We start from the raw sequence: 57671 nt of genomic DNA, 5'->3' as shown, positions 1-57671 counted from the left end.
ATCAACAGTGGAAGTGTTTCGGTTCCGGTGGCCATGAATCAGGTGCGTATTGAATACAAGTCCGGTGCTGTGCTGTTCGGGGTGTACAAGGCATTTTCCGATATTGCCGATGGGGCGATCTTTCACCGTTATGGTCGTGAAAAGATGGTGCTTGAATGTCACACTGCTCTGGCGGGTACTCTTCAGCTGGATCGGAAGGATGCGGAGTTGGCAGTGAACAACCTTTATTCTTATATTCTTAAATACGCCATTCGCTAATGCACAGGAATGCCATCGTATAAAAATAAACGGTTCGTGTTGAGCGCCGTACTCGTTGATGATTGAACTGTCGAACGTGATTGCCGGAACTGCAAATGAGTTCCGGCTTTTTTATGCGTTTTTTCTAGAAGGCGAAACACGAACAGCCAAACGCCCCCCAAAAACCTTGAAAGTCACTGACCGGCGCGGACGACAGTCTCGCTCTCTCGTGACTGTGCGCATGCACCGCGCAAGCCCCGACGCATTGATGAACCTGCGCCGTCAGCGGCGCCAGGGGTTTCCAATGGCCTGGTACTTTGGCGACCGGCGACCACTCAGGCACCACCGGGACGGGAGGCGGCCCGAGTTTTTCAAACTCGACGCTGCCGTAGACGATCTTGCCGTCAACGATGGTCAGTACCGATTCGATCCATTTGACGGCTTCATCCTCGATGTGGAAATAGTCCGCCGACAACGCAATCAAGTCGGCCAGTTGCCCGACCTTGATCTGGCCTTTTTTGCCTTGCTCGGAGGAAAACCAAGCGCTGCCGTGGGTAAAGAGCTCCAGCGCGGTATCGCGGCTCAAGCCTTGCGGGTACAGCGCCAGACCACCGACGGTGCGACCGCTGACCAGCCAGTACAGCGAAGTCCAGGGGTTGTAGCTGGACACGCGCGTGGCATCGGTGCCGGCGCCGACCGGAATGCCTTCGGCCAGCATACGAGCGATGGGCGGCGTGGCTTCGGCGGCCTTGGCGCCGTAACGGTCGACGAAGTATTCGCCCTGGAATGCCATGCGGTCCTGGATCGCGATGCCGCCGCCGAGGGCTTTTACCCGTTCGATGTTCTGCGGGGTGATGGTTTCTGCGTGGTCGAAGAACCACGGCAAACCGTCGAACGGAATGTCGCGATTAACCTTCTCGAACACGTCGAGCATGCGGCTGATGGATTCGTTGTACGTGGCGTGCAAACGGAACGGCCAGCGCTGTTCCACCAGATGGCGGACCACCGGTTCCAGTTCCTGCTCCATGGTTTGCGGCAGGTCGGGGCGGGGCTCGAGAAAGTCTTCGAAGTCGGCCGCCGAGAACACCAGCATTTCCCCGGCACCGTTATGCCGTAGAAAATCGTCGCCCTGAGCGTAGTGGGAGGTGTTGGTCCAGTTCCTGAAGTCGGTCAGCTCTTCCTTGGGTCTCTGCGTGAACAGGTTGTAGGCAATGCGCACCGTGAGTTGCTGGTCTTTGGCCAGTTGCTGGATGACTTGATAATCGTCCGGATAATTCTGATAACCGCCGCCGGCATCGATGGCGCTGGTGACACCCAGGCGATTGAGTTCACGCATGAATTGGCGGGTGGAGTTGACCTGGTATTCCAGCGGCAGTTTCGGCCCCTTGGCCAGGGTCGAGTAGAGAATCATCGCGTTGGGGCGGGCGATCAGCATGCCCGTCGGGTCGCCATTGGTATCGCGCTGGATTTCGCCACCCGGCGGGTTCGGCGTGTCACGGGTGTACCCGACCACCTTCAACGCGGCGCGGTTGAGCAGTGCACGATCATAGAGGTGCAGGACGAATACCGGGGTGTCTGGCGCAGCCTTGTTCAGTTCATCAATCGTCGGCAGGCGTTTTTCGGCGAACTGGAACTCGTTCCAGCCACCGACCACCCGCACCCATTGCGGCGTGGGCGTGCGGTCCGCCTGATCCTTGAGCATGCGCAGCGCGTCGACCAGTGAGGGGACGCCTTCCCAGCGCAATTCGAGGTTGTAGTTGAGGCCACCACGGATCAGGTGCAGGTGCGAGTCGTTAAGGCCGGGAATCACCGTGCGACCGTGCAGGTCGATAATTTGTGTGCCAGGGCCTTGCAGGGCCATGGCCTGGGCATCGCTGCCGACCACCACGAAGTGTCCGTCCTTGATCGCGACGGCGCTGGCTTGAGGTTTTTTGCGATCGACGGTGTGCAGGCGTCCGTTGTACAGGATGAGGTCGGCGGGGGCATCGGGCATGGTTTTACTCCCTGCGAGTAGCGGGCTGATCCAGGCACCGACGGCGCCTGCCGAAAGGCCTTGCAGTACACGTCGGCGGTTAAATCCGTCGTGGTCGTCAGGTGGGCTCATGGCAATGCTCCACGCAAAGGCTCTTCATAAAAAAAGCGAGGGCAAACAGCCGATGTCTGACGCATGCGGCCAGAAGGAATATAGACGGCAAATCCACAGGTAGCCGTTTTCCGATGGCGAAAAACGACGAATCCCGCCACGAGGGGCGGGATTCGTTTGCAGCCAGGCGTGCCCCCGAAGGTTGGGAGCGGCGCGCTTAGGCCGGGAACAGCTCGGACAGTTTCATGGCCAGCATCATGTCGCCTTCCGCGCGCAGTTTGCCACCCATGAAGGCTTGCATGCCGTCGGTTTCGCCGCTGACGATGCCTTCCAGGGTTTCGCCGTCCATGACTAGAGTCACCTGGGCGTCCGGGTTTTCGCCTTCCTGGAGCTCGCAGGTGCTGTCCTTGACGATCAGCGAGAAGTTCTTGGTGTCGTCGATGCGGAAACCGAATACCAGGTCCAGACCGGCAGCAGCGGCTGGGTTGAACTTGGCTTTCATTGCTTGTACGGCATCAGCTACGGAGGTCATGGTTCGATCCTTTCTTGGGTAATTAGAGCTGGGTGAATACAGCCAGGGTCACAATAGTCCGGACTCAGCGAAACGTGATGAGTTCCGGGGTCTTCAACAGTTGCAGGTGCGCATGAATGTTGAAAGAAGACAGAGCCACCTCGCGACCGCGAAACTTCAGCAGGTTGAGCGAGGTGTTGACGATTTGCCAGTTCAGTTCGAACGCCTGCCTGGCAGGCATTTGCGTAATGAGATGGAGCAGGGCCGTGATAGTGCCGCCGGAGGTGAACACGGCGATTTTCTGGGTGTTGTCGGCGCTTTCGAGGATTCGCTGCAGACCGGCTTGCACCCGTTCGACAAACCCCAGCCAGCTTTCCAGGCCCGGTGTGTCATAGGTGCCGGCGAGCCAGCGTTCGATAATCAGGGCGAAGATTCGCTGGAACTCACCGCGGTCTTGCGCGGCGTTACGCAGGATGTGCAGCGCTTCGGGCTCGTCCGGTAACATGGCTGGCAGCAGCGCGCGGATCACTGCGTCGGCGTCGAACTCATTGAAAGCGGAATCGATTTCCAGGACCGGAACCGGCAGGCCTGCGGCAGCGAACTGTTCCAGTGCGCTGTTGGCCGTGTGCTGCTGGCGGCGCAGATCGCCCGAGAGGCAGCGATCGAAGCTGATGCCCAGCTCGGCGAGGTGCTGGCCGAGGACTTCTGCTTGGCGAATACCGGTCGGCGACAGGACGTCATAGTCGTCTGCACCAAAGGAGGCCTGGCCATGTCGAATCAAATAGATACTGCCCACGTCCGCGTCATCCCGGTACGTTGAAGGTTCGGCGAGGTTATGAGGATGAGGGTGAGCTGTCAATGAAAAAACATACGCTTGTTTGAAATGCCCGTTACAGGGCTGTTGCCAGAGGTTTCACGGCTGGCCGCCGGGGCGGCGCATGGGTATGCTGGAGGTATCCCGCGCGCGTTTTTGCAGCGCATCGTATTAAAGGAGTCCCTGTGGAGTTTTTTGCCGAGTACGCAGTTTTTCTGGCTAAGACCGTGACACTGGTGATCGCCATTCTGGTGGTCCTGGCCAGTTTCGCGGCATTGCGCAGCAAAGGTCGGCGCAAGTCGGTCGGCCAGTTGCAAGTCAGCAAACTCAATGATTTCTACAAAGGGCTGCGCGAACGCCTGGAGCAAACCTTGCTCGACAAGGACCAGCTCAAGGCCTTGCGCAAGGTCGAAGCTAAAAACGAGAAAAAGCAAAAGAAGAAAACCGAGGCCAAGCCACGGGTGTTCGTGCTGGATTTCGACGGCGACATCAAGGCGTCGGCCACTGAAAGCCTGCGCCATGAAATCACCGCGCTGCTGACCCTCGCCACGCCCAAGGATGAAGTGGTGCTGCGTCTGGAAAGCGGCGGAGGCATGGTTCACAGCTACGGCCTGGCGTCCTCGCAACTGGCGCGTATCCGTGATGCCGGTGTGCCGTTGACCGTGTGCATCGACAAGGTCGCGGCCAGCGGCGGCTACATGATGGCGTGCATCGGCGAGAAGATCATCAGTGCGCCGTTCGCGATTCTCGGCTCGATTGGCGTCGTGGCGCAGTTGCCTAACGTCAACCGCCTGCTGAAAAAGCACGACATCGACTTCGAAGTGCTGACCGCGGGCGAGTACAAGCGCACCCTGACGGTGTTTGGCGAAAACACCGAGAAGGGACGCGAGAAATTCCAGGAAGACCTGGACATCACTCACCAGTTGTTCAAGAACTTCGTTTCCCGCTATCGCCCGCAACTGGCCATCGACGAAGTGGCCACCGGCGAAATCTGGCTCGGCGTCGCGGCGCTGGACAAGCAACTGGTGGACGAACTCAAGACCAGCGATGAATACCTCGCGGAACGCGCCAAGAAGTCCGAGCTCTATCACCTGCACTACGCCGAACGCAAAAGCTTGCAGGAACGCATCGGCATGGCGGCGAGCAGTTCGGTCGATCGAGTGCTGTTGAACTGGTGGGGGCGCCTGACACAGCATCGTTTCTGGTAACTCTTCAACTATCCCGGTACTAAACAAAACCGCAGCGCCCGCTGCGGTTTTTTATGCCGATTGTCGAATTCGTTAGTTTAAGAAGTTAACTAACGCGGATCTATAAATATCTTGTGCATATTAAAGGCGTTTGCTTGACAGAGGTTTTGATTAGACTCAGCTGCCCCTAATCAGCAGCAAGGATGTTGCACAATGGAAATAAGCACTCGATACAATGGTAATCCGGATGACTTTGCTCTTTTTGTAAAGTTGTTGCCCGAAAAGTTCATGTTTCTTATCGATGTACGGCCGAACAAGGATCATAAGGTTGTTCATCGATCCACGAATGATGAAATCCTGATTACCTATATCAGGCGCCATCAGCCCAGTCAGTGGAAGCCGGAGTTCAAGGTTTTTATCGAGGGCGAGAATTGGGGAAGTTTGAACAAGACGTTATTTGATGACGTCTCCGCATTGGCGTACGCCATCAGGAAAAGAGGACTGAAGCAAGTTGAGTTCTAACGAATTTTGATGTGCGAAAGGGTGTTTCACATGTAATAAAGCCTTGATGACTGTTGGTCATCAAGGCTTTATTTTTATTAGCGGCGACGGAACAGCGGCAGCGGTTCGTCGGTAGCAGCCTGATAGGTCACCGAGAAGTCCTTGAGACCTTCCAGGGCTTCGTACGGGTCTTTATCGGCGCGGATCGCAAAGGCGTCGAAACCGCAGCGGTGCAGGTAGAACAGCTGGTCGCGCAGCACATCGCCGATTGCCCGCAGTTCACCTTTGAACCCGTAACGGTCACGCAGCAGGCGGGCGTTGGAGTAGTTGCGGCCATCAGTGAAGGCTGGGAAATTCAGGGCGATCACCTGGAAATTTTCCACGTCGTCACCGATTTCTTCCGCTTCTTCATCGGCATCCAGCCATACGCCCAGGCCGCCATCGCGGGCCTTGAGCATGCGGCTGTGTTCGCGCCACAGTTGCAACGGGACGATCAGGTCGTCGCAGTTGCTGACCTCGTCGATGTTGAAGTCCTTGGGCAGCAAGTGCCAGGTTTCGTCGACGACTTCGTTGTTCTTAATTATTCGCTGCATAGACACGCTCCTTGAAGAGGTCGATGCCAATACGCTGATAGGTGTCGATGAAACGCTCGTCTTCGGTACGTTGTTCGATGTACACGTCGATCAGCTTTTCAATTACATCAGGCATGGCTTCCTGGGCGAAAGACGGGCCGAGGATTTTGCCCAGGCTGGCGTCGCGACTGGCGCTGCCACCCAGGGACACCTGGTAGAACTCTTCGCCTTTTTTGTCCACTCCGAGGATGCCGATGTGGCCGACGTGGTGGTGACCACAGGCGTTCATGCAGCCGGAGATGTTCAGGTCCAGTTCGCCGATATCGAACAGGTAATCCAGGTCTTCGAAACGACGCTGGATCGACTCGGCGATCGGGATCGACTTGGCGTTGGCCAAGGAGCAGAAGTCGCCGCCCGGGCAGCAGATGATGTCGGTCAGCAAGCCGATGTTCGGCGTGGCGAAACCTTGCTCGCGCAACTCGCCCCACATCGCGAACAGTTGGGTCTGCTCAACGTCGGCCAGAATGATGTTCTGCTCGTGAGACGTGCGCAGTTGACCGAAGCTGTAACGGTCGGCGAGGTCGGCAACGGCATCGAGCTGCTTGTCGGTGATGTCGCCCGGCGCAACGCCGGTCGGCTTCAGGGACAGGGTCACGGCTACATAACCGGGCTTCTTGTGGGCCAGGGTATTGCGGGTGCGCCAGCGCGCGAAGCCCGGGTGTTCTTTATCGAGTTCGGCCAACGCCAGGGTCTGGTTGTCCAGAGCCTTGTACTCGGGGTCGACGAAGTGTTTGGCCACACGATGCACTTCGGCTTCGGTCAGCGTGGTCTGGCCACCACGAAGGTGCTCCATTTCCGCATCGACTTTTTGCGCGAAGACTTCAGGTGTCAGGGCCTTGACCAGAATCTTGATCCGCGCCTTGTACTTGTTGTCACGACGGCCGTAGCGGTTGTAGACCCGCAGGATGGCGTCGAGGTAGCTCAACAGGTCTTGCCACGGCAGGAATTCATTGATGAACGCGCCCACCACCGGGGTACGGCCGAGACCGCCACCCACCAGCACACGGAAGCCCAGCTCGCCAGCGGCGTTGTGCACCGGCTCAAGGCCGATGTCATGGACTTCGATGGCCGCACGGTCGGAAGTCGAACCGTTGATGGCGATCTTGAACTTGCGCGGCAAGTAAGCGAATTCAGGGTGGAACGTGGTCCATTGGCGGACGATCTCGCACCACGGGCGCGGATCGGTCAGCTCGTCGGCAGCGACACCGGCGAACTGGTCGGTGGTGACGTTGCGCAAGCAGTTGCCGCTGGTCTGGATCGCGTGCATCTGCACGGTCGCCAGTTCGGCAAGGATGTCCGGGATGTCTTCCAGCGCCGGCCAGTTGAACTGTACGTTCTGCCGGGTGCTGATGTGGGCATAGCCCTTGTCAAAGTCACGGGCAATCCTGGCCATCATTCGCGTCTGGCGCGAAGTCAGTTGGCCGTAAGGCACCGCCACCCGCAACATCGGCGCGAAGCGCTGGATGTAAAGGCCATTTTGCAGGCGCAGGGGGCGGAATTCTTCTTCGCTCAGCTCGCCTGCCAGATAGCGTCGGGTCTGATCACGGAACTGCTTGACGCGGTCCTCGATGATCCGCTGATCGTACTCGTCGTATACGTACATATAAGTCCTGTTCTCAGGCTTGGGCCGGTCGGATCCAGTTGCGTTTTTCGCCTAGAAGTCTCCGATGCTGCCTCGGCAATTCTGCGCGCACGGCCGCGCACTCCCAACGGAGCCGGGGCAAGATACCAGTTTGCAGTTATGCGCAAAAGTGATGTTTGAGTATATGTAAAGAACCAAAACGACTAATGAGGCTCATCGCTCTAAAACCCACATTTGTGGTGCGGGCAATCATCGTCTTAACTGTGCTCGAGTCTTTATGCAATCACCGATAAAACCGACAAGAGGCGATGCAATGAGCAACCCTACCAAAACGTCAAAACCCGATAGCACGGTCGATGCTTGGGCCATTCTGTTCCTGATCATCCTGGTCGTGGGCACCGCGGTATTTTGGGTCAGCCATCAATAACCGACCCCGTCCGGGCCCGATTCCGACGATTGTCGGACAATAACCCGAATAAACGCCGTTTTCCGGGACTTCGCTGGCTATAATGCGCGGCGAATTGCCGGGGGGCTCGGACGATCAATGTTGAAGTTTTTCTACTCATTCCTGCTGATGTGCGGCGCGGTTTATGGACCCGGTGTGCGCGCGGAATCGGTGTTGTTCCTGAATCCCGGGAAGACTGACGAAGCCTTCTGGATCAGCTATTCGCAATTCATGCACGCGGCAGCCACGGATCTGGGCATTGATCTGCGAATTCTCTATTCCCGGCGCATGCCGGAGCTCACGCTGGCGCAAGCCCGTCAGGCGCTGCAAGGCCCTGATCGTCCGGACTATCTGGTGTTCGCCAACGAACAGTACGTCGCCCCGCAGATCATTCGCCTGGCTCAGGGCAGCGGGGTAAAGCTGTTTATGGTTAACGCTTCGCTGACGGCCAATCAGCAGAGTCTGCTGGGAGATCGCTCTGATCAGTTGGGCAGCCTGGTGCCCAACGATGAGGAGGGTGGCTACCTGATGCTCAAGGAACTGATTCGCCAGCATCCGCCCGCGGCGCCCGGTCAGGTCATCGAGTTGCTGGCGTTTTCCGGCCTGAAGATTACCCCTTCGGCGCAACTGCGCGAGCAAGGCATGATGCGGGCCTTGGCCGAGCACCCTGAAGTGCGCTTGCGCCAACTGGTTTACAGCGGCTGGACCCGGGAACGGGCCTATGAACAGGCCAAACTGTTGTTCCGGCGTTACCCGAAGGTCTCGCTGGTGTGGTCAGCCAATGACGAAATGGCGTTTGGCGCCATGCAGGCGTATTCGGAGACGGGTGGGATACCCGGCAAGGATGCGTTGTTCAGTGCGGTCAACACCTCGCCGGCGGCGTTACAGGCGATGGTCGACGGACGCATAAGCGTGCTGTTGGGCGGGCACTTCACGTTGGGCGGCTGGGCGCTGGTGGAGTTGCATGATCTTGAACAGGGCGTGGATCTCAGCCAATACGGCGGCCGAGACCGGCAAATCCCGTTGCTGCAACTGATCGACAAGGCACAGGCCAGGCGATTGCTGGCCATGGGGAAATCACCGGATTACGGTGTGAACTTCCGCCGTCTTTCAGCCAAGGGCCGGTCGACGTCGTATCGCTATCCGTTCAGCCTGCAAACCTTGATGCGCTAAACCCCGGTCAGATGCACCACCAGTTGCACGATGCCATACAGCGTCAATGCGAACACCGCGGTGAACAAAATCCCCAGAATCACGAAATGACTGGGCTTGCCGTGAGTGAAGTCCCGCGCCCGGTTCTTCCCGCTCTGCACCCCGAACGCCGCCGCCATGACGCTGTGCAGCATCTGCCAGAAAGTGGGCGGCTTGTTGTCGGCTGGATCGTCCATAAACCCCTCGTCTCCCGTTTGAGTAAGACAAGCATAGACAACCCCCTGAAAGAAGATCGACCCCGGCGCTATCCGGTATAAATATGTACCGCCCTGGACGACAAACCTGCTGATTGACTGGTGCTTCATTTGACAGCATCAGGTATTGCCACATGAGTGGAATCCCATCGGCCCAGGAAAAGGGCCTTCACAACCATTTCATCAAAAAAAAGCTGCACGATCGGATACGCCACCTGACCCCGGCAAACATCCGGGCTCTGGATCGGGCGAGAACACCGGGAGGCCTGGCCGAAAATGCCATGCTGGACTGGTTTCAAAAGGCCTCCAGCGACCAACGACAAACTGTACGGGACGACCAGAAGCGCAGTCGAACCTCCAACGAAACCCTGGCACAAACACTCACCGGGCTCAAAGGGGTCACCGAATTCGCGCAACCGTTGCTCGAAGCGGCGCTGCAAAAAAAGTTCGGGTTGAAAGTTGATGTTACGCAGACCTGGCTCTACGAGCCCTTTGCAGACTCGCTCATCACTCACCAGACACTGCTGCAACTGGCACTGCGCAATTTTGAAGAAGCCCAGGCGTTTGATGAACGTGACGTCATTGCTGAACGAGGTAAACGGGCTGCCAATCTGGAAACTCAAGGAGGACCTTACGGTTGGGACTATCCGGAAAAGGGCCCTTCAACGCGCTACAGGATCAAGAAACTACCGATAAAACCCGCTGATTTCGCCTCGCTATGCCGTGAACTGGATATCGGCAAGCAGTATCAGGAACACCTGACGGCGATGTTTGACGCCGCGGACAGGGCGGCCACCGTGCGCACCCAAACGCTCGGCGCGTGGAAGGACAGTCTGCGGGTGCATGCCCATATCGCCCACCTCAAATCGCTGATCACGCCATCGGCCTACAGCACATTGCTGGCCGTGCTCAACGGCGACAAATCGGTAACACTGGACGGTGAGCGCGTCACTTTCAGTCAGTTGCATGTGCTGGGGTCGCCTGTCAGTGAGCTGTTTGTCATTGGCGCAAGCCGGCGCAAAGGTAAAAAGGTCAACTTCAGCGTGACCAATCCTGGTGTAAGCCTGTTTGACGTACTGGGTTACCAGGACTCGCGGATCATCGTCTGTATTCCGGGTGATCCGGTGGCGCCGGTCATGGAATATGCCTCGCTCAAGTCCTTTGAAAATGACCTGAGCTACAGGCTGCGCGATGTGAATTTCCAGCGCTCTTTCCTCAGGCTCATCCCCCACGGTGATGCGGGCAAGTTCCTCGGCAAGATCAAGACTGCTCTGCAAACACTCAAATGGAACCCGGATTTCCCTTACCGTAAACAGACCCTCTTGGGGCACATAGACGGAATCTACGAAAATGTTTACCGGGACGAGCCGGTTCTTGATATCAGTGAAGAATTTTTTGCCACGGAGCTGTTCGGCGAGCTGTACACGCGGCACCAGACGCGCCTGAAGGAGACTGCCGAGCAACTGGCGGTGCCGACGGCCAAGGTCGATCATGACGCCTGGTATGAACGACTCGCCCGCTATGCCGAGTGGGGACTGAACATACTCAACGTGGCCGCATTTTTTGTGCCTGGCCTGGGCGAGGTAATGATGGCTGTGATGGCTGTGCAACTGACCACAGACATTTATCACGGGGTTGAAGCCTGGAGCATCGGGGACACGGATCAGGCCTGGAGTTATTTGCAGTCAGTGGCCGTGAACGTAGCATTCATGGCGGCCGTAGGTGCGGTTGCCAGTAAAGCGCCGAAAATGCTGTCCACACCCATCGTCGATGGCCTGGTGAAGGTCAAATTGCCGTTTGGCAGCGAACAGTTGTGGCGGCCTGGTTTGACGCCTTACCTGAGCGACAGGGTCTTGCCGGCGGGGCTCAAGCCCAACAAGCTTGGGCAGTATGAAGTGGACGGCAAGACCTATATCAGGCTCGACGGTAACGTCTACGAAAAAACCTTCGACCCCAAGCTGAACAAATGGCGTCTCAAACACCCGACGGCCCCGGACGCTTACTCCCCCGTTCTTGAACACAACGGTGAGGGCGCGTGGCGCCATCGTTTCGAGCGCCCGCTGGAGTGGGATCGTGCCACCTTGTTACGACGTCTTGGCCCGGTCACCGACGGTATTGACGCGGCGACGCTGGAGAAAATCGCCGATATCAGCGGCGTTAACGACGATGCGTTGCGCAAGATCCATACGGATAACCTGCGCTTGCCATCAGCGTTATCCGACACGTTGCGGCAGTTTCAGATCGACCGTCAGCTCAATGACATGATTGAACAGATTCGTCTCGATCAGCCGGTGCCGGACAGCCGCTACAACGACGTCTTGCCGCAAGTGATCAATATGCCGCGTTGGCCGCAGGGGCGGGTGATCGACGTGTTCGACAATGCAAGCCTGAGCGGTGCTTCGTCCCGCTACGGTGAGGCGTCGACACCTGTGAAGCCGAGCATCAGGATTTCCCGTGAGGATGTGTCTGCCGGGAAATTGCCCGAACGAGTGCTTGCGGCGCTGGATGAGAAAGAAATCGTTCGCTTGCTGGGGGGCGAAGGTGCGCGGGTCGAGGCAGAGCGTGAAACGGTTTTTCGACAACAGCTTGGCGCCCGGCTTTCGGGCAACAAAACCTCATTGTTCGACAAACTCAGCCAGGATTCCAAGGCAATAACGCCTGAAATTCAGGCGCTGCAACGTACTTTCCCCAGTCTATCGACGGACGCGGCGCAAGAAGTCCTGGCCAATGCCACAGCCAAGGAACGGCTGCACATCAAACAAACCGGCCGACTCCCCACCAGTCTGTTGCTCAAGGGGCGTGCGCCCGCCCGGGTGACTCGGCTGAACAAGGCCCTGGCCGGATTGCAGCTCGAGAGCATGGCGTCATCCGACAGCCAGCGCCTGGCGCTGCACAGCCTGGAAAAACTCCCCGGCTGGCCGAAAAACCTGCGCCTGGAAGTTCGTCAGGGCGATTGCGGTGGAAAACTGCTCGACAGCATCGGAAGCGAGACGGCCGAGCAAGTCAAATACCTGGTCAAGGACGGCTATCAACATCATCAAGCCAACCAGTTCCAGGCCTTCGACCAACAAGAAAACTCGTTGAACAGCGTGCCGAAAGAAGGCGACAACTTTTTCTCTTCGGTCATGCATGCGTTGCCGGACGACGTCCGCACTCAGTTGGGCATGCCCAATGTGGCGCAGGGTGCCAAGTTACAAAAGACATTGACCACTTATGCCATGGGCCACCGTGATCAGATGATGGAAACCCTCGTGCCCAACGCCACCACGTCACGATTGCGTCCGCCGGTGCGACTGGCCGACGGGAGGGTCGGCTACCCATTGAGCGGGCGAGGTGCCGGAGCATTGGTGAATCCCTCGTTGGTCTCCAGGTTGCGGGATGTCTATCCGAACTTCTCCGATAAGTTGGCGGAATTGATGGTCATCCAGCTTGCGCTTGATGGCATGACCGAAACGCAGATCGCCCATTTTCTGAACGTGCGGGGCCGGGAATACGAGGCACTGACGGCGCAGCTCGAACAATGGGTACACAGCGGCGGCCAGAATACGGTCCGCCATCAAGTCGCACGAAACATTAAATTCGTCTGGCAACAGAGGGGTATTTACGATGGCGATGCCAGTGTTTTTCTGGACGTGGGCGCTGCAGACAGCCTGCCGGAACTGGCCGGCAACTTTCCTCACGTAAGACGTCTTAATATGAACGTTGGTGGATTATTGAGTCAGACACCGGAAGCCTTTGTGCGCCAGTTCCCCAACGCCCGGTCGTTAAGGTTGGGGATCCAGGATGGCGTCGATAGGGTTCAACTGGCCGAGAGGCTAAAGGCACTGCCGAGTATCCGTGAACTGCAAATGGCAGGGCCGCTGGGTCCGGAATTCACCGAAGCTGCCCAATCGGTGATAGACGCGATGCCACAACTGCAACGATTGGACGTGACCGGGGTGGCGGACGAGCTGGATGTCAGTCGCCTGACTCAACTGCATTCGTTGAGTGTGCACGGGACGACAGAGGCCTGGCCGAAGGGCGCTCTGCAATTGCCGCAGCTCAGGTCGCTGGATCTCACTCACTCAGGCGTCAAGACACTTCCCGCTGAATGGCTATCCGGTCATGAATCACTGTGGCCGGGCATGAAACTCAACTGGGCCAGGCTGAGCACTGAGGACTTCGTAAAGGCATACGAGTATGTGCACGACAATCCTGCGCATTTGCTGGATACCGGGCAAATGCTGGATCGTTATTGCCAAGGCACGCTACAGAACGCCCTGGAGACAAGCGACGAGCTTTCGAAGATTGCCCTTGGGCGAATGAAGGCTGAGGGGTTGGCAGGGCGGGCGTTGCTGGCACGGATCAATGCACTGCGCCAGGATGGACAGGCATTGCGACAGCAACTGGAGGCGTGGCAGCAGCGAACAGCAAGAGCCAATGGCCGGCAAGTCAACATTCGGGAACGAGAATCCGTTGCCCGGCGAATCCATGAGTGCTGGCGTGATGGTCTGCGTAAACGCTATGGCGGTACGGAGGAGGCACAGTCTTCGCAACCTCAGGCCGGACCTTCAGGGGTGCGGCCATGGCCTGTCATGCCGCGACAAATCATTTCATCGAATCTTGATTTGTCCGGCTGGGCGCTGGGCGATCTGCCTGAACTGCCAGCGCTGTCAGCAACGAATTTTGCCCATGTGCAAACCCTGCAAATGTCGGGTGTGGTGGCTTCATCCGAGGATTTCAGTCGTTTTTTGAGCGGCTTCACCGATATTCGCGGGTTGGATCTGAGTGGCAATCAACTGCAGGATCTTCCGTCGGCATTGGGCAGCTTCGGAAAACTCACTGATCTGGAGCTGAGCCGAAATCACCTGACAATTACCCCGAGTATGCAACAACGCTTGAACCGGTTGTCTGCCCTTGAAAGCCTGGACTTGCGCTATAACCGGCTCGATTCGCTGGATGTCAGCGCCATGACCCGCTTGAAGACCCTGCGTGTGGGTCATACCGCCATTAAAGACTGGCCAAAAGGTGCGTTGGACTTGTCCGGCCTCGGCAGGCTCGAGATGAACAACAGCGCGATCACGACGATTCCTGAGGCTGCCCTGACCGGCCATGACGCTCTAAGGATCGATATGATTGGCTGTCGGTTGACGGCCAAGGCGCGCACCGATTTGCTGGCGAGTACTTCTTCCGAAACACCCATGGGTATCTCCAGAGCCAGCTTGCAGGCGGGCATTACCATGGGTGAACCAGAGTACTTTCCTGTTCTGGTCGCGCAAAATCCGGACTTGTTATTGCCGCTGCCCGTTGTTCCTGGCAATGACCTGACACGCTTGACCCCGCAAGCCCGCTTGCTAAGGCTTGACCCGGATCTGCCAGGCGCCGAGGCGATACAGATGATTGATGAACTGACGTTACGCCATGGCGGCGCTGGCCCCCTGTATGAGCAATTGGCCAAATGGGACAGACAACATCAGGCATTGACGAAGACCCTGAACACATGGATCGAAACCCCACCACAGCAGATGGGTGAATCTTCTCCTCCTGTGTGGATAGCAGCCACCGAGCGTCGTAAGGCGGCTGACTGGATAATGGCGTGCTGGAGGCAGAACCTCCGCCGGGCGCAGGCTGTGGAGAGCGCATCGGGAGGCTATATCCTTGATCTGTCCGATAACCCCTTGGGCAATCTCCCGGCTCTACCCGCCGACTTCGCTCATGTCGGTGCGTTGAACCTGAACAACGTGTATCTGAGAGAAGAGGGGCTAAGCGATTTCCTCGGCGCGTTTACGCATGTTCATACCCTGGCGCTGAATGCCAACGCATTGAGTGCCTTGCCAGAGTCCGTTACCTCACTGAACAGCCTCAAGCGACTTTCGGCAGTCAATAACCGTTTTTCCGATGCTCCTCAGCTCCAGCGTCAGCTTGCAGGGATGAGCAACCTGGAGTCATTGAACCTGGCGGAAAACTGGCTTGAGTCGATGGATGTCAGCTCTCTTACCCGTTTGCAGGCCCTCGATCTGAGTGGCAACCGCCTGGTCGTCTGGCCGCAGGGAGCGCTTCAGCTCCCCTCGCTCAGCGCACTGGATTTGCGCGACAACATGATCGAGTCCATTCCGCGGGCCCTGATGGCCGACGAGCACAGGGTATTGCGTGCGGGCACGAATCTGGCCAGCAACGAAACCCTGGATGGCGAGAGCCTGCTAATGCTGCGTGATCAGGTGCTGGAAGGCGAGGAGATAATGGGATGGAGGGCAGGAGAGATTGACGAGGCGCTGGAGCGGTTTGAGAGCAGTAGCGACAGCGATAGCGATGACTCGATCGCAAGTGACGTAGAAGTGGATATGGATGAGGTGACAGGTACCGACGCCCGTGAGCGATGGATCGCTCCGTCAGCAGCCGACTCAGAGGAATTGATACGGATATGGAATGACTTCGAGCAAGCGCACAACAGTAAGTTCTTCTTCAATCTGCTGACCAAAATGGAAGGTACGGCAGACTTTCAGACGGGACGTGCTGATCTTGTGCGGCGGGTCCATACCGTACTGAGGGTGGCCGATAGCGACGCAGGTCTGAGGGATACGATATTCGAAATGGCAAGGTCTGGCGCAACTTGCGTTGATGGTCAAATCCTGTTGTTCAGCGATATAGAAGTTAAGGCTTTCGAATTTGAGACTTCGAAGTCCATTTCCCCGGGCCAACAAGGCAGCGTCTTGTTCAGACTTGGCAGGAACCTGTTTCGCCTTGGGAAAGTCGAGGAAATCGCTAACCGCGACATTGTCCAGCGACAGGCACAACGCCGCTCAATTGATCCGGCGGAAGTGCGGTTGGCCTATCGTATCGGCCTTGCCGAGCGACTTGAGTTGCCGGGGCAACCAAGAGGCATGCGCTACAGCGGCAACGTTTCGTCTGCCATGCTGGATGCGGCCCATGCTGAAGTGATCGCGGCAGAACAATCATCGGCATTTATTGATGATTTGGTCGGCCACAAGTACTGGAGCGACTATTTGAAGGACAAATACCCTGAACGGTTCGCCCAGGTGCGAGAGGGTTTCGCAGGCAGAGAGCATGATGTAGAGGAGGCGTATCCAAATTACGGCGAAGGCGCGCAGGAGCAGTACAAAACCGCCATGCAGGCGATAGAGGCAGACCTTCTCTTCGAGCAAGGAAAGTTGGTGCGCGAATTGTCTGAAAAAGAACGGACGCTGGTGGGGCTGTAACGTTAACCCTGCAGCTTTCATAAGTACCCCGGAAGTCGCACCCGTCGACTCCCGGGACCACCATCAGTTGTCGTAACCCAGGTTCGGCGCCAACCACCGCTCGGTCACGCTCAATTCCTGACCCTTGCGCGACGTGTAGCTCTGCACCTGATCCTTGTCGATCTTGCCCACGGCAAAATACTGCGCTTGCGGGTGAGCGAAGTACCAACCGCTGACCGCTGCCGCCGGGAACATGGCGTAGTGCTCGGTGAGGAACACGCCGCTGCGGCCGGCTTTCATTTCCGAGGCCTCAGGGTCCAGCAACTTGAACAGCGTGGATTTTTCGGTGTGATCCGGGCAGGCCGGGTAGCCCGGGGCAGGGCGGATACCGGTGTATTGCTCTTTGATCAGCGCCTCGTTGTCGAGCGTCTCGTCCTTGGCATAACCCCAGTAGTCTTTACGGACCTGCTGGTGCAGCCACTCAGCGCAAGCCTCGGCCAAACGGTCGGCCAGTGCCTTGACCATGATCGAGTTGTAGTCGTCGCCGGCATCTTGATAGGCCTTGGCCACTTCTTCGGCACCGATCCCGGCGGTGGTGATGAAACCACCCACGTAGTCGGTCACTTCGCTGTCCTTCGGTGCAACGAAGTCAGCCAGGGAGAAGTTCGGTTTGCCGTCGGTCTTGATGATCTGCTGACGCAGGTGATGCAGCTTGGCAATCGGTTTGCCGTCATCGCCGTAGACTTCAATGTCATCCTCACGCACCTGATTGGCCGGCCAGAAGCCGAACACCGCACGGGCGCTGATGAGTTTTTCGTCGATCAGCTTGGCAAGCATTTCCCGGGCATCGGCGTACAGCGAGGTGGCGGCTTCACCGACCACTTCATCCGTGAGGATGCGCGGGAATTTGCCGGCCAGGTCCCAGGAGATAAAGAACGGTGTCCAGTCGATGTATTCGGCCAGGACTTTCAAGTCGATGTTGTCCAGCACCTTGGCACCGGTAAACGTCGGTTTGACCGGCTCGTAAGTGCTCCAGTCGAACTGCGGCTTCTTGGCAATGGACGCCGGGTAGCTCAGGCGTTCGGTGCGGGCGCTGCGGTTGGCGGTACGCTCGCGGACTTCGATGTATTCCAGGCGAGTCTTCTCGATGAACGCCGGCTTCAATTCCTTGGACAGCAACTGCGTCGCCACGCCCACGGCGCGGGAGGCGTCGGTGACGTAAATCACTGCGTCGTTGCTGTATTTCGGCTCGATCTTCACCGCCGTGTGCGCTTTCGAGGTGGTCGCGCCACCGATCATCAGCGGCAGGTGGAAATCCTGACGCTGCATCTCCCGGGCGACGTGGACCATTTCATCCAGCGAAGGGGTGATCAGGCCGGACAGGCCGATGATGTCGCACTTCTGCTCCTTGGCCACCTGCAGGATTTTCTCCGCCGGCACCATCACGCCGAGGTCGACGATGTCGTAGCCGTTACAGCCCAGCACCACGCCGACGATGTTCTTGCCGATGTCGTGCACGTCGCCTTTTACTGTGGCCATGAGGATTTTGCCCTTGGCTTCCGGTTTGTCGCCTTTTTCCAGTTCGATGAACGGGATCAAGTGGGCCACGGCCTGCTTCATCACGCGGGCGGATTTCACCACTTGTGGCAGGAACATTTTGCCCGCGCCGAACAGGTCGCCGACGATGTTCATGCCGGACATCAGCGGGCCTTCGATCACTTCGATCGGGCGAGCGAACGACTGACGGGATTCTTCGGTGTCTTCAACAATGTGCGTGGTGATGCCTTTGACCAGCGCATGCTCCAGACGCTTGTTGACGGGCCAGCCGCGCCATTCTTCGGTCTCGGCTTCCTTGACGCTGCCGTCGCCCTTGTACTTGTCGGCAATGGCGAGGAGGGCGTCAGTGCCTTCCGGGGTGCGGTTGAGCACTACGTCTTCAACGGCGTCACGCAGTTCGACCGGGATCTGGTCGTAGATCTCCAGCTGGCCGGCGTTGACGATGCCCATGGTCAGGCCGTTGCGGATCGCATACAGCAGGAACACCGAGTGAATCGCCTCGCGCACCGGGTTGTTGCCACGGAACGAGAACGACACGTTGGACACACCACCGGAGGTCAGCGCGTACGGCAGTTCGTCACGGATGTAGGCACAGGCGTTGATGAAGTCCACAGCGTAATTGTTGTGTTCTTCGATGCCGGTGGCGATGGCGAAGATGTTCGGGTCGAAGATGATGTCTTCCGGCGGGAAGCCGACTTCGTTGACCAGAATGTCGTAGGAGCGTTTGCAGATTTCTTTCTTGCGCGCTTCAGTGTCGGCTTGGCCGGCTTCGTCGAAGGCCATCACGACGACTGCGGCACCGTAGCGTTTGCACAGTTTGGCGTGATGAATGAACTGCTCGACTCCTTCCTTCATGCTGATGGAGTTGACGATGCCCTTGCCCTGGATGCACTTGAGGCCGGCTTCGATCACTTCCCACTTGGAGGAGTCGATCATGATCGGTACGCGGGAGATGTCCGGCTCGCCGGCAATCAGGTTGAGGAAGGTCACCATGGCCTTCTTCGAATCGAGCATCCCTTCGTCCATGTTGATGTCGATCACTTGGGCGCCGGCTTCGACCTGTTGCAGGGCGACTTCCAGGGCTTCGGTGTAGTTGTCTTCACGGATCAGGCGGGCGAACTTGGCTGAACCGGTGATGTTGGTCCGCTCGCCGACGTTGATGAACAACGAATTGCGATCAATGGTGAACGGTTCCAGCCCCGACAGGCGGCAGGCCTTTGGAATGTCCGGAATTTCACGCGGCGCATAACCGGCCACGGCGTTGGCGATGGCTTCGATGTGGCCCGGCGTGGTGCCGCAGCAACCGCCGACGATGTTGAGGAAGCCGCTTTGGGCGAATTCTTCGATGACCTTGGCGGTTTCCGACGGCAGTTCGTCGTACTCGCCGAATTCGTTCGGCAGGCCGGCGTTCGGGTGCGCGGAAACGTGGGTGCTGGCCTTGTTCGACAGCTCTTCCAGGTACGGACGCAACTCGCTGGCGCCGAGGGCGCAGTTCAGGCCGACCGAAATCGGCTTGGCGTGGGCCACGGAGTTCCAGAACGCTTCGGTGGTCTGGCCGGAGAGCGTACGGCCGGAGGCATCGGTAATGGTGCCGGAGATCATGATCGGCAATTCGACGCCGAGCTCTTCGTAAACCCCTTGCACGGCGAAGATCGCCGCTTTGGCGTTCAGGGTGTCGAAAATGGTTTCGATCAGGATCAGGTCGGCACCGCCTTCGATCAGGCCTTTGGTGGCCTCGGTGTAGTTTTCCACCAGTTCATCGAAGGTCACGTTGCGGTAGCCGGGGTTGTTCACGTCAGGCGACAGCGAGCAGGTGCGGCTGGTCGGGCCGAGCACGCCGGCGACGAAGCGCGGCTTGTCCGGGGTTTCCAGGGTCTTGGCGTCAGCAACCTTGCGCGCCAGACGTGCGCCTTCTACGTTTAGCTCGTACGCCAGGTCCTGCATGCCGTAGTCGGCCTGGGACACCTGGGTGGCGTTGAAGGTGTTGGTTTCCAGAATGTCGGCGCCAGCATCCAGGTAGGCTTTCTCGATGGCGCCAATCACGTCCGGGCGCGTCAGGATCAACAGGTCGTTGTTACCCTTGACGTCACTTGGCCAGTCGGCGAAGCGTTTGCCGCGGTAATCCTGCTCTTCAAGCTTGTAGCTCTGGATCATCGTGCCCATGCCGCCATCGAGAATCAGGATGCGCTCTTTGAGGGCGTGCTTGAGAGCTTGAAGGCGAACACTGCGATCGGACATTTGGACTACTCGGAAAGACCATGACGAAGGGGCGGGATAATAGCAAACCTGCGTGGTTTTAGAGCATGCCGCGGTTTTGCATGAATATCGCTCATGTTGGTGCAGGGATCAGACCGGTAGAATCGCGGCGTTTTTTCATGATCGGGACCAGGGATATGTCTTTTCGCGTCATCAGCATTATTTTGCTGTTTTTAAGCTGGGGCGCCGCCGCGCAGGATCCGGCCATTTCCTCTGCCATTTCCTACAGCCGCGACATCCAACCGATCTTCACCGAAAAGTGCGTGGCCTGCCATGCCTGCTATGACGCCGCCTGTCAGCTCAATCTGGGCAGTGGCGAAGGGGCTGCCCGTGGCGCGACCAAGATCCCGGTCTACGACGGCGAACGCCGCCAGGCAGCCGCGCCGACCCGGCTGTTTTATGACGCCTTCGGTAAACGCGCCTGGCAGCAAAAGGACTTCTATTCGGTGCTCGACGCTCAGGGCAGTCAGGCCGCGTTGATGGCGCGGATGCTTGAGTTGGGCCACAAAACCCCCTTGCAACCCAATGCCAAGCTGCCGGAGGACATCGTCCTTGGCCTGAACCGGGAAAACATGTGCGCCCTGCCGGCCGAGTTCGACGGCTACGCCAAATCACATCCCAAAGAGGGGATGCCGCTGGCGGTCACCGGCCTGACCGATCAGCAGTACCAGACGCTGCAACGTTGGCTCGCGTCCGGCGCGCCGATTGACGAGCAAGGCCTTGTGCCAAGCGCCAAAGAAGCGTTGCAGGTGGTGCAGTGGGAAAACCTGCTCAACGCACCGGGTGCACGGCAAAGCCTGGTGGGGCGCTGGTTGTTCGAGCATTGGTTTCTCGCTCATCTCTATTTCAAGGACGGCGAGCCGGGGCATTTCTTTCAGTGGGTACGTTCGAGCACTCCGACTGGCCAGCCGATCGATCTGATCAACACACGCCGCCCGAATGACGAACCAGGCACTCAGGTGTATTACCGCTTGTGGCCGGTGCAAGGCGTGATTGTGCAGAAGACCCACATCACCTACCCGTTGAGCGCGGCGAAGATGGCACGGATCAAAAGCCTCTTCTATAACGGCAATTGGCAGGTCAACGCCTTGCCGGGCTACGGGCCGGAGCGTCGGGCCAATCCGTTCACCACGTTCGAGGCGATCCCGGCCCAGGCGCGTTATCAGTTCATGCTCGATAACGCCGAATATTTCGTGCGTACGTTTATTCGCGGCCCTGTGTGCCGCGGCCAGATCGCCACCGACGTGATCCGCGATAACTTCTGGGCACTGTTCCAGGCGCCTGAGCACGACCTCTACATCATCGATCCGAAGTATCGCGGCCAGGCGACGCCGTTGTTGGCGATGCCGGGGCAGAACGACGATGTCGGCAGCGTCCTGAGCCTGTGGCATGACTACCGCAACAAGCGTAACGAGTACGAGGCGCTGCGCCGTGACAGTTACGCCGATGCGCCGGCACCGAGCTGGTCGACCCTATGGGCTGGCAACGATAACGCACTGCTGACGATCTTCCGGCATTTTGACAGTGCCTCGGTGAACAAAGGCCTGATCGGTGACGTTCCGCAAACGATGTGGCTGTTCGACTTTCCGCTGCTGGAGCGCACCTATTATCAGTTGGCAGTCAACTTCGACGTGTTCGGTAACGTCTCCCATCAGGCGCAAACGCGCCTGTACTTCGACCTGATCCGCAACGGTGCCGAGCAAAACTTCCTGCGCCTGATGCCGGCCGATTCGCGCGACGATTACCTCGACGACTGGTACCAGAGCGGAGGCAAATTCAAGATGTGGTTGGACTACGAGTCCATCGATAACGACAAAGAGACGGCGCTGGTACTGGACGAAAAGGACCCGAAACGCGATTTCGCCCTGCAGTTGCTGGCCCGTTACGGCGACCTCAACGCCAAGCCTGATCCGATCAACCGTTGTGACGGTGCTTATTGCTCGCGGCCGAACATAGATCTGGCCTCGCAGAGCGCCGAGCAGGCGTTGAGTCGCCTGACTTCGCGTCCGGCGGCCGGGCTGAAGGTGATCGATCAGTTGCCGGAAGCGACCCTGCTGCGCATCGAAACCGCGAGCGGCAAGCGCGAGGTCTACAGCCTGCTGCGCAACCGCGCGCACAGTAACGTTGCGTTCCTGCTCGGTGAATCCCTGCGGTATCAGCCAGGACTCGACACATTGACTATTTATCCGGGCGTGCTCAGCAGCTATCCGAACTTCATGTTCAACATTCCGGCCGAGCAAGTGCCTGAGTTCGTGGGCGAGATGGAAAACGCCAAGGACGCTAATCGCTTCGAAAAAATCGTCGAGCGCTGGGGTATTCGCCGCAGCCATCCGCAGTTCTGGTTCTACTTCCATGACCTGAGCCGGTACGTCCACGAGACCGATCCGGTGGAAGTGGGCGTGCTGGACATGAACCGGTACGAGAATCTTTGATCGACAGGCGCATCTTTCCCGACAAAAATACTAGGACTTTGTACGGCGCGATGATTGGCGTAAACTGCGCCCAAGCCTGCGAGGAGTTTCCATGACCGCTATTACCATTACCGACGCCGCCCACGATTATCTGGCTGATCTGCTCTCCAAGCAGAACACCCCAGGCATCGGCATCCGCGTCTTTATCACCCAGCCTGGCACCCAGTACGCCGAAACCTGCATTGCTTATTGCAAGCCGGGCGAAGAAAAACCTGAAGACACGGCGCTGGGGCTCAAAAGCTTCACTGCCTACATCGACTCGTTCAGCGAAGCTTTCCTGGACGATGCGGTAGTCGACTACGCCACCGACCGTATGGGCGGCCAGCTCACCATCAAGGCGCCAAACGCCAAAGTACCGATGGTCAGCGCCGACAGTCCGGTCAATGAGCGTATCAACTATTACCTGCAAACCGAGATCAACCCGGGGCTGGCCAGCCACGGCGGTCAAGTCAGCCTGATCGATGTGGTCGAAGACGGCATCGCCGTGCTGAAGTTCGGCGGCGGTTGCCAGGGCTGCGGCCAGGCAGACGTCACCCTTCGCGAAGGCATCGAGCGTACCTTGCTCGAGCGCATTCCCGAACTCAAGGGCGTTCGTGACGTCACCGACCACACGCAGAAAGAAAACGCCTACTACTAAGTAAGGTGTTCGCTGCAGAAACGAAAAAACGGCACCCGTGAGTGCCGTTTTTTATGGGTGAAGCTTTAAAAGATCGCAGCCTTCGGCAGCTCCTACATGGGAATGAGTTCTCCTGTAGGAGCTGCCGGAGGCTGCGATCTTTTGATCTTAGGGCCGATACAAATGCGCATGCCCGGCACGGTACAGCGATGATTCACTGAAGTGATCACTGCCCAACACCCGACCCACCAGAATCAACGCCGTGCGCCGAAACCCCTTGGCTTCAACCTTCGCGGCAATGTCTTCAAGCGTCCCCACCACCCAGTCCTGATCCGGCCAGGTCGCCCGGTGAATCACCGCGATCGGGCAGTCCGCGCCGTAATGCGGCAACAATTCGACCAGGATCTTCTCCAGATGATTGACCCCCAGATGAATGGCCATGGTCGCCCCATGCTGCGCCAGGCTGCCAAGCTCTTCGCCGGCGGGCATCGCGGTTTTGTCGGCATAGCGGGTCAGGATCACGCTTTGCGACACGTCCGGTAACGTCAGTTCCGCGCCCAACAGTGCCGCGCAGGCCGCCGTGGCCGTGACGCCGGGAATGATTTCAAACGGGATGTCGAGTTCGCGCAGGTAGCGGATCTGCTCGCCAATCGCGCCATAAAGACTCGGATCGCCGGAGTGCACCCTGGCCACGTCCTGGCCATTGGCATGGGCGGATTTGATCAGCTCGATGATCTGTTCCAGGTGCAGTTCGGCGCTGTTGACCACCTGTTCGGCGCGATGGCCTTCCAGCACGGCGGCGGGCACCAGGGAGCCGGCATAGATGATCACCGGGCAGCTGCGAATCAGCCGTTGGCCTTTGACGGTGATCAGTTCCGGGTCGCCGGGACCTGCGCCAATGAAGTAGACGGTCATCGTCGGTTCCTGTGAGAAAAAGGGGCTGGGCAAGGCTTCAGATGAAGATTGCTCATGATCGATGGCGGGGATTATCGAGGATTTTATGCAGCGCAGGCCAATGCCAAGGTGGCCTGGGCATATTTTTGTCGTGAAATCAGCAATTTTGCCGGTGCCTGGGTCAGTTGTTCGGCAAGGGCCAGGGCGGCACTTTCCGCTACGCCGTAGCAGCCGGTGCGTTCGAACGCGATGTCCGAGCGGTGGCTGAGTTGTGGTTGATAGCCGGCCAGTTGTTCGCTGCTGAAGTACATCAACGGTAACTCAAGCTGTTCGGCCAATTCGATCAAGCCAGGTTCGTCGCGCTTCAGGTCGATGCTGGCCAGGGCCTTGATCTGGTGAAGTTCAATTTTATGAGCCTGTAACGCCTGATCGAGCAGCGCCCGCAGCGTGCTGACGGGGCAGCCGCGCTGGCAGCCCAGGCCGACCACTAAAGTCGGCGCTGTGCTGATCTCAGTCATGCGTGGTACTGACCATCGCTTTTGCGGCGGAACAACCAGGCACTGATCAGGCCCAGGGCCAGCCAGAATGCCACGTTGGTCAGCTGCGAAGCGATTTGGAACTGAGCTTCCAGGGCTTCTGGAGCGAGCATCGAATGCACTTCCGGTTGTGGCGCGCCGATCACGTGAGGAACGGCCAGGATCGCCACGCCGAGGATCTTCATCAGCCAGTGACGGCTGAACACGATCAGCGCGATACCGACAGCGGTGGAGGCAGCCGTGCCGATCCACCAGATCTGCCGCTGCGCCAAATCAGCTGCGGCAGTGCCCGGCAGTTCAGGCGGCAGACCGAGGGTCGGTGCCAGCACGAACGTCGCATAACCGGCCAGGCCCCAAAGCAGGCCTTGGGAGGTTTTGGTCGGTGCGCGCAAGGTGTAAAGACCGGCCAGCATCAGGGCGAAACCGACCGCTACCACCAGGTTGCCGCCGGTAGTGGACAGCACGCGCTGCCAGCCGTCTTCCGGTTCCCAGGCTTCAGCATCGTGGGTGTGAGCGGCGACAGCACCTGCGGCGTGTTCGTGAACTTCAACAGCGGCGGGCTCGGATTTTTCGAACGTCTCGGCCTGCAGAATCAGCGGAGCCACCCAGAAGCTTTGCAGCAGGGTCAGCAACAGGGCGGCCAGCAGCCCGGTGAACCCTGCGGTTTGCGCAATACGCTTGATCATGTCGGCAAGTCTCAATGGCACGGGAATGCAGAGCTGTGGCGGGTATCGTGAGCGGCGTTGTGCACGGCCTCGATGTGCGAGAAACCGGCGAAATACACAAGGCTAGCACCCAGGATCGACGCGCACAGGGCGACGGTCAGGCGTTGAGTCAGGGTATTGGTGGTGCTGGCGGTGCTCTTATCGGTGTTGCTGCCGGTGCTGCTGATGATCGACATGGCGCTTCCCTCTGGTCTGTCAGCGGGTGATTTAGAGCGCATGGAAGACCCCTGCGAGTCGGGCACGCAGAGGTTCAAACAGCGCCCGCCCACCGCGGGTTTGTTATTCAGTGATCGTAATGGTCACTTTGTGTTGCGGGCCGGTCTCCGGGCTCACGAGGGGCACTGGCTTTCGCCTTGACCTGCAAGCATCACCTTCCCATGCCGAACTGCTGGCACAGTGGATCTGACGCTTCGCTCGCTTACCGTTGCGGGGGCAGCACCGGACTGACATGACTTTAGAGTAAAGCACATGATTCACCGGTTTCCCGTTTCACCCTGTGAAGGGCACCCGTAACAAGGCGTGTAGGAGAGCATGGGCGGGGGCGGAGAGTCAATTGGCATGGGTTCTCACTTGGGAACCAAATGATGATTGGCTCTTTGTAGGACATTGACCCGCCCCCACACGATGCGTAGCCTTGCGCTTTCGAGGTTCTTCGGCGTCTGCCGAAGCTAAGAAGGGAACGCGGTCGATGCCGCGGCTGCCCCCGCAACTGTGAACGGTGATGTTCGCTGCCACGCCACTGCAAACCCTGTGCAACGGGTTCGCGGGAAGGCGCAGCGAATGCCAGGCCCGCAAGCCCGGCAAACCGTCAGCCAGGAGACCTGCCTCGACACAGATTCTCACTACAACCGGGCGGGGTGATCCGGTGGCGAACTCTTCCGCGCGCGCATCCGTAGCAGCGATTGTCGTCCCGTATGCCCGCCACCTTGCCAAAGGGCATCCGATGAAAACACTGGCCAAACTCCCCGTCACCATCGTTACCGGCTTCCTCGGCTCGGGCAAAACCACCTTGCTGCGGCACATGCTCGACAACGCTCAGGGCCGCCGCATTGCGGTGATCGTCAACGAGTTCGGCGAGCTGGGCATCGACGGCGAAATCCTCAAGCAGTGCTCCATCGGTTGCACTGAAGAAGAAGCCAACGGCCGCGTCTACGAACTGGCCAACGGCTGCCTGTGCTGCACCGTTCAGGAAGAGTTCTTCCCGGTGATGCGCGAATTGGTCGCCCGTCGCGGCGACCTCGACCACATCCTCATCGAAACCTCGGGCCTGGCCCTGCCAAAACCGCTGGTGCAAGCCTTCCAGTGGCCTGAAATCCGCAGTGCCTGCACCGTTGATGCGGTGATCACCGTGGTCGACAGTCCTGCGGTCGCCGCCGGCACCTTCGCGGCTTTCCCGGATCAGGTCGATGCCCAGCGCAAACTCGACCCGAACCTGGATCACGAATCGCCGCTGCACGAGCTGTTCGCTGACCAACTCGCCAGCGCCGACCTGGTGATCCTCAACAAGGCCGACCTGATCAGCCCTGAAGACCTGGCCCGTGTACGCCTGGAAGTCGCTGAAGAATTGCCGCCAGCGGTGAAAGTCATCGAAGCCAGCAGCGGTCGTCTGCCACTGGACGTGCTGATCGGCCTCGGCGCCGGTTCTGAAGAACACATCGACAGCCGTCACAGCCATCACGATCACCACCATGAAGGCGAAGACGATCACGACCACGATGCCTTCGACTCCATCTCTATCGAACTGCCTCAAGCCGACGAAAGCCTGCTGCTGGACGCGCTGACCCAGCTGGTGGTCCAGCACGGCATCCTGCGCGTCAAAGGTTTTGCGGCGATCCCGAACAAACCGATGCGCCTGTTGATTCAGGGCGTGGGCACACGTTTCGACAAGCATTTCGACCGTCAGTGGGGCGCCGACGAAGCGCGTACCACGCGCCTGGTGTTGATCGGTCAGGAGCTGGACGCCACTCTGCTTGAAGCGCAATTGCGCGCCGCGCTCAGCGTTTAAGCCATGCACCTGCTCAGGACTCAGCCCGGCGGTTTCGTGTCGGATGACAACATCGCCGACCTTGGACAAACCCCCGCCGAGCTGGTGATCCTGTGCAGCGGCGACTCCAGCCTGGCGCTGCTCGCCGAAGCCGCGCAGCAGTTGCCCGACGATTACCCTAGCGTGCGCCTGGCCAACCCGATGCAGGTGCAGAACCACGCGTCGGTCGACCTGTATGTCGACGAAGTGCTGCGCCACGCCAAGGTCATTCTGATTTCGCTGCACGGTGGCATCGCCTATTGGCGTTACGGCGTCGAGCGCTTGGTGGAGTTGTCCCAGCGCGGCGTGCAACTGATTCTGGTGCCAGGCGATGACCGCCCGGACCCGGAACTCAGCGACCTAAGCACGGTGGGCGCGGAAGACCGCGATCGGCTCTGGCAGTTTCTGCGTCAGGGTGGCATGGGCAATGCTCTGGATTTTTTTCGCTGCCTCGCCAATCGTTGGCTGGATCGCGACTACGCTTGGGCCGAGCCACAAACCCTGCCGCGCACAGCGATCTACCACCCGCAAAAAAGCCCGGCTGAACTGAAGGATTGGCAAGCCGACTGGCAGGCCGATCAACCGGTCGCGGCGGTGCTGTTCTACCGCTCGCATTTGCAGGCGGCGAACACCGGTTTCATCGATATTTTCTGTCAGCGCTTGCAAGCGGCGGGGTTGAACCCGTTGCCGATTGCCCTGGCCAGTTTGAAAGAGCCCGGCTGCCTGACGGTGGTCGAGGACCTGTTGGACGAAGTCGAGGCAGGGGTGATTCTCAACACCACCGGTTTCGCTCAATCCAGCCCCGAAGCGCCGCACTTGCGACCGTTTCGCCGCAACATTCCGGTGATCCAGGCGATCTGCGCCCAGGACAACGAGCAGGGATGGCGCGCCAGCGAGCAAGGCCTCGGTCCGCGTGATCTGGCGATGCATATCGCGCTGCCGGAACTGGACGGGCGGATCATCAGCCGACCGATCAGCTTCAAAGACCTGGCCTGGCGCAGCGAGCGCAGTCAATCCGATGTGGTCTGCTATCGGCCACAACCGGAGCGCATGGATTTTGTCGCCGAACTGGCGCGGCGCTGGATTGATCTGGCGCGAGTGCCCAACGCTGAAAAACGCATCGCCCTGATCCTCGCCAACTACCCGACCCGCGACGGTCGCATCGGCAATGGCGTGGGTCTCGACACCCCGGCGGCGGCGCTGAACATCCTGCGTGCGCTGCATAAAGAAGGTTATCCGCTGCCGGTCGAGTTGCCTGATAGCGGCACCGCGTTGATCCAGCAGTTGCTGGGTGGCGTCAGCAACGACCTCGACACCCTCGACCAGCGCCCGTGTATGCAAAGCCTCGCGCTGGACGACTACAACCTGATGTTCAACGCCTTGCCCGAATCCAACCGACAAGCCGTGCTGGAACGTTGGGGCACGCCGCAAAGCGATCCGATGTGCCGTGGCGGGCGAATGATGATTGCCGGACTGCGCTTTGGTCTGACCTTCGTCGGCATTCAACCGGCGCGCGGTTATCAGGTGGACCCGAGCGCGGTGTATCACGATCCGGACCTGGTGCCGCCTCACGGTTACCTGGCGTTCTATTTCTGGTTGCGCAACACCTACGGCGCCCACGGTGTGATCCACGTCGGCAAGCACGGCAACCTCGAATGGTTGCCGGGCAAAGGCGTCGGTCTGTCCGAGAATTGCTGGCCGGATGCGCTGCTCGGTCCGCTGCCGAACATCTATCCGTTTATCGTCAACGATCCGGGCGAGGGCGCCCAGGCCAAGCGCCGTACGCAGGCGGTGATCATCGATCACCTGATGCCGCCGCTGACCCGCGCCGAAACTTACGGCCCGTTGCGCAACCTCGAATTACTCGCCGACGAGTATTACGAAGCGCAATTGCTCGATCCGCGCCGTGCCCGGGAATTGCAGCGCGACATCCTGCAACTGGTGCGCGAGACGCACATCGACCGCGAACTGCAACTGGACGAAAAGCTCGACAGTGATGCCGATGCAGCGATCTGGTTGCCGCGTCTGGACACGTATTTGTGCGACTTGAAAGAGTCGCAGATCCGCGACGGCCTGCATGTGTTTGGCGAGTCGCCGACCGGGCGCTTGCGCATCGACACCTTGCTGGCGTTGTTGCGCATTCCGCGTGGCGATGGACGGGGTGCCCAATCAAGTCTGCTGCGGGCCTTGGCCAAGGCGTTCACGTTGGGCTTCGATCCGCTGGATTGTGCGCTTGCCGAACCCTGGATCGGGCCGCGTCCGATTGAACTGCAATCCCTCACCGACGAAGTCTGGCGCACCGCCGGGGATACCCGTGAACGTCTGGAACTGTTCGCCACGCAACTGATCTCGCAAACTCTAAACCAACCTCAAGCCAACCCCGGCCCCTGTGGGAGCGAGCTTGCTCGCGAAGCGGTTGAGCATCCAACATTGATGTCGATTGACCCACCGCTATCGCGAGCAAGCTCGCTCCCACAGGAGGCCACTTGGTCCGACGTCAGCGCGATCGTCGACAGCCTGCGCGAAGTCGTCGCTCCACGGCTGGACGCCTGCGGTCCGGCGGAAATGCGCGGTCTGCTCGACGCGCTCAGCGGCCGCTTCGTGCCGGCCGGCCCCAGCGGTGCGCCGAGTCGCGGTCGACTCGACGTGCTGCCGACCGGGCGCAACTTCTACTCGGTGGACGTGCGTAACCTGCCGACCACCACCGCGTGGCGTATCGGTTTCCAGTCGGCCAACCTGATTCTTGAACGACACTTGCAAGATCACGGCGATCACCTGCGTCAGCTCGGCCTGTCGGTGTGGGGCACCGCGACCATGCGCACCGGTGGCGACGACATCGCCCAGGCCATGGCGTTAATGGGTGTGCGCCCGGTCTGGGCCACGGGCAGTCAGCGGGTCGACGACTTCGAAATTCTGCCGCTGAGTCTGCTGGACCGTCCGCGCGTGGACGTGACGTTGCGCGTCTCCGGATTCTTCCGCGATGCCTTTGCCAATCTGATCCGCCTGTTCGACGCCGCCGTGCAAGCGGTCGCCGCCCTCGACGAGCCGGACGACTTCAACCCCTTGGCCGCCAAGGTGCGTGCCGAGCGCGAAGCGTTAATGCAATCGGGGCTGGATGAAGAGGCGGCCAAGCGTCAGGCCGGTTGGCGCATCTTTGGTGCCAAACCCGGTGCTTACGGCGCGGGCGTGCAGGGCGCCATCGATGGTCGTCTGTGGCAAAGCCGTGACGACCTGGCCGAGGTTTACCTGAATTGGGGCGGCTACGCTTACGGCGGTTCTGACGAAGGCACCGCGGCGCGAGCGCAGTTCGCTCAGCGCCTGAGCCAGGTTCAGGCTGTGCTGCAAAACCAGGACAACCGTGAACACGACTTGCTTGATTCCAACGACTATTACCAGTTCCAGGGCGGCATGCTCGCGGCTGTGGAAAGCCTCAGTGGTGAAGCAGCGGCCAGTTACCATGGCGATCACAGTCAGCCGGACTTGCCGAAGATCCGCACGTTGAAGGAAGAGCTGAACCGGGTGATTCGCTCCCGGGCAGCCAATCCGAAATGGATCGACGGCGTGAAGCGTCATGGCTACAAAGGCGCGTTTGAACTGGCGGCGACGGTTGATAACCTGTTTGCCTTCGACGCCACAACGCAATTGATCGACGACCACCAGTACGCGTTACTGGCGGATGCGTATTTGCTGGATCCGGCGACTCGTGATTTTGTCCGTGAGCATAATCCGCATGCGTTGCGCGACATGACTGAGCGGATGCTGGAAGCGCAGCAGCGGGGGATGTGGAAGGAGCCGGGCGAGTATCGCGAGGCGCTGGAGAATTTGTTGTTGGATATAGAAGAAGATAGTTAATGCGCCGCAAAACCCTGTGGGAGCGAGCTTGCTCGCTCCCACAGGTACAAGGTGTGCCTGCTACCGACCATGACCGAGTATTGAAAATGACCGACACCCCGCATTTCCCTCTCTCCGCCGTGGTCGGCGCCGACGATCTCAAACTCGCCCTCTACCTGACCGCCATCGACCCGAAAATCGGCGGCGTACTCATCGAAGGCCCTCGCGGCATGGCCAAATCGACCCTGGCCCGAGGCCTGGCGGATCTACTGGCCAGCGGCCAATTCGTCACCTTGCCGCTTGGTGCCACCGAAGAACGGCTGGTCGGCACCCTCGATCTGGACGCCGCCCTGAGCGAGGGCCGTGCACAGTTTTCCCCCGGTGTACTGGCCAAGGCTGACGGCGGCGTGCTCTACGTTGATGAGGTCAATTTATTGCCCGATCACCTGGTGGACCTGCTGCTGGATGTGGCCGCCAGCGGCACCAACCTGATCGAACGCGACGGCATTTCCCATCGGCATCCGGCGAAGTTCGTGCTGATCGGCACCATGAACCCGGAAGAGGGTGAGCTGCGTCCGCAACTGCTCGACCGTTTTGGCCTGAACGTCGCCCTCAGTGGCCACACAGCACCGACCGAGCGCGGCCAGATCATCCGGCGACGGCTGGATTTCGACAGCGATCCCCACAGCTTCTGCGCCGAATGGGAAAGCCAACAGCAGTCTCTGCGCGAACGTTGCCAGAAAGCGCGCAGCGCGCTGGCAAGCATCCCACTCGACGATCATGCGCTGGCGCAGATTACCGAGCGCTGCTTTGCCGCCGGTGTCGATGGCTTGCGGGCCGACCTGGTCTGGTTGCGCGCGGCGCGTGCCCACGCGGCGTGGCGTGGGGCGAGCGCCATCGCCGAGGAAGACATCGACGCCGTCGCCGAGTTTGCCTTGCGCCATCGCCGTCGCGAGTCATCGCCACCAGCGCCGCAACAAAGTCAGCCGCCCTCTACGCAAAATGCCAACCCGAGCGAAGGCCAGGGCCAATGGGGTGAAATGCCCGCTCAGGCGCTCCCGGTCGGCGCACGACGTGACGTGCCGAGCTGGCCAAAAAAGCCCTAGGCATTCGCCCTCGATCTGATGCGGGGGCGAATGCCAGACCCCGTGCCGGACGGCTGGACAATGGCAAGCAGGGTAAGCGTCACGCGGCGCGTAGCGGCTCGATCAATTGGCCCGGTACATTGCTGAACGGCCGCCCACGTCAGCTCGACGATGTCTTGTTTCACCTGCGCACCCGTTCGCCCCACGAACTGTGGCTGGTGATTGTCGACGCTTCGGCCTCGACACGCCGTCATCAGGCGTTGAGCGATGCCAAGGGCTTGCTGGCGCAACTGTTCGACGATGCCTATCGCCAGCGTGCGCGCCTGGCGTTGCTCACTGCCAGTGGTCATGTGCCGAAATGGCAAGTGCAAGGGTTGAAAGCCTCCGCGGGTTTGCGCAACTGGCTTGATGGGCTGGGAGCGGGCGGTGGTACGCCGTTGCTGGCGGCGCTGGGTGAGGCGGGGCGATGGCTGGCTGCACGACAAAAACGTTTTCCGGCGGAAAAGCAGCGTTTGTTGCTGGTGACCGATGGTCGATTGAAGGACTGGTCGATATTGCCGGCGCTTGATTGTCCGGGGCTGCTGATCGACATCGAACGCGGGCCGATTCGGCTTGGGCGGGCTAAGGTGATGGCTACCGAGTTGCAGGCCGAATATCGACATATCGATGATATGGAGTGAACCAGAAAGATCACAGGAGTGAGTCATGCGCGTTCTAGCCGCCAACATTCAGGATGATTTTCGCGTCAAGGCCTACGCCGGCACCAATGGCGTGCTGTTGGCCATGGACCTGGCCGAACCCCGTCGCAAAGGCCTCTTGGGTTTCGCCATCGAAAAACAGCAAGGCCCCAAGCCTTGGCTGTTCCTGTTCAACAGACTGACCTTTCCCGGCAAGGTGCATACCTTTCCCCAGTTTCACGCCACCCCCAGCGATATCGCGCCGTTGCAGAAATTTCGCTGGGCCGATTACGCGGTCAATCCGGGGATGACGATCCATTACCGAATCCACCTGGCCTACGGCAGTATTGATGCGCCGCAACTGGGAGAATTCCTGGAAGTGACGGTCACCTCCGACAATGGTCAGCCGAATAACCAAAGCGTGATCTTCAATCGCGCAGTGGCCGCCAGCCAGGCGTTCCAGCGCAAGTTTCCCGAGCTCGACGCGCTGATCAGCGCCAACAAGAACCTGCCCATCGAAGCCTGGCCGGATGTCCCGCGGCAGTGGCTGGAAAACGGTTTGCTCGGACGTTTGCTGGGGTTTATCGAGCGTGCGGTGGATGGCCAGTGGGCGCTGGACATTGCCATCTACGAGTATGAATTGCAGGCCATTGTCGATGCGGTCAATGCCGCGTTCGAGCGAGGGGTAAACGTTCGAGTCCTGTATCACGCTCAACCGGGCGATGAGGGCACCACCCTGAACGAGGCCAGCCTGGAAAAAATCCCGGCAGAGAACAAGCGCGGTCGAGTCACCCATAACATCTTCCACAACAAATTCATGGTGCTGAGCCGGCTCGACGCGGTGGGGCAGCGTCAGCCGGAAGCAGTGCTTTGCGGCAGCACCAATTTCACGCCCAACGGCGTTTACCGCCAGGCCAACGTAGTGCATGTGCTGGACGACACACACGTCAGCGCCAGTTATCTGCGCACCTTCGAGCAGGTCTGGAGCCACCCGGCGGATGTCGGCGACACCCGAAACTGGCTCACCCAAAACAACCCGATGGATTCGCTGCAGCCGATGTTCGCCGGTTTCTCTCCGCGGTCGGGCAAGGGTGATCTGCAAGCGTTTGTCGAGATCATCAGCGCCGCGAAAAAAGACGTGCTGTTCGTCACCGCGTTCGCCTTGCCCGACGACATCCTGAACGCCTTGCTCGGCCTGCCCCACGACGACATTTTGCGTTACGGCCTGCAAAACACCGCCAGCCGTATCACCGGTTTCCACGCCGACCGCACCGCCGAATTCGCCGCCACCGCGCTGCTCAACACCGGGCTGGAAGGCTGGCTCAGAGAGAACATGAAAGGCCAGAAGGGCAACCTGCTGGTGCACACCAAAGCCGTGGTGACGGACTTCACTAGCGATGCGCCGACGATCATCAGCGGCAGCCATAACCTCAGTGCCGCGGCCAGCAATGGCAATGACGAGAACTACCTGATCATTCGCGGTGATACCGATCTGGCAGACCGTTATGGTCTGGAACTGCTGCGGTTCTACGAGCATTACCGCTTTCGCTATTTCGCCAGGAAACTCGCGCTCAAGCAGGTCCATCCATTGGCGGCGGATGACAGCTGGACCGATGACTATTACCTCGACGGGGATTTGCGTCAGCTATCCAGATTGCGTTTTTCCGGACGGTAAACACCCTTGCAGCGCAGACGTACCCTTGTGGGAGCGAGCCTGCTCGCGAAGGCGGCCTTCCAGTCAACCATGATGTTGTCTGACACTCCGCTTTCGCGAGCAGGCTCGCTCCCACATTCGATCTTCGACAACTTGATTACTTCAGTCCCATCGCCTGCCGGTACTGACGAGTACGCCGGGCGATGTACACGCGGTCGAGAATCAACGCCCATAACGCCGAAACGTCGGGACGGGTCTTGCGCCCGCGGCTAAGGCGATTGAGCTGGAATTTCACGACGGCCATGCTCGCCAGTGCCGCCAGGGGGTTGCGCTTCCAGCGAATCGGCGGCAGTTGCGGGTGACTGTTCTGACCTTCGCGCCAGCGTTTGACCAATTGAGGTTCGAGCGCCAGTGCCGTGCCGATCCCGGCCATGGCGATGCCGCTGTCGAGCACCTGTTCGACGATCGCCAGGCGTCGAATCCCGCCCGTCACCATCACCGGCATGTTCGCCACACGGGCCAATTCCCCGGCCATCTCCAGAAAGTACGCTTCACGCGCCAGGGTCCGACCATCCCGGGCCTCGCCTTGCATGGCCGGGGCTTCGTAGCTGCCGCCGGAGAGTTCCAGCAGATCGATCGGTTGATCGTTGAGCCATTGGATGACTTGCCGGGCATCGTCGGCATCGAAGCCGCCGCGCTGGAAATCCGCCGAGTTGAGCTTCACCGCCACGCAAAACTGCGGCGACACAGACTTACGCACGGCGCTGACCACCGCCAACAACAAGCGCGCGCGATTTTCCAGAGAGCCACCCCAGCGGTCGGTTCGGCGGTTGGTCAAGGGCGAGAGGAATTGGCTGATCAGATAACCGTGCGCGGCATGAATCTGCACCCCGGTGAAGCCGGCCTTTTCCGCCAGGGCAGCGCTTATGGCGAAGCGTTGGATGACGTCTTCGATGTCGCGCTCGCTCATGGGTTTGGGCTCGGCAAACATCTTCGAGAACGCGCCCAGGTCCAGTGCCACCGCCGAAGGCGCCAACGCTTGCTGGCCGAGGTTGGCCATGGTCTGACGGCCAGGATGATTGAGCTGCATCCAGAACTGCGCGCCACCGGCCCGACCAATGCTGGCCCACTGGCGAAAGCGTTCAAGGTGCCGTTCATCTTCCAGCACCACGCCACCGGGACCGGTCATGGCGCGGCGGTCGATCATCACGTTGCCGGTCAGCAACAGGCCGGCTTCGCCTTCGGCCCACGCCTGATACAGGCGGAACAAGGCCTCTGCAGGTGCCTGCCCGCTGTCAGCGAGGTTCTCTTCCATCGCGGCTTTGGCGATGCGATTGCCGATGGTCTGGCCGTTGGGCAAATTCAACGCTTGGAAGGGCGACATGCTTGACTCCTCATCAGTGAAGAGTAGAGGCTAAGCTTAAAGTCAACTTTAATGTCAAGCAGGTAAATGAGGTCGTGATGAAGATTGGTGAATTGGCGCAATTGAGCGGGTTGAACGCGTCGCGCATTCGGTTTTACGAGGCTCAGGGTTTGATTCGGCAGGTGGAACGCCGGGCCAACGGTTACCGGCATTATCCCGACCAAGCGTTGCAAACCCTGAAAATCATCCTTTGCGCCCAGCAGGCCGGGTTCAGCCTGGAAGAGTTGAAACAGTTATTGCCGGACAGCGCGACCGGTGAGTTCAAGCAAGACGAATTGCTGGCGGGTCTTACGCGCAAAGTCGAACAGATCGAAGAGATGCAGCTGCACTTGGCGCAGAGCAAGGCGCAGCTGTTGGAGGTGATCGACAACATTCAGTCGCGGCCCGAGGGCATGGGCTGCGAAGCGAATGCCCAGCGGGTATTGGCGTCGTTCAAGCCTTAGCGCCGAGGGTTGCAGCCGAGGGGGCGGGGATCGGATTGCGCATCAGCGTGCCCACCACCAGCGCTCCCAGTAGTGCCAATAACCCCGCGACCCACAACAGCAGACTGAAGCCACCGACGAAGGCTTGGCGGGCCAACGGTTCGACCACGGTGCGCGCGGTTTCCGGTAACAGGCCCATCGCCGCCGTCATGTCACCGGCCACCACCCGCGAGGCGATCCCCTGGGTTTGGCCGAGCCATTGCACGCCATGCTCCGACAGACTGGTGCGCAACAACAGCTCGGTATGACTGGATAACAACGCCCCGAACACGCCGATGGCCAGCACGATTGCGCTGAAGCGCATGGTGGTGCTCATGCCTGAAGCCATGCCAGTGCGCTCCCGTGGCACGCAGGCCATGATGTTCTTTTGCGTATCGCCGTTGAGCAGCCCGGCACCGGCGCCCGTCACCGCAATCGCCAGGGCGAAGGGCAGGTAACCGCCGCTGCTGACCGCCCAGGCACTGAGCAGATTGCCGCTGCCGACCAGGGTCAAACCGGCGGCCATCAATGTGGCGGGGGCAAACCGACGCGCCAGACGTACGCCGATGCGTGGGCAAATCAGCATGGTCAGGGCAAACGGCAACATCCCCAGACCTGAAGCGATGGCCGAGAAACCCAGGCCGTTTTGCAGGTAGAACGGCAGCAGGGTCATCATCACCTGGGCGCAACCGGCGTAGGCAAACATGCCCAATAGCGCGCCGATGAAACGCGGATGCTTGAACAGTTGCAGATCGACCATCGGCCGCCGCTGCATCCGTTCAATCACCACGAACAGCCCCAGCAACAGAGCGCCGCTGATGAGTCGAGCGTAGGTCAGCGGGTTGCTCCAGCCGATCCGGTTCGCCTCGATCAGGCCCCAGATCAGGCACAGCAAACTCGCGCTGAACGCCAGGCTGCCCCAGGGATCCAGGCGTGCGGACTGAGTGTCGCGGGACTCCGGCACGGCGCGCCAGACCATCACCATCAGGAACAATCCGACGGGCAGGTTAAGGTAGAAAATCCAGCGCCAGCCCATGTATTCGGTGATCAACCCGCCGACCGTCGGCGCGGCGGTCATCGCCACCCCCATGCACGCGCCCCAGAACGCCCAGGCCTTGGCCCGTTCCACTTCATCGTGAAAGGTGTGGCCGATGGAGGCGAGGGCCGAGGTCAGCAGCAAAGCCGCGCCGACACCCTTGATCGCCCGGGCGATGTCGAGAAACAACGCATCGGGCGCGGCACCGCAACCGATGGACGCGAGGATGAAAATGCCCAGCCCGCAGAGCAAGGTTTTCTGCCGGCCGAAGCGGTCGGCGATGCTGCCAGCCGGCAACAAAAGGGCCGCGAAGGCCAGCATGTAAGCGCTGACCACCCATTCGATGTCGGCAAAGTTTGCGCCCAGGTCCCGGGCGATCGTGGGCAGGGTCACGGCGACGATGTTGGTGTCGAGGACGATCAGCGAGCAGACGCCTGAGGCTGTGAGTAATGTCAGGCTCGGGCTCACCTTGGGTTTGACGGGCATGGCGGCGTTTCTCTACTGTGAAAGACAATGCAGCTTATCGTCGGTTGATGCTTCCCTTGTTAGGCACGCCTGTTCACTTCATTACCTTTGAGCTAACGCAACGATGGACATACGGCATTTCCGCTATTTTCTGGCCGTCGCCCGGCAAGGCAACTTCACCCGCGCCGCCGAACAACTCGGTATCGCACCGCCGACCTTGACTCGACAGATCCAGGACATGGAGAACGAACTCGGCACGCGATTGTTCGTGCGCCAAACACGTGAAGTCAGCCTGACCGAGGCGGGCGCAGCGCTGGTGATCGAGGCCGAGGCAACGGTGCGGCAATTTGAATATGCTCAGTACAACGCCCAGCGTGCCGGGCGCGGGGATATTGGCCATATCGAACTGGGTTACGTGGCTTCGGCGGTGTATTCGGGCTTGCTGCAGAAACAGGTGCAAGCCTTCAGTCGCGAGTGTCCTGACGTCAGCCTGAACGTACGGGAAAGTCCCATGGCGTCATTGCCGGTGATGGTGGTCGAGGGGCGTTTCGACATTGGCTATGTCCGCTCACCCATGACCCTGCCTGAAGACCTGGAAGCCATTCGCCTGGACGCAGAAGGTTTTGTGCTGGCGGTGTCGACCGAGTCCTGGCTGTGCCGATTGCCAGAGATTGGCCCGGAACATTTGCAGAACGAGACGTTCATCCTGCCGGAGCAAATCAGCGGCACCTTGCAAGTCGCCGCCGAGGGTGGATTTGCGCCGAAACTGGGGGCGCAACCGGGCGGGCTGGTGGCGGTCATTGCGTTGGTGTCGTTGGGGCAGGGCGTTGCAGTTGTGCCCGAATCAGTGGTTGGCCATGTGGGTTTGCCCGGCGTGTTGTACCGGGCAATTAAAGGTTGCGAGGCGAGTTCGTGGTTGTCGTTGATTTATCGTCGATTCGAGAAGTCCGCGGCGGTAGGCCGGTATATCGAACAGGTCAAAAATCGCTAAGCGCAAAAGATTCGCGAGCAGGCTCGCTCCCACAATTGACCGAGTTACCCAAACCAACACGGTCATCTGTGGGAGCGAGCCTGCTCGCGAAAGCGATCTTTCAAACACTGAAAATGACACGGATTAACAGCAAACCCGCCGATTCAACTGCTGAGTTGCGCGACGCACAGTGCACATCCTTCGCAGGGTCTGGCGCAACCACGCCAGATCGTGAACCGGTTTACGCTTCACCGTTGCCGGTTTCACCTTGCCGATGTGCCTGGCGAAGTCTTCCTGCAGGGTTTGCTCAGTGCCGATTCCCTTGAGCTTTTTCAGCAACTTCCCCTCCTTGTAAAACAGCACGGTCGGAGTGCCGGTGACATCCGGGTGGCGGGGGGATTCGCTGGTGTTCAGCATGTAGATCTGCGCGTGATGCCGATACGGCTCAGCGATCTGGCGAAACACCGGTCCGGCCATTTCGCAGGCGGGGCAGTGTTGACTGCCGAAGTACAGGATCACCGGGCGCCAGGTTTTCAGGGCCTTGCGGTAGACCGGGGCCAGCGCTTTGCGAGCGATTTTCGAGCTCATTGAAATCTCCTTTTTCACAGTGCATCGGGTGCCTGTTGACGGTAAAGGAATCAGCCGCGATGAGTCTACTGTCAGAAATTACAGGTAGAGCGCTGCTTCATTTTGAATCGCTACCCTTCAAATGTGGTGCAAGTACCCGTGCGTTGTGGCCATCGGTAGCGGTACTCGACGTGTGCATTGGGTAACAGAGTGACCTGTGCTGTGCCCATCTTATTGATTCACCTGGTTTTTCAATCTCCCCAACATTCCGCCCACATCCTGTGGCACACTTTCTGCTGTCTATTCCGTTGTTACATACCAATATCCGGTATAGCGGAATAAACATCACCCTGGAGTGCTTGCCATGCATCGCCGACCTTCCTTGTTTAAAGCGTGTATTTTTCTTGTCGCAGCTTCAGCTGCTGCCATGGGCGTGGTCCAGGCGGCGGACGGCAAGCTCGATAGCGTGCTGGCCCGCGGGAAACTGATTGTTGGCACGGGCAGTACCAATGCGCCGTGGCACTTCCAGGGAGCGGATGGCAAGTTGCAGGGTTTTGATATCGATATCGCGCGGATGGTGGCCAAAGGGTTGTTCAACGACCCAAGCAAAGTCGAGTTCGTGGTGCAGTCGTCCGATGCGCGGATTCCCAGCCTGCTGACCGACAAAGTCGACATGAGCTGTCAGTTCATCACCGTGACTGCCAGCCGTGCCCAGCAAGTGGCGTTCACGCTGCCGTACTACCGCGAAGGTGTCGGCCTGCTGTTGCCGGCCAACAGCAAGTACAAGGAAATCGAAGACCTGAAAGCCGCCGGCGACAGCGTGACCGTGGCGGTGCTGCAGAACGTGTACGCCGAAGAACTGGTGCATCAGGCGTTGCCCAAGGCCAAGGTCGATCAGTACGACAGCGTGGACCTGATGTATCAGGCGGTGAACTCCGGCCGTGCCGACGCCGCTGCGACCGATCAGTCGTCGGTGAAATACCTGATGGTGCAGAACCAGGGGCGCTATCGCAGCCCGGCTTATGCCTGGAGCCCGCAAACCTACGCGTGCGCAGTCAAGCGCGGCGATCAGGACTGGCTGAACTTCGTCAACACCGCCTTGCATGAAGCCATGACCGGTGTTGAATTCCCGACCTACGCGGCCTCCTTCAAGCAGTGGTTCGGTGTCGATCTCCCGACTCCAGCCATCGGTTTCCCCGTCGAATTCAAATGATCCCGTGAGAGCGGGGCGGTCATAAATCGCCCCGTTCAAGGTACCGCTGACCATGAACTATCAGTTGAATTTTGCCGCCGTGTGGCGCGATTTCGACACCTTGCTGGCGGGGCTCGGTCTGGGTCTTGAGTTGGCGCTGGTGTCGATCGCCATCGGTTGCGTGATCGGCCTGATGATGGCGTTTGCTTTGCTGTCAAAGCACCGCGCATTGCGTGTGATGGCGTCGGTGTATGTGACGGTGATCCGTAACACGCCGATTCTGGTGTTGATTCTGTTGATCTACTTTGCCTTGCCCAGTCTGGGCATTCGTCTGGACAAGATCCCGTCGTTCATCATCACCCTGTCGCTGTATGCCGGGGCCTATCTGACCGAAGTGTTCCGCGGTGGTCTGTTGAGCATTCCCAAAGGCCAGCGCGAAGCGGGGTTGGCGATCGGTTTGGGCGAGTGGCAGGTCAAGGCGTACGTCACCGTGCCGGTGATGCTGCGAAATGTGCTGCCGGCCTTGTCGAACAACTTCATTTCGCTGTTCAAGGACACCTCGCTGGCCGCGGCGATTGCCGTGCCGGAGCTGACCTATTACGCGCGCAAGATCAATGTCGAGAGCTACCGGGTGATTGAAACCTGGCTGGTGACCACAGCGCTCTATGTGGCGGCCTGTTACCTCATTGCCATGATGCTGCGTTACCTCGAGCAGCGTCTGGCGATTCGCCGATAGGAGGCCCACATGTACGAATCCCCCAGTTGGTTGCATGAGTTATGGGTTGCCCGTGAAGTGCTGTGGCAAGGCTTTTTGACCAGCGTGCAGGTCTCGGCCCTGGCGATTTTGTTGGGCACGATGGTCGGCATCGTCGCGGGTCTGGTGCTGACCTACGGCAAGTTCTGGATGCGCGCGCCGTTTCGGTTTTACGTCGACATCATTCGCGGCACGCCGGTGTTTGTCCTGGTGCTGGCCTGCTTCTACATGGCGCCCGCACTAGGTTGGCAGATCAGTGCCTTTCAGGCCGGTGCGTTGGGGCTGACGCTGTTTTGCGGCTCCCATGTCGCCGAGATTGTTCGCGGCGCGATGCAAGCGCTGCCCAGCGGTCAGATGGAAGCGAGCAAGGCCATCGGCCTGACGTTTTATCAAGCACTCGGTTACGTGTTGTTGCCTCAGGCGTTGCGGCAGATCTTGCCGACCTGGGTCAACTCGTCCACCGAGATCGTCAAGGCCTCCACGCTGCTGTCGGTGATCGGTGTGGCTGAATTGTTGCTCAGCACGCAGCAAATCATCGCCCGGACCTTCATGACCCTCGAGTTTTACCTGTTCGCCGGATTTCTGTTTTTCGTCATCAACTACGCCATCGAATTACTCGGCCGGCACATTGAAAAGCGGGTGGCCTTGCCATGACTCAACCTTCCAACACTCAAAACGCTCAGGCCCTGCTGGACATCCGCGGCCTGCACAAACAATACGGCCAGCTCGAAGTGCTCAAGGGCGTTGACCTGACGATGCAGCGCGGCAACGTCGTCACGCTGATCGGTTCCAGCGGCTCGGGCAAGACCACGCTGCTGCGGTGCGTGAACATGCTCGAAGAGTTCCAGGGCGGGCAGATCATGCTCGATGGCGAGTCCATCGGTTATGACGAGGTCAACGGCAAGCGCGTGCGGCACCCGGAAAAAGTCATCGCCCGGCATCGGGCCATGACCGGCATGGCGTTCCAGCAGTTCAACCTGTTTCCGCACCTCACGGCGTTGCAGAACGTCACCCTCGGTTTGCTCAAGGTCAAAAAGCTGCACAAGGATGAAGCGGTGGCCCTGGCGGAAAAATGGCTGGAGCGGGTCGGCTTGCTGGAGCGGCGCGATCACTTCCCCGGTCAGTTGTCCGGCGGTCAGCAGCAGCGTGTGGCGATTGCCCGGGCGATTGCGATGAACCCGAGCTTGATGCTGTTCGACGAAGTCACTTCAGCCCTCGACCCGGAACTGGTGGGCGAAGTGCTGAGTGTGATCAAAGGCCTGGCCGAGGACGGCATGACCATGCTGCTGGTGACCCACGAAATGCGTTTCGCTTTCGAGGTCTCGGACAAGATCGTCTTCATGAATCAGGGGCGGATCGAAGAGCAGGGGCCACCCAAGGAACTGTTCGAACGCCCGCAATCACCGCGCCTGGCGGAATTTCTCAAGAACACGCGGTTCTGATTTTATTCAAAAGAATTTTCACTTTTCAATCAGGAGAAACACTCATGAGCATTACTCGTTACGGCACCGGCAGCACCGCCGGTGGCGGCCAGCCCCGTCCTTTCGCCCGCGCCGTTGAAGCCGATGGCTGGCTGCACGTGTCCGGCCAGGTGCCGGCGCTGGACGGCGAGATCATTGCGGGCGGCATCGTCGAGCAGACTCACCAGACCATGAAGAACCTGATCGCCATTCTCGAAGAAGCCGGCTATGGTCTCGAAGACGTGGTGCGCGCCGGCGTGTGGTTGGAAGATCCGCGGGATTTCTGGAGTTTCAACAAGGTGTTTTCCGAGTACTTCAAAAGCGAACATGCACCGGCGCGGGCCTGCGTGCAGGCGAACATGATGGTCGATTGCAAGGTTGAGATTGACTGCATCGCGTACAAGAAAAAGGCCTGAACCGAGGCGCGCCCATCGCGGGCAAGCCACGCTCCCACAGGGAAACGCATTCTAATGTGGGAGCGTGGCTTGCCCGCGATGGCGGCCGAACGGTCAACATCGCACTCTGATTAAACTCCCCGGCGACTTTGAATGGGAACACAGACATGACCGAAGACACCATCAAGCGCCGGGCTCGCGGTCTGGATCGGGCGTTCGATATCCTCGATTTCCTCAAGGAAGTCGGCAAGCCCCTGCGCCCGAACGAAATCGCCAGCGGCATCGGCAGCCCGAAATCCACGGTCTACGAATTGGTCGCCTCCTTGCTGGACCGGCGGATTCTCGAGCCCGTGGGTAAGGACGGTCACGTCTACCTCGGCCGTCAGCTGTACTTCCTCGGGCAGGCGCACTTGCGCCATTTCGACCTGACCCGCGAGGCCGATCACGCCTTGCAGGAGATCGTCAGCCAGACCCGCGAAACCGCGCAGATGTGCCTGCTCAACGGGCGCAAGTACACCGTGGCATTGATGAAAGAGGGCGAGCGGCATTTCCGCATTTCCTCGGACATAGGCGAGAACGCACCGATTCCCTGGACCGCTTCCGGGCGCCTGCTGCTGGCACACTTGAGCGACCAGGAAATCGTCGACCTGATTGACCACGATGATTTCATCCTGCCCAACGGTGAATGCCTGCCGCTTGAACAGTTTCTCGGTGAAATCCGTCAGGCCGCTATCGACGGCTTCTTCTCTTTCGATAGCGTTGCGGACACCTTTACCCATTGCTTCGCCGCCCCGGTGAAAGACCCGAACGGCGTGGCCATTGCGACCCTGTGCATTGTCGCCCCACGGGCCGATGCCAAGAACAATTACAACGAATACCGCCGGGTGCTGATCGACAGCGCCAACAGCCTGGCCCGTCGCATCAACGAATAACAGCGGCTGCCTGCGGCCGCGAATGTGAGGAGTTCGACCATGTTTTCTGCCAAAAATACTGCCACTGTGGAAAAGGGCTTTGCCCACACAGGTGCCAACCTGGTACGCGACGTCAGCCTGCCTGCATTGGTGCTGCACCGCGAAGCGCTGGAACACAACATTCGCTGGATGCAGACCTTTGTCAGCAACAGCGGTGCCGAACTCGCCCCCCACGGCAAAACCAGCATGACCCCGGCGCTGTTTCGCCGCCAGCTGGACGCCGGTGCCTGGGGCATCACCCTGGCCAGCGCCACGCAAACCCGCGCGGCTTACGCCCATGGCGTGCATCGGGTGCTGATGGCCAACCAATTGGTCGGTACGCCGAACATGGCGTTGATCGCCGATCTGCTGACGGACCCTGCTTTCGACTTCCATTGCATGGTCGATCACCCGGACAACGTCGCTGACCTCGGCGCGTATTTCGCCTCCCGCGGTGTGCGCTTGAACGTGATGATCGAGTACGGCGTGGTCGGCGGTCGTTGCGGTTGCCGCACGGAAGACGAAGTGGTCGCGCTGGCCAAAGCCATTGCTGCACAACCGGCCCTGGCGCTGACCGGGATCGAAGGATACGAAGGGGTGATTCACGGCGATCACGCGGTGAGCGGCATCCGTGCGTTCGCTGATTCTTTGGTGCGCCTGGCCGTGCAATTGCAGGACAGCGGCGCGTTCGCCATTCCCAAGCCGATCATTACTGCGTCGGGTTCGGCCTGGTACGACCTGATCGCTGAATCCTTCGAAGCGCAGAACGCCGGCGGGCGTTTCCTCAGCGTGCTGCGTCCCGGCAGCTACGTAGCTCACGACCATGGCATCTATAAAGAAGCGCAATGCTGTGTGCTCGACCGCCGCAGCGACCTGCACGAAGGTCTGCGCCCGGCGCTGGAAGTCTGGGCTCACGTGCAGTCGTTGCCGGAACCGGGCTTTGCGGTGATCGCCCTGGGTAAACGCGACGTGGCCTACGACGCCGGGTTGCCGGTGCCGCTGTTGCGTTACAAGGCGGGCGTGGTGCCGGCGACGGGCGACGACGTCAGCGCCTGCAAGGTGACGGCAGTGATGGACCAGCATGCGTTCATGACCGTGGCGCCGGGGGTTGAGTTGCGGGTGGGCGACATTATTTCCTTTGGTACCTCGCACCCATGCCTGACGTTCGACAAGTGGCGTATCGGGTGTCTGGTGGATGAGCAACTGAACGTCATCGAAACCATGGAAACCTGTTTCTAAGGCTCCAGACCGCGGCGCGGCCATCGCGAGCAAGCTCGCTCCCACATGGGATCTTCAGTGTTCACACAATCCCTGTGGGAGCGAGCTTGCTCGCGATGGCGGCCGACCAGACAACACAGAAACACCAGAGACCCCACAACATGAACACCATCAGCACCCTCGGCCCCAACACCCCGCGCATCGCCCTGATCGGCGAGTGCATGATCGAATTGCAGCAACGCGCCGACGGCAGCCTGCAACAGAGTTTCGGTGGCGATACCTTGAACACGGCGGTCTACCTGTCCCGGGAGTTGGGCGAGGGCGGCACGGTGGATTACGTCACCGCCCTGGGCGACGATAGTTTTAGCGATGCCATGTGCCAGAGTTGGGCCGACGAAAACATCGGGCTCGATATGGTCCAGCGCTTGCCCGGCCGATTGCCCGGCTTGTATTGCATCCAGACTGACGCCGTCGGCGAACGGCGTTTTCTCTACTGGCGCAATGAAGCGGCAGTCCGCGATTGTTTCACCACCCTGGCCGCCGCGCCGATCCTGGCGGCACTGCCGGATTACGATGTGCTGTATTTCAGTGGCATCACCCTGGCGGTGCTCGGCGTGCAAGGTCGGGAGAAGTTACTGGAAACCCTGGTCGAAGCCCGGCAGCGGGATGCGCGGATCGTGTTCGACAACAATTACCGGCCACGGTTGTGGGCGTCGATCGAGGACGCACGGGCCGCCTATCGCAGCGTTCTGCCCTATGTCGACCTGGCATTGCTGACTGTCGATGACGAGCAGGCGCTGTTTCATTTTTCCGATTGCGAGGCGGTATTTGCCGCTTACGAGCAGATTGGCACGCCTGAGGTGGTACTCAAGCGTGGCGCCGAGGCGTGTCTGATTCGTTGTGATGGAGAGTCGTTTGAAGTGCCGGCGCAGGTGGTCGAGCGGGTGGTGGACACCACGGCGGCGGGGGATTCATTTAGCGCAGCGTATTTGGCCAGTCGGCTCAAGGGCGGTAGCCCGGTTGAGGCGGCTGAAGCGGGGCATCGGCTGGCGAGCCGGGTGATTCAGGTGCCCGGCGCACTGATCCCCAAAGATTAAAACGCAATCCCCTGTAGGAGCTGCCGAAGGCTGCGATCTTTTGATCTTGCTCCTTTCGGGACCGCTGAAAATCAAGATCAAAAGATCGCAGCCTTCGGCTGCTCCTACATAGGGCCTTTCAAGCCCCTCAATCCCGGTAAAACACCTGCACCAGGTGATACCCAAACTTGCTCTTGATCGGCCCGTGCACAACCCGCAACGGTTTTTTGAAAATCACGGCATCGATGACTCCGACCATCTGCCCGGGCCGCACTTCACCCAGGTCGCCGCCGCGCTTGCCGGACGGGCAGGTGGAATACTTCTTGGCCAGCACATCGAAGGCTTCACCCTTGGCGATGCGTTGTTTGAGCTGTTCGGCTTCTTCCGAGGTTTTCACCAGAATATGGCGGGCTTGAGCTTTCATGGGCAGTACCTTGCAACGGTGGTGGCTATGTTGGTGACAGCGGGGGGGCGCGATTATGCCTTAACTCAGTCCGGTTGACCGATCATCGCGCGAATCTTGTTGGCCAACAGGTCAATGGAAAAGGGCTTGGCCACCATGTCCATGCCTTCCTCCAGGAAGCCCTGGCGTTCGGCGGCTTTTTCCGCGTAACCGGTCATGAACAGCACTTTGAGTTCGGGGCGGTGCTGACGCGCAATCTCCGCCAACTGCCGACCGTTCATCCCCGGCAGCCCGACGTCGGTGACCAGCAAATCGACCCGCAGGTCGGATTCCAGCAGAGGCAGGGCAGTCTTCGCGTCTTCGGCTTCATGGGCGTGATAACCCAGCTCGTTGAGCAGGTCGAGCACCAGCATGCGCACCGCCGGATCGTCCTCCACCAACACCACGGTTTCACCGGCAATGGCGGCCGGCGCAGCACTCGTGACCGGCATCAGGGTATTGACCGGCTCGCAAACGTGTAGCCGCGGCAGGTACAGACGTACGCTGGTGCCTTGGCCCGGCAAGCTGAAAAGGCTGACATGCCCGCCCGACTGCTGGGCAAAACCATAGATCATCGACAGCCCGAGACCGGTGCCCTGGCCGATGGGTTTGGTGGTGAAGAACGGGTCGAAGGCCTTGGCCAGCACCGACGGTGTCATGCCGGTACCGTTGTCGCTGACGGCGATCATCAGATAATCCCCGGCCTTGACCGGTTCCAGGGTGTTGATGTCACTGCTGTCGAGGTAAACGTTGGCCGTTTCGATCCGCAACTCACCGCCATTGGGCATGGCGTCCCGGGCGTTGATCACCAGATTGAGCAGGGCGTTTTCCAGCTGGCTGACGTCGGTGCTGACCGGCCAGACGTCATCGGCCAGTTGCAGTTGGAGCTCGATGTGGTCGCCCTTGGTCCGGCTGAGCAGGTCTTCCAGGGAATGGATCAGATCATTGGCGTTGAGCGGCTTTCGATCCAGTGACTGTCGCCGGGAAAACGCCAGCAGGCGATGGGTCAGGGCGGCGGCACGGTTGGCCGAGGACACTGCCGCCTCGGTGAAACGGCCAACCTCGGCGGCGCGCCCATCGGCGATGTAGCGCTGCATCAAATCGAGGCTGCCGATGATCCCGGTGAGCATATTGTTGAAGTCATGGGCGATGCCGCCGGTGAGCTGGCCGAGCGCTTCCATCTTCTGCGCATGGCGCAGCGCCTCTTCGGCGCGCTCGCGTTCGAACATCTCGTTCTGCAATCGCTGGTTGGCTTCGGCCAATTGTTGGGTGCGGGCGGCGACTCGTTCTTCGAGCGTTTCGTTGAGATTGCGCAGGGCTTCTTCGGTCTGTTTGCGCTCGGTTTCGTCAATCACAAAGATATAGAAACCATTCACCGCACCATCCGCACCGTGGCGCGGCAAGTAGTTCATCAGGGCATGGCGGATGCTGCCGTCACGGTGCGGGGTGCGGATGCTGAAACAACAAGGCTTGCCGGACAGCGCCTGGGCGATGTACTCGGCGCGCAAGGCATAGGCTTCTTCACCCAGTACTTCACGGATGGTTTTGCCAAAGAGCTCCTGAGGCGTCAGCCCGTACCAGTCGAGGTAGGCCGCATTGTTCAGGCGAAAGCGTTCCTCGCTGTCCACGTAGCTGATCAGGATCGGCATGGCGTTAATGATCAGTTGCAGCTCGGTCTGACTTTGCCGCAAGGCTTGTTCGGTGTGTTTACGTTCGGTCAGGTCCAGGGCTGCTCCGAGGAAGCGGATCGGCCGGCCATGGTGGTCCTTGTAGCAACGACCCCGGGCAAACACCCAGCGCAGCTGACCGTCGGCCTGCAGTAGGCGATATTCCTCGGCGTACTCGGTGCCGTGGGTGATGGAGTGCTTGATGCTGCGGGTGACCATGGCGCGGTCTTCCGGGTGCACTCCCTGGAGGTAGGCGCTGATGGGCAACTGGCTGGCGAGCAGCGGGTCGATACCGTGTAACTGGGCGAAGTGGGTGTCGGCAATGAAGCGGTCTTCGTTTATGTCCCAGTCCCAGGTGCCGACGGCGTCGGTGGCCGCGAGGGCCAGTTGCAGACGCTCCTCGGTTTCGTGCTGGGCCTTGAGGCTGGCAGCGGAACGCTGCTCGAGCTCGAGGGCGATGCGTCGGCGTTCGTTGGTTTCGATGGCCGTGACCAGAATCCCGGCGACCTGGGCGCTTTCATCGCGGATGGGGCTGTAGGTCAGGTCCAGCCAGAAGTCGGAATCATGGCCATCGCGCTGTAAGGTGAAGCGTTGTTCGCTGTAGGTCCGCACCTGTCCTTGTAGGACGGCGCTGTAAATGGGGTCGGTAAAGTCTTTTAACTCTGGCCAGATCAGGTGCGTCGGCTGTCCGAATGCGTGTGGATGCTTGCTGCCGGCCAGCAGGGCAAAACCGTCGTTATAGATCTGCGTGAGCTGCGGACCCCACAGCAACAGCATGGGCATCGGCGAATGAATCACGATATCCACGGCGGTTCGCAGGCTTTGCGGCCAGGTACTGGCAGCGCCCAGCGGGCTTCGTCTCCAGTCCAGTCGGGCAATCAAGGCCTGGGCATCGCTGCCGGTCGGTGATGCGTTCATCAAGATGTCCTGCACTTAAGTCGGTGTAGCGGTGTCAACTATCCTTGTACCGCAGTAGACGCTGGATGATCCAATTTGGGTCCTTTTTATTCATTGAATGCTTCGCGGGTGCTTTTTGCCATGGAAATCGATGCACTGTTAAGGCTCCTGGCCAGCCAGAATGGCTCCGATCTTTATCTGTCTACCGGTGCGCCACCCAGCGCACGGTTCGAGGGTGTGCTTAGACCCTTGGCCGATCAGCCATTCAAGCCGGGAGAAGTCGCGGCCATTGCCGCGTCCATCATGGACGCCGAACAGCGTCTGGAGTTCGATCGGGAACTGGAGATGAACCTGGCGATTTCTTTGACCGGTATCGGGCGCTTTCGGGTCAATATCTTCAAACAACGCAACGATGTGTCAATCGTCGCGCGCAACATCAAACTCGACATTCCGCGTTTCGAAGACCTCAAGCTGCCGCCGGTGCTGCTCGAAACGATGATGCTCAAACAAGGACTGATGCTGTTCGTCGGCGCTACCGACTCGGGCAAGTCTACCTCGCTGGCGGCATTGATCGACTACCGCAATCGCCACAGCAGTGGCCACATCATCACCATCGAAGACCCGGTCGAGTACATCCATCGGCACAAGAAGTCGATCATCAACCAGCGCGAGGTCGGCGTCGATACCCGCAGTTTTCACGCCGCATTGAAAAATACCCTGCGCCAGGCACCGGACGTCGTACTGATCGGCGAAATCCGTGACCGCGAGACGATGGAGCATGCGCTGGCGTTTGCCGATACCGGTCATCTGGTTATTTCCACGCTGCATGCCCACAACGCCAATCAGGCGCTGGACCGGATCATCAACTTCTTCCCCGAAGAACGGCGGCCGCAACTCCTGCATGACCTGGGCAACAACCTCAAGGCTTTCGTTTCCCAGCGCTTGGTGCGTACCCGTGACGGTCAGCGACGGGCGGCGGTGGAAGTGATGCTGGGAACGCCGACCGTTGGCGACCTGATACGGCGCAATGAACTGGATGAACTTAAAAACATCATGGAAAAGTCCGCAGAGTTGGGTATGCAGACCTTCGATGGGGCACTGTTTACATTAGTGATGGAAGGTGTGATCAGCGAAGACGAAGCCCTAAAAAACGCCGACTCTGTCAATAATCTAAAACTGCGACTTAAATTTCATAACGATGGCGCTTCTACCCCCGATTCATCTTTTGGGGAGTGGGGGTTGATGGAATGATTGTTCTTTTTGTCCGTGTGTTAGTTGGCGGGTTCTGAAATTCCATCTAATGGTTTTTGACTGGCTTGTTTTGCGCTGAGAAGTAAGACTTCGTTCCCGCTACATTGTCAGTCATTTAAATATATGAGGTGGTATTGTGTGTGCTGTATTGAAAGCTAAAAGTTTTTATTCGTCTGTTACCGCTACAGAGGAGTCACGGAGTCGTTTAAAGGCAGATGAAGCAGAGCGGCAACAGGTATTGGAGTTGTTAAAAGAGGCCTTGAAAGAACAATCAGCAGAAGAGTCATTTAAATGGCAAGGGTATGAGTTTGGGTTGGAAGAGGGATCCTCGCTTTATGAAATCCATATGCCAGGGCGCGTTATATGGCATAAGTTAGCCGACCATCCATTCGTGTTTGATTCGCTTCGCGAAAATAGACCCAAGGATTCGGAATCGATTCGGGTGACTGCAAATGGCACGATAGAGTTGTACAGGGATGCATCAGAGCGCTGGGAAGAAATCGATGTTAATGCGCATGCTATAACAGGTGTCCCCGGTAGACTCAGGGATCTGGGGGATATCGCCAAGCAAGCTGGTGGCTTTATAATCGCGATAGACAGTGTGGATGTTGATCAATGGCTCAGGTTTCATGACTTGCATGTACCGGCGGACGCTGCGCAAACCAAAAATCTGATTGATGTTTTTGAGTTTGATCCAGTCGTCGACGATCTGGGCAACTATTGGGGCCAACTTGTTGCTTATGACCAGTCGTTAGCCGTATTGTCGGCTGAGCAACGTGAAGCTATTCGGCAGGCCATTGGCAAACTTGTAGGTGCGAACGAAAAGCTGTTGGAAAAGCTCTATCGCGAAACAGGTCGCGCCATTGTGACGCACTATTACGCCGACGAACGTATCGATCGGTTGGTCAAGTCTCCGGCGGCCCAAGCCTGCGCCATGAAACTCCTGAAGGAACTGGACTGGTTCGGTGCAACATCCGGGCAAGACGTCTCTGCACAGGATCTTGGGCAACTATTGATAACGGCTATTTTGCTGGATCTGTATCCGCACATTGGTAACGCTCAAGCCAGAAAGAGTATCGACGGGTTCGATTTGTATGCACCGACCAATGTCGAACGATCTTCGTCGGTCGTGCGCAAGGAGCTGGAAACCTTTCTACACACCAAAGGCTGGGTGAATCCTGTCGTGGCGCCATTGGCATCACACCTGCTGCTGGCGGAAATCGCGCCAGAATTTCTGGTCAAGGGTGTCCCGTCGTCGCTGATGATGGGTTCGGTTGGCTGGGTGTCCTTCTGCCTTGGAGTTGCCCTGGTGGAAGCGGTCACCAAGGGAGCTTCGCGGGTTTTGACGTATACGCAGATTATGGCGTATGCCGAACTGGAGCCAGTCAGTGATCCACTGGCACGTCTGCGGGATTTGGCAATGCTCGATCCAATCGTTGACTGGGCCCTGATTAATGACGTGGTGACGACAACGGAACTTAAGCAAGCGGAAAAGGAAACGACTGAGCGGGCAATGACAATGTTCGAGAGGTACGTGGACCGCACGCACCTTGCCCGCGCCTATACCAGTTCCATACCAAACAGAAAAGACATCGCACGGGCGGCGATCAGGAGCGTCGAGCCAACTTGTGCCCTGGAAGATAAAACGCTCTATCGGCAACCCGGCCTACCTGGCTCACATACCGCCATGTCTATGGTCGAGCTGCATATGTCCGGTGACCTGGTGGGTGGCGAGTGGGATCTGCTCGGGGTTTTCCCCGACGATCACGCTTACGGTGAGCCCGATTTGAATGCACGTCTTACTAATACAGAAAATAATGGTTACTACGACAAATCCAAAGTCAGCATTCACACAAGCTATCCGAGGCTGCAACGGATGGAGCCTAATAATAATAAGTATCACCGCCAACTGCGGGATTATCTCGGCAATTTGAATAATGCGGTGGTCAGAAATGTGAAGATGGCCCTTTCACACATGTCTCCCTTCGATCTGGAAAACTTTCTGAAAGGTAAGATCACCTTCTTTACCCTTCGCGGCGCGGCGATAGAGACATTTTCCAACCGTTTTGGGGGGCCGCTTACACTTGAAATAGACTACGAAACCCAACAAGGCAAAGATGCTGTCACGGGGCGTTTTGGTATTGTCATGTGCGCTTCTTATGAAAACACTGTTACGTGCTATGAACTGTTTACCTTGCGTGGTGAACTACGTAAAAACAACACACTTGGTGCGCTGATCGCCAATGCAGGAAAATTGCAGGACGCCGCCAGAGTGGATTTTAAAGGTGATCTGAAAACGCAACAGGTACCGACGGCTCCAGAACGATTACCGATTATCCTTAGTGAATACACTCATGGTCTTCTAGAGGCCAGCTCACCCAGAAGCAGCGTGGCGATAATTGACAAGTTGGGTGAACTTGCCGCGCCTGCTACGCCGTCGGAGCGGAAGCAGAGCATTTATCAGAATTTTGATAATGCGCAGCTTGTTCGAATTGCCAACTTCATCGTCAACAATCGTCCGATGATGACGTTTGACGAACTTGAAGCAGTAGCCACTGTGCCAACTGAGCTTGAAACCCAGCGCAAAAAAGGCGAAGAAACTGCAACGTATATTGTCGATCTGGTAGTTCCCTTTAAAAAGTGCATCGAGGATCTATCTTCCGGGGAGCGCAATAAGATGGTCGATGGGATGTATGGCTGCGTTATGGATGTCATCGCAGTGGGAGGGGCGCTTGTGGGGGCTGGCGCCAAAGCACTGAGCATCTCGGCGAAGGCTATCTCCACGGCTTCCAAAGCCGCCCGTCTGACCAAGCTCGCTTTCGTCACCTCTGTTTCCGTCTTCAACCCCGTGGATGGCGTGCCTACGGCATTGTTCGGAACCGGGAAACTCATCCATAAGGGGGCGCTACGCTTTAACAGGCAGGCTCAAGAGATGCTCGGACTGGCGCAATCCCAGTTGCACAAACTCAATGGCCGGCATAAAACCTACGACCTGGTTCGAGCAGCCAATAGCGCCGATACCACCGGACAGGGTACCTGGCGACCCAGTGGTGCAACCGGTGACACGCTAACGGTGGTGGCAGCGCGTAACGCCCGCCAATGGTATGCCCTTGATCGGCTGGGCAAACCCTGGGGACCAAAACTGAACAACTTCATCCTTCAGGCACCTATCCAGTTGCCGCGATTCAGTAAGACATTGCCTGTCAGCTATACCCGACGGTTCATTGAGCAAAGCTTGCCGCTGGCGCGTACAAAAATCGATAACGCGATCAACGTCTTGACCAGTCTTGACTTGACGAAGGAACGCAACGCAATCATCAAGGTATTGCTGGGAAGCAACTCGAGCGATGCACTCGAACGGTTGGTGAACTATCTGAGGTTGGTCAGGGCAGACTTTGCAGGTCTTTCCATCAGTAATATTTTTCTCGATCCGCTCAAGAACACTAACAATATTGCTGCTTTCAACATGGACGCTTACAAGCAATGGAAAGATGCAAAAGACCAATCCGACACGAAATTCATCGAAATCTATACGCCCAACATCAACAAGCACTTCATCGGTCTGGGCTTCAACCATGACGTCGTGGCAGACGACTTGATTCATGAGGTGTTCCACGGTACTGCACAGACTGAAGATGTCAGCTATGCCCGCGATGCGGGACGCAACGGCGAAAGAGGGCAATTGCTGGATGTGGCTGCGCTGCTGAACCTGGCGTCGGGACGTCTGCCGGTTACGGATAAGGGCCGTGCCTGTCACGCCAGTTCCAAAGCCTTTGAAAATGCTGACTCACTGGCTGTGACCACCTCGCTGCTGAGCCAGCTGTATACGGACAAGGGAAGTTATGAACTCAATATGTCCACCCTGCGCGGCGCGCTTGAAGCAAACCCCGGTAGCGCGATTGACGAGCCGGTTCTGATCACTCTAAACAACTCTATTGCGCCGAATCCTGCCAGTGGAAGGCGCCCACCTGGTTCGCACATGGATTAACACACACGCATGATCATTTAAGTTCCGAGTTCCGGCCGATCCCGAAACTGCTCAAGCGCTTCGGGATTGGCCAAGGCATCGGTGTTTTTTACCTTCTCACCATGCACCACGTTGCGCACCGCCAGTTCCACGATTTTGCCGCTGATGGTGCGCGGTATATCGGTCACCGCGACAATCTTCGCCGGCACATGCCGCGGTGTGGCGTTGGCGCGGATGACCTGGCGGATCTGTTGTTGCAGCGCTTCGTCCAGTTCGACGCCCTCGCGCAAACGCACGAACAGCACCACCCGCACGTCTTCCTGCCACTGCTGACCGATGGCCACGCTGTCCAGCACCTGTGGGACTTTCTCCACCTGGCGGTAGATTTCCGCAGTACCGATGCGCACGCCGCCGGGGTTGAGTACGGCGTCGGAGCGTCCGTGGATCATCATCGCGCCATGGGGCAATTGTTCCGCGTAATCGCCTTGGGCCCAGACCCCGGGGAACTGACTGAAATACGAGGCACGAAGCTTTTCCTGCTGAGGATCATTCCAGAACCCGATGGGGATTGCCGGGAAGTGCCGGGTGCACACCAGCTCACCTTTTTCGCCGATCACAGGCTGGCCGTTGTCGTTCCAGACTTCCACCGCCATGCCCAGGCTTTTGCCTTGTATCTCGCCACGGCGCACGGGTTGCAGCGGATTGCTGTTCACAAAACACGAAACGATGTCGGTGCCGCCAGACATCGAGGCCAGGCACAGGTCAGCCTTGAGGTCGCGGTAGACATAGTCGTAACTCTGCGGCGACAACGCGGAACCGGTGCACAGCAGGGTTTTCAGGCTGCTCAGGTCATGGCTTTCGCGAGGTTTGATGCCGCTGCTTTCCAGGGTCGCGAGGTACTTGGGGCTGGTGCCGAAGACACCGATGCGTTCGTCGTCGATCAGGTCGATCAGGCGCTCGGGGGCGGGATGAAACGGCGAGCCGTCGTACAGCACCACCGCGCTGTCCACGGCCAGCGCCGAGACCAGCCAGTTCCACATCATCCAGCCGCACGTGGTGTAGTAGAACAAGCGGTCGCCGGGACCGAGATCGCAATGCAGCCCATGTTCCTTGACGTGTTGCAACAACACGCCGCCGGTGCTGTGAATGATGCATTTGGGCACGCCTGTGGTGCCGCTGGAATAGAGGATGTACAGCGGATGGGCGAAGGGCACGGGAACGAAATTCGGCTCGCCGCCGACGTCGTAGAAATCATCCCAGAGCGTCACGTTGGCCCGGGTGTGGAAGTGTTCGATGTGCGCTTGCGGTCGGGCGTAAGGCACGACAATCAACTGCTGCAAGGACGGCAAGCGTTCGAGGATTTCATTGATCTTGGTGGTCTGGTCGATGTCCTTGCCCGCATAGCGGTAACCGGCGCAGGTGATCAGCACTGTCGGCTCGATCTGGCCGAAACGGTCGATTACGCCCTGGGTGCCGAATTCCGGTGAGGAGCAGGACCAGATCGCCCCCAGGCTGGTGGTGGCGAGCATGGCCACCAGGGTTTGCCAGGTGTTCGGCATGCACGCGGCCACACGGTCGCCAACGACGACGCCAGCAGCAATCAAGCTGTTTTGGAAACCGGCGACATGCTCCGCCAGTTCGGCCCAGGTCAACTGTTCACGCTGGCCGCTTTCACCGATGGCCACAACCGCCACGGCATCGTCGCGACGGCGCATCAGATGTTCGGCGAAGTTCAGGGTGGCGCCGGGAAACCATTGGGCGCTCGGCATTTGCGCGCCCTCAACCAGTACAGCGTCCGGTTGGTCGTGGAAACGGATGTCGAAAAAATCGACGATGGCCTGCCAGAACGCTTCACGCTGATCGATGGACCATTGGTGCAGGGCAGGGTAGTCGTCGACGTGGAGGTTGTGTCGCTGATTGATGAAGCGCCGAAAGGCCTCCATGCGGGTCTTGCCGATGCGCTTGGCGCTGGGTTGCCAGAGGATGTCGGACATGGCTTGCCTCTTCTTGTTGTTGTACAGATCGTTCCCACGCAGAGCATAGGAACGATCATCTGTGGGTTACTGCGCCAACCACCCACCATCAATATTCCACGCCGCGCCACGCACCTGGCTACCGGCCTCACTGCACAAAAACAGCACCAGTTCGCCCAATTGTGGCGGCGTCACAAACTCCAGGGACGGCTGCTTCTCGGCCAGTAAATCATGCTGCGCCTGTTGCGGGTCGATCCCTTTGGCGATGCGGTCATCAATCTGCTTCTGCACCAGTGGCGTCAGCACCCAACCCGGGCAGATGGCGTTGCAGGTGACATTGGTGGTCGCCGTTTCCAGCCCCACCACCTTGGTCAAACCGATCACCCCATGCTTGGCCGCCACGTATGCAGCTTTGCCCACCGAGCCGACCTGGCCGTGCACCGAAGCGATGTTGATGATCCGTCCCCAGCCCTTGGCGCGCATGCCTGGCAGGCTCAAACGGGTGCTGTGGAATACCGAAGACAGGTTGATCGCAATGATCGAATCCCAGCGCTCCACCGGGAAATCCTCCACCGACGCCACATGCTGGATGCCGGCATTGTTGACCAA

General features: G+C 59.0%; 42 protein-coding genes and 2 riboswitches (2 of these 44 cut by a window edge). Of the genes, 24 read left to right on the top strand and 18 right to left on the bottom strand.

Annotated features, from left to right (window positions below; translation table 11 throughout):
- A protein-coding gene (locus tag ACIQU2_RS06570) for a zeta toxin family protein (RefSeq protein ID WP_347805791.1) crosses the window boundary here: on the top strand, window positions 1–258 show its end. The gene continues 714 nt to the left of window position 1, outside the view; the window shows 258 of its 972 coding nt (coding positions 715–972); its start codon lies off the left edge, out of view; the stop codon is at window positions 256–258.
- Between the two features lie 124 nt (window positions 259–382).
- On the opposite strand, the gene ACIQU2_RS06565 is transcribed toward ACIQU2_RS06570, so the two are convergent.
- The 3 genes from ACIQU2_RS06565 to ACIQU2_RS06555 all read right to left on the bottom strand — a co-directional run bounded on the left by ACIQU2_RS06565 (window position 383) and on the right by ACIQU2_RS06555 (window position 3627).
- Window positions 383–2230, bottom strand: a complete 1848-nt coding sequence (locus ACIQU2_RS06565; RefSeq protein ID WP_403139789.1) for an amidohydrolase — start codon at window positions 2228–2230, stop codon at window positions 383–385.
- Window positions 2231–2537: 307 nt separating this feature from the next.
- On the bottom strand, window positions 2538–2852 hold the full coding sequence (locus ACIQU2_RS06560; protein WP_008154977.1) for an SCP2 sterol-binding domain-containing protein: 315 nt from the start codon (window positions 2850–2852) through the stop codon (window positions 2538–2540).
- Between the two features lie 64 nt (window positions 2853–2916).
- Entirely contained in the window at window positions 2917–3627 is a 711-nt protein-coding gene (locus ACIQU2_RS06555; protein ID WP_347805503.1) for a histidine phosphatase family protein, read from the bottom strand.
- Window positions 3628–3830: 203 nt separating this feature from the next.
- Here ACIQU2_RS06555 and sohB point away from each other — a divergent pair, with 203 nt between their 5' ends.
- Window positions 3831–4853, top strand: a complete 1023-nt coding sequence (gene sohB / locus ACIQU2_RS06550; protein WP_347805504.1) for a protease SohB — start codon at window positions 3831–3833, stop codon at window positions 4851–4853.
- 192 nt (window positions 4854–5045) lie between these two features.
- Window positions 5046–5354 (top strand): hypothetical protein, encoded by a 309-nt coding sequence (locus tag ACIQU2_RS06545; RefSeq protein WP_347805505.1) that lies wholly within the window; start codon window positions 5046–5048, stop codon window positions 5352–5354.
- A 77-nt stretch (window positions 5355–5431) separates the two neighbouring features.
- Here the strand turns inward: ACIQU2_RS06545 and ACIQU2_RS06540 are convergent, their stop codons facing one another.
- Window positions 5432–5926: a DUF934 domain-containing protein gene (locus ACIQU2_RS06540; protein ID WP_129443626.1), complete on the bottom strand. Its 495-nt coding sequence runs from the start codon at window positions 5924–5926 to the stop codon at window positions 5432–5434.
- Complete coding sequence (locus ACIQU2_RS06535; RefSeq protein WP_403139489.1) at window positions 5910–7568, bottom strand: nitrite/sulfite reductase; 1659 nt, start codon at window positions 7566–7568, stop codon at window positions 5910–5912. Before ACIQU2_RS06535 ends, ACIQU2_RS06540 begins: the two co-directional genes overlap by 17 nt.
- A gap of 523 nt (window positions 7569–8091) precedes the next feature.
- Here ACIQU2_RS06535 and ACIQU2_RS06530 point away from each other — a divergent pair.
- Entirely contained in the window at window positions 8092–9165 is a 1074-nt protein-coding gene (locus ACIQU2_RS06530; RefSeq protein ID WP_347805508.1) for an ABC transporter substrate-binding protein, read from the top strand.
- Here the strand turns inward: ACIQU2_RS06530 and ACIQU2_RS06525 are convergent.
- Complete coding sequence (locus tag ACIQU2_RS06525) at window positions 9162–9380, bottom strand: DUF2970 domain-containing protein (RefSeq protein ID WP_074877590.1); 219 nt, start codon at window positions 9378–9380, stop codon at window positions 9162–9164. The two genes, ACIQU2_RS06530 and ACIQU2_RS06525, sit on opposite strands and share 4 nt — an antisense overlap.
- 152 nt (window positions 9381–9532) lie before the next feature.
- On the opposite strand from ACIQU2_RS06525, the gene ACIQU2_RS06520 reads away from it, so the two are divergent.
- Window positions 9533–16594 (top strand): NEL-type E3 ubiquitin ligase domain-containing protein, encoded by a 7062-nt coding sequence (locus tag ACIQU2_RS06520; RefSeq protein ID WP_403139486.1) that lies wholly within the window; start codon window positions 9533–9535, stop codon window positions 16592–16594.
- Between the two features lie 63 nt (window positions 16595–16657).
- Here the strand turns inward: ACIQU2_RS06520 and metH are convergent, their stop codons facing one another.
- A complete protein-coding gene (metH, locus tag ACIQU2_RS06515; protein WP_403139485.1) occupies window positions 16658–20368 on the bottom strand; it encodes a methionine synthase in 3711 nt (1236 codons plus the stop codon).
- 155 nt (window positions 20369–20523) lie between these two features.
- On the opposite strand from metH, the gene ACIQU2_RS06510 reads away from it, so the two are divergent.
- Both ACIQU2_RS06510 and nfuA read left to right on the top strand, forming a co-directional pair.
- Window positions 20524–22818, top strand: a complete 2295-nt coding sequence (locus ACIQU2_RS06510; protein ID WP_403139483.1) for a fatty acid cis/trans isomerase — start codon at window positions 20524–20526, stop codon at window positions 22816–22818.
- A 91-nt stretch (window positions 22819–22909) separates the two neighbouring features.
- Window positions 22910–23494 (top strand): Fe-S biogenesis protein NfuA, encoded by a 585-nt coding sequence (gene nfuA, locus ACIQU2_RS06505; protein WP_008150988.1) that lies wholly within the window; start codon window positions 22910–22912, stop codon window positions 23492–23494.
- 147 nt (window positions 23495–23641) lie between these two features.
- On the opposite strand, the gene cobM is transcribed toward nfuA, so the two are convergent.
- The 4 genes from cobM to ACIQU2_RS06485 all read right to left on the bottom strand — a co-directional run bounded on the left by cobM (window position 23642) and on the right by ACIQU2_RS06485 (window position 25804).
- Window positions 23642–24388, bottom strand: coding sequence for a precorrin-4 C(11)-methyltransferase (gene cobM, locus ACIQU2_RS06500; RefSeq protein WP_347805970.1), 747 nt, complete (start codon window positions 24386–24388; stop codon window positions 23642–23644).
- Window positions 24389–24471: 83 nt separating this feature from the next.
- Window positions 24472–24885, bottom strand: coding sequence for a cobalamin biosynthesis protein (locus ACIQU2_RS06495; RefSeq protein WP_347805969.1), 414 nt, complete (start codon window positions 24883–24885; stop codon window positions 24472–24474).
- Window positions 24882–25589 (bottom strand): CbtA family protein, encoded by a 708-nt coding sequence (locus tag ACIQU2_RS06490; RefSeq protein ID WP_347805968.1) that lies wholly within the window; start codon window positions 25587–25589, stop codon window positions 24882–24884. The genes ACIQU2_RS06495 and ACIQU2_RS06490 overlap by 4 nt, the downstream gene beginning before the upstream one ends.
- 11 nt (window positions 25590–25600) lie before the next feature.
- Complete coding sequence (locus tag ACIQU2_RS06485; RefSeq protein ID WP_095129617.1) at window positions 25601–25804, bottom strand: CbtB domain-containing protein; 204 nt, start codon at window positions 25802–25804, stop codon at window positions 25601–25603.
- Window positions 25805–25924: 120 nt separating this feature from the next.
- A riboswitch (cobalamin riboswitch) is annotated at window positions 25925–26154 on the bottom strand.
- 102 nt (window positions 26155–26256) lie between these two features.
- Window positions 26257–26472, top strand: a riboswitch (cobalamin riboswitch).
- A gap of 99 nt (window positions 26473–26571) precedes the next feature.
- Between ACIQU2_RS06485 and cobW the strand changes: the two genes are divergently transcribed.
- The 5 genes from cobW to ACIQU2_RS06460 all read left to right on the top strand — a co-directional run bounded on the left by cobW (window position 26572) and on the right by ACIQU2_RS06460 (window position 34919).
- Entirely contained in the window at window positions 26572–27633 is a 1062-nt protein-coding gene (gene cobW, locus ACIQU2_RS06480) for a cobalamin biosynthesis protein CobW (RefSeq protein WP_149630175.1), read from the top strand.
- A 3-nt stretch (window positions 27634–27636) separates the two neighbouring features.
- Window positions 27637–31503 carry a cobaltochelatase subunit CobN gene (cobN, locus tag ACIQU2_RS06475; protein WP_403139479.1) on the top strand — a complete coding sequence of 1289 codons (3867 nt, stop codon included), beginning with the start codon at window positions 27637–27639 and terminating at the stop codon, window positions 31501–31503.
- A gap of 86 nt (window positions 31504–31589) precedes the next feature.
- Complete coding sequence (locus ACIQU2_RS06470; protein WP_347804333.1) at window positions 31590–32588, top strand: ATP-binding protein; 999 nt, start codon at window positions 31590–31592, stop codon at window positions 32586–32588.
- A 119-nt stretch (window positions 32589–32707) separates the two neighbouring features.
- Window positions 32708–33247, top strand: coding sequence for a VWA domain-containing protein (locus ACIQU2_RS06465; RefSeq protein WP_347804308.1), 540 nt, complete (start codon window positions 32708–32710; stop codon window positions 33245–33247).
- Between the two features lie 25 nt (window positions 33248–33272).
- Window positions 33273–34919: a phospholipase D-like domain-containing protein gene (locus ACIQU2_RS06460; RefSeq protein WP_347804309.1), complete on the top strand. Its 1647-nt coding sequence runs from the start codon at window positions 33273–33275 to the stop codon at window positions 34917–34919.
- A 136-nt stretch (window positions 34920–35055) separates the two neighbouring features.
- Here the strand turns inward: ACIQU2_RS06460 and ACIQU2_RS06455 are convergent, their stop codons facing one another.
- Window positions 35056–36282, bottom strand: a complete 1227-nt coding sequence (locus tag ACIQU2_RS06455; protein WP_403139478.1) for an NADH:flavin oxidoreductase/NADH oxidase family protein — start codon at window positions 36280–36282, stop codon at window positions 35056–35058.
- A gap of 77 nt (window positions 36283–36359) precedes the next feature.
- On the opposite strand from ACIQU2_RS06455, the gene ACIQU2_RS06450 reads away from it, so the two are divergent.
- Window positions 36360–36764 carry a MerR family transcriptional regulator gene (locus ACIQU2_RS06450; protein WP_347804311.1) on the top strand — a complete coding sequence of 135 codons (405 nt, stop codon included), beginning with the start codon at window positions 36360–36362 and terminating at the stop codon, window positions 36762–36764.
- Here ACIQU2_RS06450 and ACIQU2_RS06445 read toward each other — a convergent pair.
- The gene (locus ACIQU2_RS06445; protein ID WP_403139475.1) at window positions 36754–38304 is read right to left on the bottom strand and encodes an MFS transporter; all 1551 of its coding nucleotides are present in this window, start codon (window positions 38302–38304) and stop codon (window positions 36754–36756) included. The two genes, ACIQU2_RS06450 and ACIQU2_RS06445, sit on opposite strands and share 11 nt — an antisense overlap.
- Before the next feature lie 103 nt (window positions 38305–38407).
- Here ACIQU2_RS06445 and ACIQU2_RS06440 point away from each other — a divergent pair, with 103 nt between their 5' ends.
- Window positions 38408–39274, top strand: coding sequence for a LysR substrate-binding domain-containing protein (locus ACIQU2_RS06440; RefSeq protein WP_347804313.1), 867 nt, complete (start codon window positions 38408–38410; stop codon window positions 39272–39274).
- 123 nt (window positions 39275–39397) lie between these two features.
- On the opposite strand, the gene ACIQU2_RS06435 is transcribed toward ACIQU2_RS06440, so the two are convergent.
- Window positions 39398–39841, bottom strand: a complete 444-nt coding sequence (locus tag ACIQU2_RS06435; RefSeq protein ID WP_403139473.1) for a thioredoxin family protein — start codon at window positions 39839–39841, stop codon at window positions 39398–39400.
- A 343-nt stretch (window positions 39842–40184) separates the two neighbouring features.
- Between ACIQU2_RS06435 and ACIQU2_RS06430 the strand changes: the two genes are divergently transcribed.
- The 8 genes from ACIQU2_RS06430 (at window position 40185) to ACIQU2_RS06395 (ending at window position 46886) form a co-directional block, all read left to right on the top strand.
- Window positions 40185–41033: a transporter substrate-binding domain-containing protein gene (locus tag ACIQU2_RS06430; RefSeq protein ID WP_403139471.1), complete on the top strand. Its 849-nt coding sequence runs from the start codon at window positions 40185–40187 to the stop codon at window positions 41031–41033.
- 52 nt (window positions 41034–41085) lie between these two features.
- Window positions 41086–41748 carry an amino acid ABC transporter permease gene (locus tag ACIQU2_RS06425; RefSeq protein WP_008033038.1) on the top strand — a complete coding sequence of 221 codons (663 nt, stop codon included), beginning with the start codon at window positions 41086–41088 and terminating at the stop codon, window positions 41746–41748.
- A 9-nt stretch (window positions 41749–41757) separates the two neighbouring features.
- Window positions 41758–42420: an amino acid ABC transporter permease gene (locus ACIQU2_RS06420; protein WP_347804317.1), complete on the top strand. Its 663-nt coding sequence runs from the start codon at window positions 41758–41760 to the stop codon at window positions 42418–42420.
- On the top strand, window positions 42417–43208 hold the full coding sequence (locus tag ACIQU2_RS06415) for an amino acid ABC transporter ATP-binding protein (RefSeq protein ID WP_347804318.1): 792 nt from the start codon (window positions 42417–42419) through the stop codon (window positions 43206–43208). Before ACIQU2_RS06420 ends, ACIQU2_RS06415 begins: the two co-directional genes overlap by 4 nt.
- Window positions 43209–43252: 44 nt before the next feature.
- Complete coding sequence (locus tag ACIQU2_RS06410) at window positions 43253–43642, top strand: RidA family protein (RefSeq protein WP_403139467.1); 390 nt, start codon at window positions 43253–43255, stop codon at window positions 43640–43642.
- A gap of 146 nt (window positions 43643–43788) precedes the next feature.
- The gene (locus tag ACIQU2_RS06405; protein ID WP_403139466.1) at window positions 43789–44553 is read left to right on the top strand and encodes an IclR family transcriptional regulator; all 765 of its coding nucleotides are present in this window, start codon (window positions 43789–43791) and stop codon (window positions 44551–44553) included.
- 39 nt (window positions 44554–44592) lie between these two features.
- Window positions 44593–45810, top strand: a complete 1218-nt coding sequence (locus ACIQU2_RS06400) for an amino acid deaminase (protein WP_403139463.1) — start codon at window positions 44593–44595, stop codon at window positions 45808–45810.
- 140 nt (window positions 45811–45950) lie between these two features.
- A complete protein-coding gene (locus ACIQU2_RS06395; protein WP_403139461.1) occupies window positions 45951–46886 on the top strand; it encodes a sugar kinase in 936 nt (311 codons plus the stop codon).
- 127 nt (window positions 46887–47013) lie between these two features.
- Here the strand turns inward: ACIQU2_RS06395 and ACIQU2_RS06390 are convergent, their stop codons facing one another.
- Both ACIQU2_RS06390 and ACIQU2_RS06385 read right to left on the bottom strand, forming a co-directional pair.
- On the bottom strand, window positions 47014–47289 hold the full coding sequence (locus tag ACIQU2_RS06390) for a peptidylprolyl isomerase (RefSeq protein WP_007898282.1): 276 nt from the start codon (window positions 47287–47289) through the stop codon (window positions 47014–47016).
- 65 nt (window positions 47290–47354) lie between these two features.
- Complete coding sequence (locus ACIQU2_RS06385) at window positions 47355–49892, bottom strand: PAS domain S-box protein (protein ID WP_403139460.1); 2538 nt, start codon at window positions 49890–49892, stop codon at window positions 47355–47357.
- Between the two features lie 120 nt (window positions 49893–50012).
- On the opposite strand from ACIQU2_RS06385, the gene ACIQU2_RS06380 reads away from it, so the two are divergent.
- Together ACIQU2_RS06380 and ACIQU2_RS06375 are read left to right on the top strand one after the other, a co-directional pair.
- Window positions 50013–51122, top strand: coding sequence for a PilT/PilU family type 4a pilus ATPase (locus ACIQU2_RS06380; protein ID WP_403139458.1), 1110 nt, complete (start codon window positions 50013–50015; stop codon window positions 51120–51122).
- Between the two features lie 136 nt (window positions 51123–51258).
- On the top strand, window positions 51259–55110 hold the full coding sequence (locus tag ACIQU2_RS06375; protein ID WP_403139456.1) for a hypothetical protein: 3852 nt from the start codon (window positions 51259–51261) through the stop codon (window positions 55108–55110).
- Window positions 55111–55127: 17 nt separating this feature from the next.
- Here ACIQU2_RS06375 and ACIQU2_RS06370 read toward each other — a convergent pair whose 3' ends face one another.
- A complete protein-coding gene (locus ACIQU2_RS06370) occupies window positions 55128–57083 on the bottom strand; it encodes an acetoacetate--CoA ligase (protein ID WP_403139454.1) in 1956 nt (651 codons plus the stop codon).
- A 66-nt stretch (window positions 57084–57149) separates the two neighbouring features.
- Window positions 57150–57671, bottom strand: partial view of a 3-hydroxybutyrate dehydrogenase gene (locus ACIQU2_RS06365; RefSeq protein ID WP_347804327.1) — the 3' portion only. The gene runs 264 nt beyond the window's last position; the window shows 522 of its 786 coding nt (coding positions 265–786); its start codon lies off the right edge, out of view; it ends in the stop codon at window positions 57150–57152.

This window comes from Pseudomonas sp. NPDC098740, assembly GCF_044760065.1.
GTDB classification, from domain to species: Bacteria; Pseudomonadota; Gammaproteobacteria; order Pseudomonadales; family Pseudomonadaceae; genus Aquipseudomonas; species Aquipseudomonas rossensis.
The sequence above is the reverse complement of the archived record's forward strand: the minus strand, read 5'-3'. Positions and strand labels throughout refer to the sequence as shown.

Coding starts and splice junctions, on each gene's coding strand:
- cobW (WP_149630175.1), top strand. CDS start 26,572: ATGAAAACACTGGCCAAACTCCCCGTCACCATCGTTACCGGCTTCCTC.
- metH (WP_403139485.1), bottom strand. CDS start 20,368: ATGTCCGATCGCAGTGTTCGCCTTCAAGCTCTCAAGCACGCCCTCAAA.
- ACIQU2_RS06535 (WP_403139489.1), bottom strand. CDS start 7,568: ATGTACGTATACGACGAGTACGATCAGCGGATCATCGAGGACCGCGTC.
- ACIQU2_RS06380 (WP_403139458.1), top strand. CDS start 50,013: ATGGAAATCGATGCACTGTTAAGGCTCCTGGCCAGCCAGAATGGCTCC.
- ACIQU2_RS06470 (WP_347804333.1), top strand. CDS start 31,590: ATGACCGACACCCCGCATTTCCCTCTCTCCGCCGTGGTCGGCGCCGAC.
- cobM (WP_347805970.1), bottom strand. CDS start 24,388: ATGACCGTCTACTTCATTGGCGCAGGTCCCGGCGACCCGGAACTGATC.
- ACIQU2_RS06545 (WP_347805505.1), top strand. CDS start 5,046: ATGGAAATAAGCACTCGATACAATGGTAATCCGGATGACTTTGCTCTT.
- ACIQU2_RS06460 (WP_347804309.1), top strand. CDS start 33,273: ATGCGCGTTCTAGCCGCCAACATTCAGGATGATTTTCGCGTCAAGGCC.
- ACIQU2_RS06385 (WP_403139460.1), bottom strand. CDS start 49,892: ATGAACGCATCACCGACCGGCAGCGATGCCCAGGCCTTGATTGCCCGA.
- ACIQU2_RS06420 (WP_347804317.1), top strand. CDS start 41,758: ATGTACGAATCCCCCAGTTGGTTGCATGAGTTATGGGTTGCCCGTGAA.
- ACIQU2_RS06440 (WP_347804313.1), top strand. CDS start 38,408: ATGGACATACGGCATTTCCGCTATTTTCTGGCCGTCGCCCGGCAAGGC.
- ACIQU2_RS06525 (WP_074877590.1), bottom strand. CDS start 9,380: ATGGACGATCCAGCCGACAACAAGCCGCCCACTTTCTGGCAGATGCTG.
- ACIQU2_RS06435 (WP_403139473.1), bottom strand. CDS start 39,841: ATGAGCTCGAAAATCGCTCGCAAAGCGCTGGCCCCGGTCTACCGCAAG.
- ACIQU2_RS06530 (WP_347805508.1), top strand. CDS start 8,092: ATGTTGAAGTTTTTCTACTCATTCCTGCTGATGTGCGGCGCGGTTTAT.
- ACIQU2_RS06455 (WP_403139478.1), bottom strand. CDS start 36,282: ATGTCGCCCTTCCAAGCGTTGAATTTGCCCAACGGCCAGACCATCGGC.
- ACIQU2_RS06390 (WP_007898282.1), bottom strand. CDS start 47,289: ATGAAAGCTCAAGCCCGCCATATTCTGGTGAAAACCTCGGAAGAAGCC.
- ACIQU2_RS06405 (WP_403139466.1), top strand. CDS start 43,789: ATGACCGAAGACACCATCAAGCGCCGGGCTCGCGGTCTGGATCGGGCG.
- ACIQU2_RS06425 (WP_008033038.1), top strand. CDS start 41,086: ATGAACTATCAGTTGAATTTTGCCGCCGTGTGGCGCGATTTCGACACC.
- ACIQU2_RS06415 (WP_347804318.1), top strand. CDS start 42,417: ATGACTCAACCTTCCAACACTCAAAACGCTCAGGCCCTGCTGGACATC.
- ACIQU2_RS06445 (WP_403139475.1), bottom strand. CDS start 38,304: ATGCCCGTCAAACCCAAGGTGAGCCCGAGCCTGACATTACTCACAGCC.
- ACIQU2_RS06450 (WP_347804311.1), top strand. CDS start 36,360: ATGAAGATTGGTGAATTGGCGCAATTGAGCGGGTTGAACGCGTCGCGC.
- ACIQU2_RS06490 (WP_347805968.1), bottom strand. CDS start 25,589: ATGATCAAGCGTATTGCGCAAACCGCAGGGTTCACCGGGCTGCTGGCC.
- ACIQU2_RS06520 (WP_403139486.1), top strand. CDS start 9,533: ATGAGTGGAATCCCATCGGCCCAGGAAAAGGGCCTTCACAACCATTTC.
- ACIQU2_RS06540 (WP_129443626.1), bottom strand. CDS start 5,926: ATGCAGCGAATAATTAAGAACAACGAAGTCGTCGACGAAACCTGGCAC.
- ACIQU2_RS06495 (WP_347805969.1), bottom strand. CDS start 24,885: ATGACTGAGATCAGCACAGCGCCGACTTTAGTGGTCGGCCTGGGCTGC.
- ACIQU2_RS06485 (WP_095129617.1), bottom strand. CDS start 25,804: ATGTCGATCATCAGCAGCACCGGCAGCAACACCGATAAGAGCACCGCC.
- ACIQU2_RS06370 (WP_403139454.1), bottom strand. CDS start 57,083: ATGTCCGACATCCTCTGGCAACCCAGCGCCAAGCGCATCGGCAAGACC.
- ACIQU2_RS06400 (WP_403139463.1), top strand. CDS start 44,593: ATGTTTTCTGCCAAAAATACTGCCACTGTGGAAAAGGGCTTTGCCCAC.
- ACIQU2_RS06395 (WP_403139461.1), top strand. CDS start 45,951: ATGAACACCATCAGCACCCTCGGCCCCAACACCCCGCGCATCGCCCTG.
- ACIQU2_RS06565 (WP_403139789.1), bottom strand. CDS start 2,230: ATGCCCGATGCCCCCGCCGACCTCATCCTGTACAACGGACGCCTGCAC.
- cobN (WP_403139479.1), top strand. CDS start 27,637: ATGCACCTGCTCAGGACTCAGCCCGGCGGTTTCGTGTCGGATGACAAC.
- ACIQU2_RS06510 (WP_403139483.1), top strand. CDS start 20,524: ATGTCTTTTCGCGTCATCAGCATTATTTTGCTGTTTTTAAGCTGGGGC.
- ACIQU2_RS06430 (WP_403139471.1), top strand. CDS start 40,185: ATGCATCGCCGACCTTCCTTGTTTAAAGCGTGTATTTTTCTTGTCGCA.
- ACIQU2_RS06560 (WP_008154977.1), bottom strand. CDS start 2,852: ATGACCTCCGTAGCTGATGCCGTACAAGCAATGAAAGCCAAGTTCAAC.
- ACIQU2_RS06410 (WP_403139467.1), top strand. CDS start 43,253: ATGAGCATTACTCGTTACGGCACCGGCAGCACCGCCGGTGGCGGCCAG.
- nfuA (WP_008150988.1), top strand. CDS start 22,910: ATGACCGCTATTACCATTACCGACGCCGCCCACGATTATCTGGCTGAT.